The organism is Aeromicrobium sp. CFBP 8757 (assembly GCF_014841755.1).
GTDB lineage: Bacteria > Actinomycetota > Actinomycetes > Propionibacteriales > Nocardioidaceae > Aeromicrobium.
Map to the genome: position 1 here is coordinate 224,707 of NZ_JACYUM010000002.1, position 55,034 is coordinate 279,740.

At 72.1% G+C, this 55,034-nt stretch carries 58 protein-coding genes (2 of these 58 only partly in view); 33 read left to right on the plus strand and 25 right to left on the minus strand.

Going from position 1 to position 55,034, the window contains the following annotated elements; translation table 11 throughout:
- Both IFT73_RS07980 and IFT73_RS07985 read right to left on the minus strand, forming a co-directional pair.
- A protein-coding gene (locus IFT73_RS07980) for a CaiB/BaiF CoA-transferase family protein (protein WP_192167169.1) crosses the window boundary here: on the minus strand, positions 1–426 show its start. Its footprint begins 783 nt before the window's first position; the window shows 426 of its 1,209 coding nt (coding positions 1–426); it begins with the start codon at positions 424–426; its stop codon lies beyond the left edge, outside the window.
- A 5-nt stretch (positions 427–431) separates the two neighbouring features.
- Positions 432–1,748, minus strand: coding sequence for an SLC13 family permease (locus IFT73_RS07985; protein ID WP_192167170.1), 1,317 nt, complete (start codon positions 1,746–1,748; stop codon positions 432–434).
- Positions 1,749–1,866: 118 nt separating this feature from the next.
- Between IFT73_RS07985 and IFT73_RS07990 the strand changes: the two genes are divergently transcribed.
- Positions 1,867–2,577, plus strand: a complete 711-nt coding sequence (locus tag IFT73_RS07990; protein WP_192167171.1) for a FadR/GntR family transcriptional regulator — start codon at positions 1,867–1,869, stop codon at positions 2,575–2,577.
- A gap of 10 nt (positions 2,578–2,587) precedes the next feature.
- Positions 2,588–3,358, plus strand: coding sequence for a TSUP family transporter (locus IFT73_RS07995; RefSeq protein ID WP_192167172.1), 771 nt, complete (start codon positions 2,588–2,590; stop codon positions 3,356–3,358).
- 720 nt (positions 3,359–4,078) lie between these two features.
- Here IFT73_RS07995 and IFT73_RS08000 read toward each other — a convergent pair.
- Together IFT73_RS08000 and IFT73_RS08005 are read right to left on the minus strand one after the other, a co-directional pair.
- Complete coding sequence (locus IFT73_RS08000) at positions 4,079–4,558, minus strand: hypothetical protein (protein ID WP_056602869.1); 480 nt, start codon at positions 4,556–4,558, stop codon at positions 4,079–4,081.
- Positions 4,549–5,127, minus strand: coding sequence for an RNA polymerase sigma factor (locus tag IFT73_RS08005; protein WP_371811201.1), 579 nt, complete (start codon positions 5,125–5,127; stop codon positions 4,549–4,551). Before IFT73_RS08005 ends, IFT73_RS08000 begins: the two co-directional genes overlap by 10 nt.
- A gap of 151 nt (positions 5,128–5,278) precedes the next feature.
- Between IFT73_RS08005 and IFT73_RS08010 the strand changes: the two genes are divergently transcribed.
- The 8 genes from IFT73_RS08010 to IFT73_RS08045 all read left to right on the plus strand — a co-directional run bounded on the left by IFT73_RS08010 (position 5,279) and on the right by IFT73_RS08045 (position 8,453).
- Positions 5,279–5,773, plus strand: coding sequence for an Asp23/Gls24 family envelope stress response protein (locus IFT73_RS08010; protein ID WP_192167174.1), 495 nt, complete (start codon positions 5,279–5,281; stop codon positions 5,771–5,773).
- Complete coding sequence (locus IFT73_RS08015; RefSeq protein WP_192167175.1) at positions 5,763–6,065, plus strand: hypothetical protein; 303 nt, start codon at positions 5,763–5,765, stop codon at positions 6,063–6,065. Before IFT73_RS08010 ends, IFT73_RS08015 begins: the two co-directional genes overlap by 11 nt.
- A gap of 300 nt (positions 6,066–6,365) precedes the next feature.
- The gene (locus tag IFT73_RS08020) at positions 6,366–6,542 is read left to right on the plus strand and encodes a DUF2273 domain-containing protein (protein WP_192167176.1); all 177 of its coding nucleotides are present in this window, start codon (positions 6,366–6,368) and stop codon (positions 6,540–6,542) included.
- Positions 6,535–6,927, plus strand: a complete 393-nt coding sequence (locus IFT73_RS19560) for an Asp23/Gls24 family envelope stress response protein (protein WP_192167177.1) — start codon at positions 6,535–6,537, stop codon at positions 6,925–6,927. Before IFT73_RS08020 ends, IFT73_RS19560 begins: the two co-directional genes overlap by 8 nt.
- Entirely contained in the window at positions 6,924–7,451 is a 528-nt protein-coding gene (locus tag IFT73_RS08030; RefSeq protein WP_192167178.1) for a DUF6286 domain-containing protein, read from the plus strand. The genes IFT73_RS19560 and IFT73_RS08030 overlap by 4 nt, the downstream gene beginning before the upstream one ends.
- On the plus strand, positions 7,441–8,028 hold the full coding sequence (locus tag IFT73_RS08035; RefSeq protein WP_192167179.1) for a hypothetical protein: 588 nt from the start codon (positions 7,441–7,443) through the stop codon (positions 8,026–8,028). The genes IFT73_RS08030 and IFT73_RS08035 overlap by 11 nt, the downstream gene beginning before the upstream one ends.
- Before the next feature lie 30 nt (positions 8,029–8,058).
- A complete protein-coding gene (locus IFT73_RS08040; RefSeq protein ID WP_192167180.1) occupies positions 8,059–8,232 on the plus strand; it encodes a CsbD family protein in 174 nt (57 codons plus the stop codon).
- A gap of 80 nt (positions 8,233–8,312) precedes the next feature.
- Positions 8,313–8,453 (plus strand): hypothetical protein, encoded by a 141-nt coding sequence (locus tag IFT73_RS08045; RefSeq protein WP_157432389.1) that lies wholly within the window; start codon positions 8,313–8,315, stop codon positions 8,451–8,453.
- A 19-nt stretch (positions 8,454–8,472) separates the two neighbouring features.
- Here IFT73_RS08045 and IFT73_RS08050 read toward each other — a convergent pair whose 3' ends face one another.
- From IFT73_RS08050 to IFT73_RS08060, 3 genes are read right to left on the minus strand one after another with little or no spacing between them, the layout of a single operon-like run.
- The gene (locus tag IFT73_RS08050; protein WP_192167181.1) at positions 8,473–9,567 is read right to left on the minus strand and encodes an NADH:flavin oxidoreductase/NADH oxidase; all 1,095 of its coding nucleotides are present in this window, start codon (positions 9,565–9,567) and stop codon (positions 8,473–8,475) included.
- A gap of 31 nt (positions 9,568–9,598) precedes the next feature.
- Complete coding sequence (locus tag IFT73_RS08055; RefSeq protein WP_192167182.1) at positions 9,599–10,648, minus strand: 3-hydroxyacyl-CoA dehydrogenase; 1,050 nt, start codon at positions 10,646–10,648, stop codon at positions 9,599–9,601.
- A gap of 2 nt (positions 10,649–10,650) precedes the next feature.
- Positions 10,651–11,589, minus strand: coding sequence for a dihydrodipicolinate synthase family protein (locus IFT73_RS08060; RefSeq protein ID WP_192167183.1), 939 nt, complete (start codon positions 11,587–11,589; stop codon positions 10,651–10,653).
- 58 nt (positions 11,590–11,647) lie between these two features.
- On the opposite strand from IFT73_RS08060, the gene IFT73_RS08065 reads away from it, so the two are divergent.
- A complete protein-coding gene (locus IFT73_RS08065; RefSeq protein WP_192167184.1) occupies positions 11,648–12,811 on the plus strand; it encodes an FAD-binding oxidoreductase in 1,164 nt (387 codons plus the stop codon).
- Positions 12,812–12,850: 39 nt separating this feature from the next.
- Here IFT73_RS08065 and IFT73_RS08070 read toward each other — a convergent pair whose 3' ends face one another.
- The 6 genes from IFT73_RS08070 to IFT73_RS08095 all read right to left on the minus strand — a co-directional run bounded on the left by IFT73_RS08070 (position 12,851) and on the right by IFT73_RS08095 (position 20,476).
- Positions 12,851–13,087, minus strand: coding sequence for a hypothetical protein (locus IFT73_RS08070; RefSeq protein ID WP_192167185.1), 237 nt, complete (start codon positions 13,085–13,087; stop codon positions 12,851–12,853).
- A 137-nt stretch (positions 13,088–13,224) separates the two neighbouring features.
- Positions 13,225–14,964, minus strand: a complete 1,740-nt coding sequence (locus tag IFT73_RS08075; protein WP_192167186.1) for an FAD-dependent oxidoreductase — start codon at positions 14,962–14,964, stop codon at positions 13,225–13,227.
- Entirely contained in the window at positions 14,961–16,514 is a 1,554-nt protein-coding gene (gene gcvPB / locus IFT73_RS08080) for an aminomethyl-transferring glycine dehydrogenase subunit GcvPB (protein WP_192167187.1), read from the minus strand. The genes IFT73_RS08075 and gcvPB overlap by 4 nt, the downstream gene beginning before the upstream one ends.
- Positions 16,511–17,905 (minus strand): aminomethyl-transferring glycine dehydrogenase subunit GcvPA, encoded by a 1,395-nt coding sequence (gcvPA, locus tag IFT73_RS08085; protein ID WP_197983847.1) that lies wholly within the window; start codon positions 17,903–17,905, stop codon positions 16,511–16,513. Before gcvPA ends, gcvPB begins: the two co-directional genes overlap by 4 nt.
- 31 nt (positions 17,906–17,936) lie before the next feature.
- The gene (locus tag IFT73_RS08090) at positions 17,937–19,112 is read right to left on the minus strand and encodes an ATP-NAD kinase family protein (protein WP_192167188.1); all 1,176 of its coding nucleotides are present in this window, start codon (positions 19,110–19,112) and stop codon (positions 17,937–17,939) included.
- A 2-nt stretch (positions 19,113–19,114) separates the two neighbouring features.
- Positions 19,115–20,476, minus strand: a complete 1,362-nt coding sequence (locus tag IFT73_RS08095; RefSeq protein WP_192167189.1) for an aminotransferase — start codon at positions 20,474–20,476, stop codon at positions 19,115–19,117.
- Between the two features lie 101 nt (positions 20,477–20,577).
- On the opposite strand from IFT73_RS08095, the gene IFT73_RS08100 reads away from it, so the two are divergent.
- From IFT73_RS08100 to IFT73_RS08110, 3 genes are all read left to right on the plus strand, one after another.
- Entirely contained in the window at positions 20,578–22,050 is a 1,473-nt protein-coding gene (locus IFT73_RS08100) for an NAD-dependent succinate-semialdehyde dehydrogenase (protein WP_305852079.1), read from the plus strand.
- Positions 22,047–22,811, plus strand: a complete 765-nt coding sequence (locus IFT73_RS08105) for an SDR family NAD(P)-dependent oxidoreductase (protein ID WP_192167190.1) — start codon at positions 22,047–22,049, stop codon at positions 22,809–22,811. Before IFT73_RS08100 ends, IFT73_RS08105 begins: the two co-directional genes overlap by 4 nt.
- A gap of 70 nt (positions 22,812–22,881) precedes the next feature.
- On the plus strand, positions 22,882–23,685 hold the full coding sequence (locus IFT73_RS08110) for an IclR family transcriptional regulator C-terminal domain-containing protein (protein ID WP_192167191.1): 804 nt from the start codon (positions 22,882–22,884) through the stop codon (positions 23,683–23,685).
- Between the two features lie 12 nt (positions 23,686–23,697).
- Here the strand turns inward: IFT73_RS08110 and IFT73_RS08115 are convergent, their stop codons facing one another.
- Both IFT73_RS08115 and IFT73_RS08120 read right to left on the minus strand, forming a co-directional pair.
- The gene (locus IFT73_RS08115) at positions 23,698–24,498 is read right to left on the minus strand and encodes an amino acid ABC transporter ATP-binding protein (RefSeq protein WP_192167192.1); all 801 of its coding nucleotides are present in this window, start codon (positions 24,496–24,498) and stop codon (positions 23,698–23,700) included.
- On the minus strand, positions 24,498–25,466 hold the full coding sequence (locus tag IFT73_RS08120; RefSeq protein WP_197983849.1) for an amino acid ABC transporter permease: 969 nt from the start codon (positions 25,464–25,466) through the stop codon (positions 24,498–24,500). The genes IFT73_RS08115 and IFT73_RS08120 overlap by 1 nt, the downstream gene beginning before the upstream one ends.
- A 239-nt stretch (positions 25,467–25,705) precedes the next feature.
- Between IFT73_RS08120 and IFT73_RS08125 the strand changes: the two genes are divergently transcribed.
- From IFT73_RS08125 to IFT73_RS08140, 5 genes are all read left to right on the plus strand, one after another.
- A complete protein-coding gene (locus IFT73_RS08125; protein ID WP_192167193.1) occupies positions 25,706–26,659 on the plus strand; it encodes a transporter substrate-binding domain-containing protein in 954 nt (317 codons plus the stop codon).
- Between the two features lie 71 nt (positions 26,660–26,730).
- Positions 26,731–27,498: an SDR family NAD(P)-dependent oxidoreductase gene (locus IFT73_RS08130; protein WP_192167194.1), complete on the plus strand. Its 768-nt coding sequence runs from the start codon at positions 26,731–26,733 to the stop codon at positions 27,496–27,498.
- 101 nt (positions 27,499–27,599) lie between these two features.
- The gene (locus tag IFT73_RS08135) at positions 27,600–29,030 is read left to right on the plus strand and encodes an LCP family protein (protein ID WP_192167195.1); all 1,431 of its coding nucleotides are present in this window, start codon (positions 27,600–27,602) and stop codon (positions 29,028–29,030) included.
- 209 nt (positions 29,031–29,239) lie between these two features.
- Positions 29,240–29,368 (plus strand): hypothetical protein, encoded by a 129-nt coding sequence (locus IFT73_RS19270; RefSeq protein WP_256435465.1) that lies wholly within the window; start codon positions 29,240–29,242, stop codon positions 29,366–29,368.
- Entirely contained in the window at positions 29,365–29,739 is a 375-nt protein-coding gene (locus IFT73_RS08140) for a VOC family protein (RefSeq protein WP_192167196.1), read from the plus strand. The genes IFT73_RS19270 and IFT73_RS08140 overlap by 4 nt, the downstream gene beginning before the upstream one ends.
- A 20-nt stretch (positions 29,740–29,759) precedes the next feature.
- Here IFT73_RS08140 and IFT73_RS08145 read toward each other — a convergent pair whose 3' ends face one another.
- Complete coding sequence (locus tag IFT73_RS08145) at positions 29,760–31,388, minus strand: amidohydrolase (protein WP_192167197.1); 1,629 nt, start codon at positions 31,386–31,388, stop codon at positions 29,760–29,762.
- A gap of 66 nt (positions 31,389–31,454) precedes the next feature.
- Here IFT73_RS08145 and IFT73_RS19565 point away from each other — a divergent pair, with 66 nt between their 5' ends.
- From IFT73_RS19565 to IFT73_RS08170, 5 genes are read left to right on the plus strand one after another with little or no spacing between them, the layout of a single operon-like run.
- The gene (locus IFT73_RS19565) at positions 31,455–32,414 is read left to right on the plus strand and encodes a sensor domain-containing diguanylate cyclase (protein ID WP_192167198.1); all 960 of its coding nucleotides are present in this window, start codon (positions 31,455–31,457) and stop codon (positions 32,412–32,414) included.
- 46 nt (positions 32,415–32,460) lie between these two features.
- The gene (locus tag IFT73_RS08155; protein WP_192167199.1) at positions 32,461–33,123 is read left to right on the plus strand and encodes a lysoplasmalogenase; all 663 of its coding nucleotides are present in this window, start codon (positions 32,461–32,463) and stop codon (positions 33,121–33,123) included.
- 9 nt (positions 33,124–33,132) lie between these two features.
- Positions 33,133–33,894, plus strand: a complete 762-nt coding sequence (locus tag IFT73_RS08160) for a lysophospholipid acyltransferase family protein (protein WP_371811202.1) — start codon at positions 33,133–33,135, stop codon at positions 33,892–33,894.
- A 25-nt stretch (positions 33,895–33,919) separates the two neighbouring features.
- The gene (locus IFT73_RS08165; RefSeq protein ID WP_192167200.1) at positions 33,920–34,765 is read left to right on the plus strand and encodes an alpha/beta fold hydrolase; all 846 of its coding nucleotides are present in this window, start codon (positions 33,920–33,922) and stop codon (positions 34,763–34,765) included.
- A complete protein-coding gene (locus IFT73_RS08170; RefSeq protein WP_192167201.1) occupies positions 34,762–35,313 on the plus strand; it encodes a hypothetical protein in 552 nt (183 codons plus the stop codon). The genes IFT73_RS08165 and IFT73_RS08170 overlap by 4 nt, the downstream gene beginning before the upstream one ends.
- On the opposite strand, the gene IFT73_RS08175 is transcribed toward IFT73_RS08170, so the two are convergent.
- Positions 35,303–36,142 (minus strand): exonuclease domain-containing protein, encoded by an 840-nt coding sequence (locus tag IFT73_RS08175; protein WP_192167202.1) that lies wholly within the window; start codon positions 36,140–36,142, stop codon positions 35,303–35,305. The genes IFT73_RS08170 and IFT73_RS08175 overlap by 11 nt on opposite strands.
- 107 nt (positions 36,143–36,249) lie before the next feature.
- Here IFT73_RS08175 and IFT73_RS08180 point away from each other — a divergent pair, with 107 nt between their 5' ends.
- Entirely contained in the window at positions 36,250–36,771 is a 522-nt protein-coding gene (locus IFT73_RS08180) for a hypothetical protein (protein WP_192167203.1), read from the plus strand.
- Between the two features lie 45 nt (positions 36,772–36,816).
- Here the strand turns inward: IFT73_RS08180 and IFT73_RS08185 are convergent, their stop codons facing one another.
- From IFT73_RS08185 to IFT73_RS08220, 8 genes are all read right to left on the minus strand, one after another.
- The gene (locus tag IFT73_RS08185; protein WP_192167204.1) at positions 36,817–37,530 is read right to left on the minus strand and encodes a gamma-glutamyl-gamma-aminobutyrate hydrolase family protein; all 714 of its coding nucleotides are present in this window, start codon (positions 37,528–37,530) and stop codon (positions 36,817–36,819) included.
- Positions 37,527–38,294 carry a 3-oxoacyl-ACP reductase gene (locus IFT73_RS08190; protein ID WP_192167205.1) on the minus strand — a complete coding sequence of 256 codons (768 nt, stop codon included), beginning with the start codon at positions 38,292–38,294 and terminating at the stop codon, positions 37,527–37,529. Before IFT73_RS08190 ends, IFT73_RS08185 begins: the two co-directional genes overlap by 4 nt.
- Before the next feature lie 44 nt (positions 38,295–38,338).
- The gene (locus IFT73_RS08195; protein WP_192167437.1) at positions 38,339–39,691 is read right to left on the minus strand and encodes an aldehyde dehydrogenase; all 1,353 of its coding nucleotides are present in this window, start codon (positions 39,689–39,691) and stop codon (positions 38,339–38,341) included.
- 138 nt (positions 39,692–39,829) lie between these two features.
- Positions 39,830–41,200, minus strand: a complete 1,371-nt coding sequence (locus IFT73_RS08200) for a glutamine synthetase family protein (RefSeq protein WP_192167206.1) — start codon at positions 41,198–41,200, stop codon at positions 39,830–39,832.
- Between the two features lie 58 nt (positions 41,201–41,258).
- Positions 41,259–41,981 (minus strand): FadR/GntR family transcriptional regulator, encoded by a 723-nt coding sequence (locus tag IFT73_RS08205; RefSeq protein WP_371811203.1) that lies wholly within the window; start codon positions 41,979–41,981, stop codon positions 41,259–41,261.
- A 55-nt stretch (positions 41,982–42,036) separates the two neighbouring features.
- Entirely contained in the window at positions 42,037–43,572 is a 1,536-nt protein-coding gene (locus IFT73_RS08210) for an amino acid permease (RefSeq protein ID WP_192167208.1), read from the minus strand.
- Positions 43,573–43,751: 179 nt separating this feature from the next.
- Positions 43,752–44,357, minus strand: a complete 606-nt coding sequence (locus IFT73_RS08215; RefSeq protein ID WP_192167209.1) for a hypothetical protein — start codon at positions 44,355–44,357, stop codon at positions 43,752–43,754.
- 37 nt (positions 44,358–44,394) lie between these two features.
- Positions 44,395–45,564 carry a peptidoglycan-binding protein gene (locus IFT73_RS08220; RefSeq protein WP_192167210.1) on the minus strand — a complete coding sequence of 390 codons (1,170 nt, stop codon included), beginning with the start codon at positions 45,562–45,564 and terminating at the stop codon, positions 44,395–44,397.
- Positions 45,565–45,710: 146 nt separating this feature from the next.
- Here IFT73_RS08220 and IFT73_RS08225 point away from each other — a divergent pair, with 146 nt between their 5' ends.
- The 8 genes in view from IFT73_RS08225 to IFT73_RS08260 are tightly spaced (at most 9 nt apart) and all read left to right on the plus strand, a layout consistent with a single transcriptional unit that may run on beyond the window.
- Positions 45,711–48,608 carry a Na+/H+ antiporter subunit A gene (locus tag IFT73_RS08225; protein ID WP_192167211.1) on the plus strand — a complete coding sequence of 966 codons (2,898 nt, stop codon included), beginning with the start codon at positions 45,711–45,713 and terminating at the stop codon, positions 48,606–48,608.
- On the plus strand, positions 48,605–49,129 hold the full coding sequence (locus IFT73_RS08230; protein WP_192167212.1) for a Na(+)/H(+) antiporter subunit C: 525 nt from the start codon (positions 48,605–48,607) through the stop codon (positions 49,127–49,129). The genes IFT73_RS08225 and IFT73_RS08230 overlap by 4 nt, the downstream gene beginning before the upstream one ends.
- A complete protein-coding gene (locus tag IFT73_RS08235) occupies positions 49,126–50,718 on the plus strand; it encodes a Na+/H+ antiporter subunit D (protein ID WP_192167213.1) in 1,593 nt (530 codons plus the stop codon). The genes IFT73_RS08230 and IFT73_RS08235 overlap by 4 nt, the downstream gene beginning before the upstream one ends.
- The gene (locus tag IFT73_RS08240; protein WP_192167214.1) at positions 50,715–51,269 is read left to right on the plus strand and encodes a Na+/H+ antiporter subunit E; all 555 of its coding nucleotides are present in this window, start codon (positions 50,715–50,717) and stop codon (positions 51,267–51,269) included. Before IFT73_RS08235 ends, IFT73_RS08240 begins: the two co-directional genes overlap by 4 nt.
- Positions 51,266–51,628 carry a monovalent cation/H+ antiporter complex subunit F gene (locus IFT73_RS08245; RefSeq protein WP_192167215.1) on the plus strand — a complete coding sequence of 121 codons (363 nt, stop codon included), beginning with the start codon at positions 51,266–51,268 and terminating at the stop codon, positions 51,626–51,628. Before IFT73_RS08240 ends, IFT73_RS08245 begins: the two co-directional genes overlap by 4 nt.
- The gene (gene mnhG, locus IFT73_RS08250) at positions 51,625–51,993 is read left to right on the plus strand and encodes a monovalent cation/H(+) antiporter subunit G (protein WP_082555925.1); all 369 of its coding nucleotides are present in this window, start codon (positions 51,625–51,627) and stop codon (positions 51,991–51,993) included. Before IFT73_RS08245 ends, mnhG begins: the two co-directional genes overlap by 4 nt.
- A gap of 9 nt (positions 51,994–52,002) precedes the next feature.
- Complete coding sequence (locus IFT73_RS08255; RefSeq protein ID WP_056602998.1) at positions 52,003–52,803, plus strand: exodeoxyribonuclease III; 801 nt, start codon at positions 52,003–52,005, stop codon at positions 52,801–52,803.
- 5 nt (positions 52,804–52,808) lie between these two features.
- A protein-coding gene (locus IFT73_RS08260) for a glycosyltransferase family A protein (protein ID WP_192167216.1) crosses the window boundary here: on the plus strand, positions 52,809–55,034 show its 5' portion. Its footprint extends 249 nt past the window's final position; only the first 2,226 of its 2,475 coding nucleotides appear in the window; it begins with the start codon at positions 52,809–52,811; its stop codon lies beyond the right edge, outside the window.

Consider the following 55,034-nt stretch of genomic DNA (forward strand, 5'->3'; position numbering starts at 1 on the left):
GCCCGTGATCGACAGGACGACGAGGCGCGGGTTCAGCTCCTGCAGCGCCTCGATGCCGAGGCCCAATCGCTCGAGCACGCCGGTGCGGAAGTTCTCGACCAGCACGTCGGCCCGGGCCGCGAGGGCCAGGAACGTCGCCCTGTCGTCGTCGCCGCGCAGGTCGAGCGCGATCGACTCCTTGTTGCGGTTGGCCGACAGGAAGTACGTCGACTCGCGCCCCTCGTCGGCGGGCTCGCCGGTGTGACCGTCGTCGGACGGCCAGCGGAACGGCGGCCCCCAGCCGCGGGTGTCGTCACCTCCGCGGGGGGTCTCGACCTTGACGATGCGGGCACCGAGGTCGCCCATCATCATCGTGGCGTGGGGGCCCGCGAGGGCACGGGACAGGTCGAGGACGAGGACGTCGCTGAGGGGTCCGTTGCGTGTCATGGCGGTCACCAGCCCGGGAGGATGAAGGCGGCCCAGACGAGCAGCGGTCCGACGGCGACGACGATCATGCTGTACGTCAGGATCTGCTGGTAGAACGTCTGCTCGCTGATCGTGTCGGGACGGTTGGCCAGCATCAGCGCACCGTTGGTCGAGAACGGGCTGACGTCGACGATCGTCGAGGCGATCGCGAGGGCCGCGACCAGCGCGATCGCGCTGATGCCGTGCTCGGCGATGATCGGCAGCGCGATCGGGATGATGATCGGCAGCAGCGCGGTCGACGACGCGAAGGCCGAGACGACGCCTCCGACGTAGCAGAGGATCAGCGCGCCGATGGCGGCTGCGCCGAGCCCGGCGGCCCACTTGCCGACGAACTCCGGCGAGCCCGCCTGCGTCAGGATCGCGGCGTACGTGCTGACGCCTGCGACGAGCAGGACCGTCGGCCACGCGATCGCGCGGACCGCGTCGGTGTGCGACTTCGGCGCCAGCATGTTGAGGATGACGGCGGCGGTGATCGACACGAAGCCGATGTTCTTGTCGAAGGCGAGGGCGACGACCGCGACGCCCACGAAGGCGACGAGCGTCAGGACCTGGTCCATGCGAACGCCGGTGGCCTGCGTGCCGGTGGGAGCGTTCGTGCCGTAGCCGCGGGCCGGCACCTGGGCGCCGCCGGTGTGCAGGTCGTTGACGATCTCGTCGTTGTCGGGGTCGATGCGCTGCGACATCAGCTGCCGTCCGCCGAGCAGGACGAACAGGATCGCGGCCATGATCAGGTTGACGGCCAGGCTGGAGAGGAACAGCGTCATCTCGCCGACCTCGAGGCCGTTGTCGCGCATGACCGAGTTCGTGATGACGCCGTAGATGCTGATGGGCGAGAAGCCGCCGCCCTGCGCGCCGTGGACGACGAACATGCCCATCATCAGGGGGTTGATCTTGTACTTGCCGGCGAAGCCGAGGGCGATCGGGCCGATGATCGCGCACGCGGCGGGGCTCGCCGCGCCGATGCCGGTCAGCAGCGCCGTGACGCCGAACATGACCCACGGGATCAGGGCGACGCGTCCACCGACGAGCTGCACCGCCTTGGTCACGATCAGGTCGACCGTGCCGTTGTTCTTCGCGATCGCGAAGAGGTAGGTCACGCCGATCAACGTCAGGATCAGGTCACCGCTGACACCCGCGAGGATCTCCTTCTCGTCGAGGTTCAGCGAGTACATGCCGACGAGCCACGCGGCGACGTACGCCAGGGCTCCCATGTTGATCGGCAACGCCGTCCCGATGGCGAACAGTGCCACCAGGGCGATGATGGCCACCCATTCCGGTCCCATGAGGACTCCTTCTGCTGCGGACGCCGCGCCATGAGGCTCTAATGTGATCGGCGTCACCCTGTTTGGACTAGTGGCCTAGCCAATAGGCCTGTGGTCCTTTTGTCAATACGCTGAAGGCATGAGCGATCGTCAGCCCGGTCTGCAGCCCCTCGCCCGCACGCGTCTGTACGAGCAGGTCGCGCAGCAGATCATGGGCTGGGTCGCCGAGAACGACCTCACGACGGGTGACCGCCTGCTGCCCGAGCGCGAGCTCGCGACCCGTCTCGGCGTCAGCCGCGCCACCGTCAGCCAGGCGCTCGTGGCGCTCGAGGTCGTCGGCGTCGTCGCGGTGCGACACGGCGACGGCGCCGTCCTGACCGACGCCAGCGGATCGGCCAAGCTGCTCGACGCCCTTCGCGCCCACGCCAAGCGCCTGCCCGACATCATCGACGCCCGCGACGCGCTCGAGACCAAGATCGCGGCCCTCGCCGCGTCCCGTCGCACCGAGTCCGACCTCGCCGCGATCGACGCCGCCCTCGACGTCATGGAGGCCGACATCGACGGCGGCGGACGCGGCGTCGAGGGCGACGAGCTGTTCCACGCGGCGATCACCGCGGCCGCCCACTCGTCGCTGCTGGAGAAGATGATGCAGGAGATCAGCGAGCTGATCCTCGAGACGCGGATCGAGTCGTTGTCGCAGCCCGGACGCCCGCGCGACTCGCTGTCGGCGCACCGCCGGATCGCCGACGCGATCCGCCTCGGCGACCCCGACCTGGCCGCCGCCGCGATGCACCACCACGTCGCGCAGGTCAGCGACGTCGCGCTCCTGCGCGACGCCCCGCGCGACTGAGGAGGGGCCCGTGGACCTCTCGACCCTCGACCACCTCGCGGTCATCGGCGCCGGCTTCGGCGCCGGTGTCGTCGCGGCGTCCGTCGGCGTCGCCTCACTCGTGAGCTTCCCCGTGCTGCTGGCGCTCGGCCTCCCCCCGGTGACGGCCAACGCGTCCAACACCGTCGGCCTGGTGCCGGGGGGGCTCAGCGGGTCGTTCGGCTACCGCCGCGAGCTGCGGATGCACCCCCGGGTGACCGCAGCTGTCGTCCTGACGAGCGCCGTCGGTGCCGTCGCGGGTGCGGTGCTGCTGCTCGCGCTGTCGCCGGACGTCTTCGAGTCGCTCGTGCCGTGGCTCATCCTGTTCGCGTGCCTGCTCGTGGGGTTCCAGCCGCTCGTCGCGCGCCGCCTCCGCGAGCGCCGCACCGGGCCGCAGGAGGACCGGCTGCTGCCGTCGACCCCGACGACCGTGGCACTCGGCGCGGCCGGCGTCTACGGCGGGTACTTCGGCGCCGGGCAGGGGGTCATGGTCGTCGCGGTGCTGGGGCTGGGGCTCGACATCGACCTCAAGGTCGTCAACGGGCTCAAGACCGTCGCGTGCCTGGCCGCCAACGTCGTCGCGACCGTGATCTTCGTCGTCGCCGCCGACCTGGACTGGGCCGTCATCGGCCTGCTCGGCATCGGATCGGTCGTCGGCGGCTACGTCGGTTCACGCATCGGGCGCCTGCTGCCGGACGCGCTGTTCCGCGGCCTCGTGGTGGTGGGCGGCTCGGCGGCCGCGATCGCCCTCATGCTCACCTGACCCCGGCGACAACCGGGCCATGGAGCGCAGCGACCGTGGCCACCCCCTCGTTCGCCAGGGAGCGAAGCGACCGTGAGGGCGAAGCCCGAGGCGAACCACAGCTAACAGGCTTGCGACCCGTCGCCTCGCTTCGCTCACGGGCCCCCTACTCGCGGAGCTCGTGGGGGGACCCCCAGGCCGCAGGCGGCCTCCCTGGCGACCGCACGCTTTCGTTCGCCAGAGAGAGAGCGGAGCTGGGGGTACCACCCCCTCGTTCGCCAGGGAGCGAAGCGACCGTGAGGGCGAAGCCCGAGGCGAACCACAGCGAACAGGTTTGCGTCACGTCGCCTCGCTTCGCTCACGGTCGGCCGCAAGCGGCCTCCTTGGCGACCGCATGCCCTCGTTCGCCAGGGAGCGAAGCTGGGGGTACCTCCCGCGAGCGCAGCGAGTGGGGGCCCGTGAGGGCGAAGCCCGAGGCGAACCACAGCGTCAGGGCTTGCGTCACGTCGCCTCGCTTCGCTCACGGTCGGCCGCAGGCGGCCTCCCTGGCGACCGATCACCCCCGTTCGCCAGGGAGCGGAGCGACCGTGAGGGCGAAGCCCGAGGCGAACCACAGCGTCAGGGCTTGCGTATGTCGCCTCGCTGCGCTCACGATCGGCCGCAAGCGGCCTCCCTGGCGACCGCATGCTTTCGTTCGCCAGGGAGCGGAGCTGGGGTACCTCCCGCTTCGCGACCGGTCGGCTACTCGGTGTGGGGGTCGCCGTCGACGACGTCGACGACGTCGATCGCGATGTCGCGCTCGGGGTCGAAGTCGGGGTCGTGACCCAGCAGTTCGTGGACGACGGCCGCCGCGGCCGTGCGCGCGGCACGCCCCTCGGCCTGCAGGTCGAGCCCGTAGCGGCACACCAGCGCGATGCGGATCGCGGTGCACCGGTCGTCGTCGACCTCGATGTCGACCGAGTCGGCCGCCCGGTCAGGGGTGTCGACCGCGTCGCGCAGACGCGGCGCGAGGATGCGCCCCGAGACCCGGACGACCGAGCCGCGCGCGTCCCGCTCTGCCCGCCCGTCGGCGGTGAACGAGATGACCGCCGACGCGGGCGTCACGAGCGTCCGCACGCGGTCCATGACCGACTGCGAGACCTCGACCCACCCCGTCTCGGTCTCGTCGCGCAGCGCGATCGTCGCGCGCTCGAGCGGATCGGGTGTCTGCTCTACCGCCATTGCGCCATCCTCTCCGCCAGGTTCCTGCGGCCTCGGTGCAGCTGGCCCCTGACGCTGTCGGGCGTCATGGCAAGGGTAGTCGCGATGTCGTCGTAGCTCATCTCCTCCAGCTCCCGCAGCAGCCACACGGCCCGCTGCTGGTGCGGCAGCTCGGCCAGCGCGGCCTGCAGCGCCGCGACGAGCTCCTTGTCCATGACGTCCTGCAGGGGGTCGCGGTTGGCCGGGGGTGCGACCGCCGCGAGGAAGTCGTCCGCGACCGGCGTCGGGCGCCGCTTGCGCTGCAGGTCGACGGCCCGGCGCGACACCAGGCTGAACAGCCACGTCCGCAGCGACGACCTGGCCTCGAACGTCTCGATGTTCTTCCAGGCCGAGATGAACGCCTCCTGCACGACCTCCCCCGCGTCGGTGCGGTCACCGCCGACCATCCGGATCGCGAACCGGTACATGCCCGGGCCGTGCCGGTGGATGATCGCGTCGAACGCCGACCGGTCACCGAGCCGCACCCGGCGGACCAGGACGTGGTCGGCCGGCTCCGTGTCCGACGCGTCGCCGGCTGAGTCGTTCAGCACGCACACATCGTGTCGGCGGTGCCAGAGCTCCGCCACTCGAGCGGTGCACCGGCCGCACGGCACTGTGACCCAGATCACGACGCGGTGGGCGTGAGGATCGGCCACCCCGCGACGACCAACAGATGTTCGTTCAACCGAAAGGCAACCAGACATGGCCGACACCACCACGACCTCCGCCGCGAAGACGACCTCTCCGGCGACGACGTCCAGCACGACCTCCACCGAGGTCGTCAAGGCCGAGAGCACCGGCCCCCTCGCCTCGCAGCAGGGACGCACCTCGATCGCCGACACCGTCGTGTCGAAGATCGCCGGCATCGCGACCCGCGAGGTCAGCGGCGTCCACGACCTCGGCGGCAACACGGCCCGCGCCGTCGGAGCGCTCCGCGAGCGCATCCCGGGATCGCGCACCAACCTGAGCCAGGGCGTCAACGTCGAGGTCGGCGAGCGCCAGGCGGCCGTCGACGTCGACCTGATCGCCGAGTACGGCGTCTCGATCGCCGAGCTGGCGTCGGGCGTGCGTCGCAACGTCATCGGCTCGGTCGAGCGCATGACGGGCCTGGAGGTCACCGAGGTCAACATCACGGTCCTCGACGTGCACCTCGAGGGCGACGACAGCGACCAGCCCAGCGAGTCCCGTGTCGAGTGACGCGGCGCCGGCCCCCGACGCCGCCGAGGCCATCGCGTCGGCCACGCTCGCCGTGGCCGGTGTGAGCGCGCTGCACGCGGGCGTCGTGGGCGAGGTCGCGACCTACCTGCCGGGCCGCCGGGTCAATGGCGTCCGGCTGCGGGACGACTCGTGCGAGGTGCACATCGTCCTCGACTGGGGCAGCCCGGTCGTCGCGACCGCCGACGACGTCCGCACCGCGATCGAGCCGCTCGTCGACGTGCCCGTGCACGTCACGGTCGAGGACGTCGCGGGCCCCGGGGACACGCTGTGACCTCGCCGTCCGGCGACCGGGCCGACCGCCTCGCGGCGCAACGGGCGGCGCGCCGGGCGGCGATCAAGCAGCACCATCCCGACCGCGGCGGCAGCAGCGACGAGCTGCGCCGCGCGCTCGACCGGCTCGACGCCCCAGTGGGACATACGTCCCAGATCACACCCATCCGACCCGGCGCCCGCTCCGAAGCACGGGTGGATGGGGGGCTGCGCGCCGCGATCCACCGGCTCCGCCGCCTCCTCCCGAGGCGTCTCCCGGGTTCGCGTCGCTACATCCAACTCTGAAGCCAAGGACCATCGCATGAAGCTCTCCATCATCGGCCTGTTCGCGGGCCTGCTCCTGGCCATCGCCATCGCGATCGGCGGGTTCGGCGCCTTCCTCGGCGCCCTCGTGCTCGGCGTCATCGGCCTCGCCGCCGGCGCCCACCTCGACGGCGACATCGACCTCACGAGCATCCTGAGGGGCCGACGTGAGTGACACGATCGAGGCTCCCCCGGGCCTGGCGCCCGCCGAGGAGCGCGGCACCCTCGACGTCCGCACCAAGGCGCTCGAGCACCTCGTGGCTCACGCCGCCCTGCAGGTGCCGGGATGCGTCGCGCGTCCCGCCGGGCTCCACCCGCTGACCCGCAGCCTGCCGTCCGCGTCCGTGACGTACCGCGGCTCCGTCGCGGTCGCCGACCTGCACGCCGCGGCCACCTGGCCGTGCCGCGTGCAGGAGCTCGCGACGACGATCCGCGACACGGTCCGCGCCGAGGCGTCCCGCCTGTCGGGCACCGACATCGGTCGCGTCGACGTCACGCTGCACGTCGTGCCCGTCGACGAGGCCGTCGGCGCCACGACCTCGCCGCGGAGGGTCCTGTGAGCGCCCGCGTCACGCCGCCCACCGGCCGCCCCGGGGCATCGGGCGCGTCCCTGCTGCTGGGGGTCGCCCTGATCGGACTCGCCGTCGTCTCGGTGCACGACCTCGCGGTCGACCGCGGCTGGGCCGGCGGCCCGTCGTGGACGGGATCGCTGCTGGACGCGGCGGACGGCCTGACGGCCGGCACCGGCGTCGTGGTCGCAGCGGTCGCTGCCGTCGCCATCGGCCTCATCCTGCTCGTCGTCGCGTTCAAGCCCGCGCCGCGCACGCACGAGAGCACGCCGGGACCCTCGGACGTGTGGGTCACCCGCAAGGCCGTCCGGGCCGTCGCCGTCGGCGCCGCCGAGGACACCGCGGGTGTCGCGGCCGCCCGCGCCACCCACCGGCGCGGACGCGTCGTCGTGACGGTGCAGTCCGACCGGCCCGACGCCGCCCCGCACGTCGAGGCGTCCGTGCGCGAGGCCCTCGCGGGCCTCACGGCGCGCGACGTCGCCATCAGGACCACGGAGGTGAAGCATGACGCGTAGGCTCGCAGCGATCGACCGGACGGTCACGGCCCTGGTCGGTCTCGCCCTGGTCGCCGGAGGGGTGGCCCTGCTCGACTGGCGCTACCGCTGGTTCGGCACCTGGAGCGACAGCGTCTCGACGGCCCGGCTCGACGACGTCGAGTCGAGCGCCTGGTGGCCGTGGGTCTTCGCCCTCGGCGGCGTGGTCCTGGGTCTCGTCGGCCTGGTCTGGCTGCTGTCGCACGCGCCCCGACCCGGCGAGAAGGCGGTCCGGCTGCCGGACGCGTCCGACCGTGCCGGCAGCGTCCACGTCGACCTGAGCGGCGTCGCCAAGGCCGTCGCGGCCGACTTCGAGGCCCGCACCAACGTCACCCACGTCAAGGGCACGGCCCGCCGCCAGGGACGCACCCACGTCATCGAGCTGCGCGGCCAGCTCGACCCCCACGTCACCGGAGGCGACATCGAGTCCGCCGCCAGCCGGTGCACCCACGACGTCTCGGACGCCTTCCCCGACGGCCACACGGTCTGCCGAGTGCTCCTCGGCCACGACCACCGTCGGAGCGGGCGCACCCGGGCGAGCGCACACCGCGTGCGCTGAACCATCACCACACCATCGAAGGAGAACACCATGGGTATCGCTGACAAGGCCAAGAACGCCGCCGAGGACCTCGCCGGAAAGGCCAAGGAGGTCGTCGGAGACGTCACGAACAACGACGAGCTCAAGGCCGAGGGCAAGAAGGACCAGGCCAAGTCGTCCGTCAAGGACGCCGGCGAGAACGTCAAGGACGCCTTCAAGAAGTAGTCACACCGGCACCATCGCGTGGCGGGGACGGCGATCCGTCCCCGCCACGTCCACTTCCCACCGAACGAGAGTCATCAGACATGGCACACCCCAAGCGCAACCTCTTCACCGTCCTCGGCTGGATCGTCTGGAAGGCCCTGGCCCTGGTCGGCCTGCCGATCGCCCGCAAGAAGCTCGACGAGCGCCGCAGCAACCGCAGCCTGCGCCGCGGTCGTCGCTGAGCAGACCCGAGGAGCCCGCCTACCGACCGGGTCGCAGGACGGCCCGGCGGTACTGGGCGGGGAACAGCCCCGACCCGTCGACGTCGAGCTCGCGCGACGCCCGCAGCGGCCAGCGCGGCTCGCGCAGGGCCGCCCGTCCGAGCAGGACGACGTCGGACTCCCCCTCGTCGAGGATGTCCTGCGCGTCGCGGGGGTCGGTGATCAGCCCCACCGCACCCGTGGGGATGTCGGTCGCCCGACGGATGCGCCCGGCGAGGCCCACCTGGTAGCGCGGCCCGACCGGGATCTCCTGGTGCTCGACGGCCCCGCCGGACGACACGTCGACGAGGTCGACGCCGGCGTCCGCGAGCATCTGCACGAGCTCGACCGACTGGTCCGGGTCCCACCCGCCGTCGGCCCAGTCGGTCGCCGAGATGCGCAGCAGCAGCGCCGCTCCGGCCGGCAGCACCGAGCGGACCGCCGCGACGACCTCGCGCAGCAGGCGGCTGCGACCCTCGAGGTCGCCGCCGTACTCGTCGTCGCGGTGATTGATCAGCGGTGACAGGAACTCGTGGAGCAGGTAGCCGTGCGCCGCGTGGATCTCGACGCCGTCGAACCCCGCCAGCACGGCGCGCCGGGCGCCCTCGGCGAACAGCGCCGGCATCGCGCGCACCTCGTCGGTGCCCAGCGCGCGGCACGGCGCGAGCGAGCCGAACGACCCGACGCTCGGGCCGACCGTCTCCCACCCGCCCTCGGCCGCCTCGACCGTGCCGGTGCGTCCGCTCAGGTCGGAGTGCGTCGACGCCTTGCGGCCGGCGTGCGCCAGCTGCATCACGATGCGGGTGTCGTGCTCGTGCGCGAACTCCACGACCGGGCGCCAGCTGTCGACGTGCTCGTCCGACCAGATGCCGGCGTCCTCGGGGCTGATGCGGCCCTCGGGCACGACGGACGTCGCCTCGGTGACGACGAGCCCGAAGCCGCCCGTCGCGAACGCGCCGTAGTGCACGCGGTGCCACGCGGTCGGGTGGCCGTCGCGGGCCAGACAGCTGTACTGGCACATGGGGGCGACCCAGACGCGGTTGCGCACGTCCAACCCGCCGACGGCGACGGAGGAGAACAGGGAGGTGGCGGACATCGAGGTGCTTCCTTCGGTCGGACGGAGCGGGTCAGGTGGCGGCGGGTGCCGTGGCGACGGCGGGGGCGGGGGCCGACGCGACCCCGTTCAGCGGGTTGTCGAAGCCGCGCATCAGCGCCGCGATCGCGATCATGGTGCGGTCGCGCTCACGGACGTTGTCGGCCCAGTCGTCGTGCGGGAGGCTCTGCTCGATCTCGCGGGCCACGCGGTCGACGGTATCGGGTGTCCACGGGTCCTCCGTGGAGCGCTCGATGCCCAGCCGTGCGTACACGCGGCCGTGCAGCTCGGCGTGCTGCCGCAGGCCACCGCGCGTGTTGAGCTCGTTGGTCGCGAACGGTCCCATGACCGCCCAGCGGCGTCCGAGACCCTCCCGCACGATCGTGTCGACGTCGACGGGCGACACGACCCCGTCCCGCACGAGGCAGTACGCCTCGCGCAGGAGCGCACCCTGCAGCCGGTTGAAGACGAAGCCCTCGATCTCCCTCGTCAGCACGACGGGGGCCATCTCGAGCGACTCGACCATCGAGACCGCACGTGCCACCGTCTCGGAGGACGTGAAGGGCGCCGGCACGATCTCGGCGACCCGCAGGAAGTACGGCGGGTTGCCGGGGTGCACGACGAGGCAGCGGTCGCGTCCGGGCAGCCCGTCGGCGAAGCGCGACGCCATGATGGTCGAGGTCGAGCTGGCCAGGACGGTGCCGGGCGACGTGGCGGCGTCGAGCGCGGCGAACAGCGAGCGCTTGGCGCCGACCTCCTCGAGGATGCACTCCTGCACGTACGACACCCCGACGACGGCCTCCTCGAGGCTCGTGCAGGCCCGCACCCGGCCGATGACCGTCGACACGTCCCCGGCGACCAGCCCGACGAGGGCCATCTGCTCGATCGTGTCGGCGACCTCCTCGACCGACGCGTCGAGGCGACGCGGGTCGAGGTCGAACAGGCGCACGGAGCGGCCGGCGCACGCGAACACGACGGCCCACGCCACGCCGATGCTGCCGGCACCGACGACGGCGACGGGATCGGCGGCGCCGCGGCCCGCCGACCGGTCCCCCGCGGAGGTGTCCTCGTTGACGAGGCTCACGGTCACACGCCGATCTGCTGCGCGTAGTCGTCGATCTCGCCGAGGACGGTCATGATGCGGGCAGCCTTCTCGTCGCCCTCGGGACCGATCTGGTCGAAGCGCGTGATGGGCGCCCGGACGGGACCGACGGGATGGCCCTGGCGGCGGGCGAGCTCCTTGGAGTACGCCTGGTGGCCGTACGTCGGGTGCCCCTCGGCGATGATCGCGTCGAACCGGTGGATCAGGTCGTCGATGTGGCGGGCCTCGTCGATGCGGCCGGCCTCGAGCAGCCCCCACATGCCGGCGGACGCGCGGGGGATGTAGTTGCCGTACGGGTTGACGTAGCCCTTGGCGCCGAGCAGGTACGAGTCGACGGGCTTCTCACCGGCGTAGACGACCATGTCGTCGCCCGCGAGCTCGACGACCTCGCCGACGCGCTCGACCTCCTGCGACGACTCCTTGATGTACGACACCGTCGGGAACGCCTTGGCGAGGCGGGCCACGAGGGCGGCGCTCATGTCGACGTTGGTCGTGACGGGGTTGTTGTAGAGCATGATCGGCAGGTCGACGGCGTCCGTGATGGCCTCGTAGTACCAGAAGACCTCGTCGTCGGTCGGCGTGTAGTAGTACGGCGGCGCGATCATCAGGCCGTCGGCGCCGAGCTCGGCGGCGTCGCGGGCCGCCTCGATCGCGAACGGCGTGAACGCGTTGGTGGCACCCACGAGCACGGGGATGCGTCCGTCGATGTGTCGCACGGTCTCGTCGACCAGGAGGCGCCGCTCGTCACGGGTCAGCGTGAGGAACTCGCCCGTCGAGCCGAGCATGATGATGCCGGGCACGCCGGACTCGAGCTGCCAGTCCAGGAACCCCTTCAACCGCGAGACGTCGATGGCGCTGGCGTCGTCGGTGAAGGGGGTGACGGCAACGGTGTAGCTGCCTCCGAAAGCCTGCGGCGTTGTCATGGTGACCTCTCTGCGAACACTTGTACGTTCTGTGAACACCTACGATACGATGAGAAGCATGCAAGAGGGAACACCGGCGCCAGAAGTTTTCGATGTCGTCGTGATCGGTGGCGGCGCCACCGGTGCCGCGACGGCGTACTACGCGAGCCGCGACGGCGCGCGCGTCCTGCTCCTCGACCGCAACGACCTCAACACCGAGGCGTCGGGGCGCAACGCGGGCAGCCTGCACGGCCAGATCCAGCACGAGCCGTTCCTGCACATGGGCGACGACTGGGCCCGTGACTGGTTGCCGGCCCTGGCCTTCCTCGCCGACTCGCTCGCCGTCTGGGACGGCCTGTCGGCCGAGCTGGGCGTCGACCTCGAGGTCAAGAAGAAGGGCGGGCTGCTGCTCGCCGACCGGCTCGACCAGCTGCCCGACATCGAGCGCAAGGTCGCGTTCGAGCGATCGATCGGCATCGACAGCCGCATGATGACCCGCGACGAGGTCGTGGCGCTCGCGCCGTGGGTCTCCGACGAGGTCGTGGGCGGCGAGCTGTGCCCCATCGAGGGCAAGGCCAACCCGCTGCTGACGGCCCCCGCGTTCGCGCGGGCCGCGATGCGGCACGGCGCCACGGTGCGCACGGGCCTGTCGGTCTCCGGGCTGGAGCGGACGTCCGGGGGCCTCCACCGCGTCGTGACGACCGACGGTTCGTTCGACACCCGCAGCGTCGTCATCTGCACGGGCGACACGATGCCGGTGTTCGGCGAGATGCTCGGCATCAACCTGCCCGTCACGAGCGAGGCCGTGCAGGTCAGCGTGACCGAGCGCATCGAGCCGCTCGTCGACCACCTGGTCTACTACGCGGGCGGCAAGCTGACGTTCAAGCAGGCCACGACCGGCACGCTGCTGATCGGGGGCGGCTGGCCCGCGCGACGCGACGCCGACGGCGCCTGGGTGCTCAACCCCGACTCGCTGCGCGAGAACCTCGCGATCGCCGTGCGCATCGCCCCGACGATCTCGTCGGTCAAGCTGCTGCGCACGTGGGTCGGCGTCGGCAACGGGACGCCCGACCAGCGGCCGATCCTCGGCGAGGTGCCGAGCCACCCGGGCGTCTTCGTGGGCATCTACCCCTACATGGGATTCACCGCGAGCCCCCTGATGGGGCAGACGCTCGCGGCCCTCGCGGCGGGTCGCGACCCGGGCCGCGACCTGACGCCTTTCGACCCGCTGCGCTTCAGCTGACGCCGGGCCGCGGACGTCTGGGGCGGCCGGCCCCCCGGCTCAGTAGTAGTAGTAGAACGACCACACGTTGTTGGCGATCTTGTGGCACGAGAGGTAGATCCTGTACCCCTGCAGCTGCATCTGGCGCTGCCCGTACTGACACGTGCGCAGCGACGAGAAGTTCACGTTCGCCGCATTCGCCTCGGCCGGCGTGGCCCCGACCAGCCCGACACCGGCAGCCAGTGTCAGGCCGGCGACGGCGCCGGTGATGCGTGTCGTGGTGCGTGTCGTGGTCATGTGCACTCCCCCGAGCAGGTCCGCCCTCAGACGGCTTCCAGTGCGTCGAGCCTAGAGCAGCAGCACGTCCGCCGGCCAGCACGACGCGACGGTGGCGTCGGAGCAGGACGGCTCGGCGACCACCGGCCGCGCGTGCGTCACCCCACCGGCGACGACGTCTCGGGAGGGTTGGCGACGTCGACCAGCCGCACCGGCTTGACCGGCGCCTGGGGCGCGAAGCCCGTCCGCTCCCCCGCCGGCTGCCCCGTCGTCCGCGCGCCCAGGGCGCTCAGCACGGGGCCGCAGTAGCGGCCCTGGCACTTGCCCATGCCGACGCGGGTGAGCCGCTTGACCGCGCCCGCGCTCGTCACGCCGTCCTCGAGCCCGGCCGCCATCTCGCCGAGCGTGATGTTCTCGCAGCGGCACACGACGGTGTCGTCCGCCGCGAGCTCGTCGGTCAGCACGGGTGCGCCGAACAGCCGGAGCATCGCGTTCTGGAACCTCAGGTGGCGGGCGGCCCGACGCCGGTCGGCCGCGGGCGGACGACCGGCCGCGCCGGACAGGTCGAGCGCGACGGCCGACCCCGCGAGACGGCCCTGGGCCTGCGCGAACTTGGCGCCCTGCACCCGGGCGCTGTCGCCGATGACCCACACGTCCGGTCGTGACGTGCGGCCCGAGTCGTCGGTCCGCGTGACCAGGGCGCCGCGATCGGCGTCGAAGACGTGCTCGCACCCGAGCGAACGGGCCAGGTCGTTGCTCGGGACGAACCCGTAGCCGAGGCACACCGCGTCGACGTCGAACGTCCGCTCACGACCCGTCGGACGTCCGTCGCGGTCGAGCCGGCGGACGACCGCCCGGCGCACGCCGTCGACGGGATCGCCCTCGAGGGCCGTGACCGCCGAACCGGTCACGAGCGGGACGCGCCGCCGCACCAGCGAGGCGAGGTAGCGCATGCCGTCGCGCATCAGGCCCGGCGACGCCACGGCCATCGCGGCGACCGCGCCGCCACGGGTCGGCTGCATGATGCGGCCCAGCTCGACCAGGCCGACGACGTCGGCGCCCGACCGGGCCAGCTCGTACGCGAGCTGGATGTTGAGCGGTCCGTTGCCCGCGACGAGGATCCGCGAGCCGGCCGTGACCTGGTACGACCGCAGGAGGCTCTGACCGGCCCCCGTCGTCATGACGCCCGGCAGGGTCCACCCCGGCACGGGGACGCCCCGCTCGTAGGCGCCCGTCGCGATGACCAGGCGCCGCGGGCGGATGACCCACCGCTGCCCGTCCGAGCGCGCGACGACGTGGTCGGTGTCGAACGCGGCCCACACCGTGGTGCCGAGCAGGATCGTGGCACCCGACGCCTGCACCTCGGCCACGAGCGCACGTCCCGCCCTGAACTGGGCGTCGAGGCGCTGCTCGTCGAGGCTGAACGCCTTGCTGGGCTGCTTGTAGTACTGGCCGCCGAGCGACGCTCGGTCGTCGACCAGCACGACGTCGAGACCCTGCCGCGCCAGCTCGGCGGTCGCGGCGAGGCCCGACGGCCCACCCCCGACGACCAGCACGTCGGGCGTCAGCTCGGACTGCGGCGTCGACTCGACCTCCACGAAGGCGTCGAGGGGTGGCCGGACCGGCTGCGCCCGGACGTCCATGCCGTCGGCCGCCGGGGTCATGCACGCCAGCACGCCGCCGTCGCCGTCGACCGACACGGTGCACTCGTGGCACACGCCCATGCCGCACCAGACGCCGCGGCGTCCGGCCGACTCGTCGTCGCGCATGCCCCGTGACCCCGCCGCGACCATCGCCGAGGCGATCGTGTCGCTCGCGGACACGGGGACCGTCTCGCCGTGCACCGACATCTCGCCGCCGTCGTCGGCCGGGCCCACGCCCGGGAGGTGCACCCTCATGCCGTCGCCCCCTCGCGCGCCGCACGGGGGCCGTGCTTGCGGACGTACGCCCGCCACGTCGTCGCCCACCCGTCGGGGTCGTCGAGGCCGCTCGGGTCGATCTTCGCGACGACCTGCCGGTGCGGGGCGGTGCGCACGAGCTCGGGGTCGGTCCGCGCCTCGTCGAGCACGTGCGCCAGCACGTCGATCCACGTGTCGATGTCCTCCTTCGACCACATCTCGCCCGCCTCGGGCGTGAACGGCTCGGGGACGATCCACGGCTCGTGGCTCAGCCACATCGCGTCGATGCCGAAGTCGGACATGCGGTTCTGGACGTCGACGGCCGTCACGCCGGTCTCGGCCGTGACCTCGGCCATCGAGAACCGCGTCATCTCGAGCCGGGGGTCGCCCAGCCCGGGCAGCGACCGCGTGACGCCGGGCACCTGGAGGATCCGCTGCTCCATGTAGTTGTTGGCCAGGACCGACAGATCGGCGGCCTCGCGGAGCCCGTCGGTGCCCATGGCGCGCAGCCAGCTGTACGCCTTGACGAGCTGGTGGACGTTGCCGAGGTACTCGCGCACGCGGCCCACGCCCTGCTCGGGCTCCTCCAGCACGAACGCGCCGTCGACCTCGGCGATGACGGGTCCGGGCAGGAAGCGCGCCAGCTCGGCCGAGCAGCCGTACGCGCCGACGGCCGGGCCGCCTCCGCCCTTCGGGACGCCGAACGTCTTGTGCAGCATGAACATGCACGCGTCGAAGCCCAGGTCGGCGGCCTGCACGCGCGTCATGACGCCGTTGAAGTTGGCGTGGTCGTAGAAGCACAGCCCGCCGACCTCGTGGACGGCCTCGACCCACTGCTTGATGTGCGGGTTGTAGATGCCCATGTCGTCGGGGTTGTTGACCATCAGGGCGGCGGTCTGCGGTCCGATGGCGGCCTGGAGCGCCTCGAGCGACGGGTAGCCGTCCTCCTCGACGGGAAGCGTCACGACCTCGAAGCCGGCGGCCGCGGCGGTCGCGGGGTTGCACGGGTGCGCCTGCGCCGTCGTGACGATCTGCCGCCGCTGCGCCAGCTCGCCCCTCGAGGCGTGGTACGCCCGCGTGACGCACACGTGCAGGAACGCCGCGTCGGCGCCACCCCCGGGCTGGAAGCTGAACGCGTCCATGCCCGACAGGTTCTTCAGGCCCTCGCCGAGGGCGTGGACGATGCCCAGCAGCCCCTGGTAGGTCGACGGGTCCTGGCGCGGGTGCACCGCCGCGACCTCGGGACGGGCGGCGACGGCCTCGTTGACGCTCGGGTTGTGCTTCATGGTGCACGTGCCGAACAGGCTGATGCCCATCATGCCGAGCGTCTCCTGCGCCAGGTGCAGGTAGTGGCGGCGGGCCTCGTACTCGGCCAGCTCCGGCAGCTCCGGCGGCGCGGTGCGCAGCAGCGACTCCGGCAGCAGCGGCGCGTCGTCGGTGTCGTCCGACCACGGCGCGGGCGGCACGAAGCCGCGACGGCCCGGCGCCCCGAGCTCGAGGACGACGGGCTCGTCCCAGACGGGCGCGTGGTAGCGGCGGGTGACGCTCATGCGCAGATCTCCTTCAGTGCGTCGACGAGCTCGCGCACGTCGTCCTCGGTGTGGATCTCGGTGATGCAGTACAGCGCGCAGCCGTCGAGCGCCGCGTGGCTGCCGGTCAGGTCGTGCCCGCCGAGGATGCCCCGCTCGAGCAGGGCGGCGTCGACCTCGGCGACGGTCAGCGAGGTCGCCGTGAAGTCGACGACGAGCTCCTTGAACGCCCGGTCGGCGTGGCGGACCGTCACGCCCGGCACCTCGGCGATCAGGGCGGCCGCGGCGCGGACGTTGCGGACGAGCGTCGTGCCCAGGTCGGCGAAGCCCTGCGGCCCGAGCAGCGTCATGTACACCGCGGCGCGGACGGCCCACAGGTACACGGAGTTGCCGGTCCAGTCCTTCGCGAGCTCACGGGAGCCGTACGAGCTCTGCTCGAACAGCGTCATGCCGAACGCCAGCTCACCCGGCCGGGTCGTCGGGGCGGCGCTGACCTGCAGGGTCGGGAACTGCCGGGCGTACCGCTCGTCGTCGCGCGTCGCGATGAATCCACCGACCCCGCCACCGGCGTTGAGCGGGATGCCGAGCGGCTGGATCGAGCCCACGACGATGTCCGCGCCGAACGACCCGGGCGGGCGGAGCACACCGAGCGACGTCGGGTCGACCGACACGACGGCCTCGGCGCCGACCGAGTGGGCCAGCTCGACGGCGTCCTGCACCTCGTGCTCGACGACGCCCCAGGCGTTGGGGGTCTCGACGTAGACCGCCGCGACCCGGTCGTCGACCAGTGCGCGCAGCGCCGCGAGGTCGAGCGTGCCGGTCGCCGGATCGACGGGGATCTCGCGCACCGTGATCGAGCCCGGCAGGTCGGGCGACCCGCAGTACGTGTCGATGACCCGGCGACGCTCGGGGTCGACGGTGTCGGGCACCAGCACGACGTCACGGCCCGTCAGGCGGGCCGCCATCCGCAGGGCGTGCCCCGTCGCGCAGCCCCAGCTGTAGACCGGCAGGCCGACGAACTCGGTGTCGAGCAGCGCGCCGAGCTGCGACGAGAACTCGAACCAGATCTGGTTGCGTCCGTGGTCGGAGCTCGGCGTGCCCCACACCGACGTCGCGATCTCGGGGCGGGCCGCCACCTCGTCGCACAGCGACGGGACGTAGTGGTTCCAGTAGCCGCCGCCGAGGAACGACAGGTGCGTCTGGGTCGAGACCGTGCCGCGCAGGCGCCGGTCGAGCTCGCGTCGCAGGGCGGCCTCCGAGACGATGCCGGGCACCTCGGTCGTCACGCCGGCCCGGTGGTCGGCCGGGATCTGGTCGAAGAGCGACTCGACGTCGTCGATCCCCAGGGCGCTCATCATCGCGGCGCGGCTGCCGGCGGCCGAGTTGGCCATGTAGGGGTGCACCTGGTTCATGACGATGCGGTCCTTCCGTGGAGGTCGTGCGCTACGCGAGCGCGGGGATGTCGATCGAGGGGGCGGCGGAGCTGACGATCCGCATCATGGTCGTGCGTCCCGGCCCGACGTGGACCGGGCGGTAGCCGTCGAGGCCGCGGACCGGCTCGGCGTCGCCGAGGTCGACGTGCAGCACGGGCGGGCTGAGCGATGCGAGCTTCGAGGCAGCCGCGACGACGTGCAGGCGGTCTGGCCCGACGCGGTCGAGCACGCGGGCGCTGAGCTCGTGGTTGCCACGACCGAGCAGGAAGCCCTGCCCACCGACCACGCCGAGCAGCACGTGGGTGGCGGGGTCGGCGGCGGCGTCGAAGACCTGGTGCTCGGTCGCGTCGCGCACCGCCGAGCCGTCGGCCGCCACGACGTCGACGCCGTGGACCGTCGACGTCAGGCCGAGCCCGCGCGCGACGTCGGCGACCGTGGCGCCGGGGCCCAGCACCCACTGCGCACCGGGGCCCGCGGTGGCACGGAGCTGGCGGCCGACGGCCTCGAGCATCGACGGGTCGGGCACCGCGGACGTCCGCTTCGCGCCCTGCAGCAGGGCGCGGGCGACGGGCACCCGCACCGACCCGGTCACTTGCGGTCCGTCGCCGTCGCCGCCGACGACGTCGAGCAGGTCGCACGACTCGGACCGCACCCGACCCTCGACCACCGCGAGCAGCAGGTCGCCGGCGGCCTCAGGGGTGCGGGCGAAGACGCCCGAGTGCATCTTCACGCCGGCCGGCACGCCGACGACCAGCGTCGTGCCGACGTAGCCGGCCAGGTCGGTCGCGGTGCCGTCGCCGCCCGAGAACAGCAGGCAGTCGACGCCGAGGTCGAGGCCCACGACCGCGCGTGCCGCCGCGACGGTGTCGGACACCGTGGTGAGGCCCGACGCGGCCCGACCGACCACGCGGTGGTCGAGTCCCATGTCGGCCAGCAGGTCGGCCCCGAGGGCCCCGGGGGCCGTCACGAACCGGGTGCCGCGCGGGAGCCGGTCGGCGGCCCGCGCGAGGGCACGGCGCATGCGGTCGGTCGCACGTCCGGCCTCGAGCGCCTCGCGGTGCTGGCGGTCGTCGAGGTCGGCGGTCCCGTGCATCGCGCGGGGCCCGCCGTAGCCGGCGATCGGGTTGACCAGCACGCCGATCACCCGCCCGCCGACCACCTCGTCGCCACCGACCGCCCGAACCATGGTCAGGCCTTCACCGCGACGGACTCGGCGGCCCGCCTCACGCCGTCGACCATGGCCCGGATCTCGTCCTCCGTCGTCGTGAACGGCGGCGAGAACGAGACCGTGTCGGCGGCCGGGAGGGCGCGCGTCACGACGCCGTTCTCGAGCGACGCCCGGGTCACGGCGGCACTGAACTGGCCCACCGCGTCGAACGGCGTGCGCGACGCGGGGTCCTTGACGAACTCGACCGCCGCGACCAGGCCCGTGCCACGGATCTCCGCGACGTTCGGGTGGTCGGCGAAGGCGCTCCGCAGCTCCGAGTGCAGCAGCGTGCCGAGGTCTCCGGCCCGCTGCACGAGCCCGTCGCGCTCGATGATGTCGAGGTTCGTCATGGCGGCCGCCGCGGCGAGCGGGTGCGCCGAGTACGTGTAGCCGTGGCCGAACGCGCCGTAGCGGCTCGAGCCCTCGACGATGACGTCCCACACCTTGCTGCCGACGAGGCACGCCGAGAGCGGGACGTAGGCCGACGTGATGCCCTTGGCCACGGTCATGAGGTCGGGGCGCGCACCGACCGCGGTGCTGCCGAACTCGACGCCCAGGCGTCCGAAGCCGCAGACGACCTCGTCGGCGATCAGCAGCACGTCGTACTTGTCGAGCACCTTCTGGATCTCGGGGAAGTACGTCTCCGGCGGGACGATGACGCCGCCGGCGGCCATGACCGGCTCGGCGATGAAGGCCGCGACGGTGTCGGGGCCCTCGGCCACGATCAGGTCGTCGAGCTCCTGCGCGAGGGTGCGGGCGAACTCCTCGTCGGTCGCGCCGGGCTCACGCTCCCACAGGCGGTGGGGCGGGCGGACGTGCCGGATCATCGGCAGCGGCAGGTCGAAGCCGTCGTGCAGGTTCGCCAGGCCCGTGAGGCCACCCGACAGCACCGTCACGCCGTGGTAGCCGCGGTGCCGCGAGATGATCTTCTTCTTCTCGGGGCGTCCCAGCAGGTTGTTGTAGTACCAGACGAGCTTGGCCTGCGTGTCGTTCGCGTCGGAACCGGAGTTGCCGAAGAACACCTTGGCCATCGGCACGGGCGCCATCTGGATCAGGCGCTCGGCGAGGCGCGCGGGGGCCTCGGTGCCCATCGACGAGAAGGCGTGGAAGTACGGCAGCTTCGAGGCCTGGCGGTGCAGCGCGTCGGCCATCTCGGGGTGCGAGTAGCCGATGTTGACGCACCACAGCCCCGCCATGGCGTCGAGGTAGCGGCGACCGTCGGCGTCGACGACGGTCGAGCCGTGCGCCTCGACGATCGAGATCGGCGGACCCGACTGCTGGTGCGTGGCCAGCACGGTGAACGGGTGGAAGACGTAGTCCCGGTCCAGGTCGGCGATCGACATGGGCACCTCTCTTTCGTTCGAAGGGCGAACTTATGGTCGCTAGACGAACGTACCCGCTAGAGTGGACGACGTCCACCGTTCTCCGACGACGATTGGGTTCCATGATGACCAGTGCCACCGAAGGGTCCGAGGCCTCGGGCCTGCTCCGGACCGACCTCTACATCGACGGGCAGTGGCGCGCCGGCGGCGACGGCGTGCGCACCGACGTCGTCGACCCCTCGACCGGCGAGCTCGTCGCGCAGGTCGCCGACGCGACGCGCGACGACGTCCTCGAGACCGTCGCGGTCGCCGAGCGCGCCTTCGTCGAGTGGTCGCGCCGCCCCGCCCCCGAGCGGTCGCGGATCCTGCGGCGCTGGTTCGACCTGATCGTCGAGGAGGCCGACGGCCTGGCCGAGATCCTGACCGCCGAGCAGGGCAAGCCCCTCGCCGAGGCCCGCGGAGAGATCATCTACGGGGCCGGCTTCGTCGAGTGGTACGCCGAGGAGGCCAAGCGCGTCTACGGCGAGATCATCCCGCCGAACGTCGACGGTCGGCGCATCCAGGTCACGCGCAGCGCGATCGGCGTCACGTGCGCCATCACGCCGTGGAACTTCCCGTCGGCGATGATCCTGCGCAAGGTCGCCCCCGCCCTCGCGGCCGGGTGCACCATGATCGTCAAGCCGGCCAGCGAGACGCCGCTGTCGGCCTTCGCGCTGGCCGAGCTGGCGCACCGCGCCGGCGTCCCGGCGGGCGTCCTGAACGTGGTCCACGGCGACGCCGCGATGATCGGCGACGTGCTGACGACCCACGAGTCGGTGCGGGCGCTGAGCTTCACGGGCTCGACCGCGATCGGCAAGCTGCTGATGAAGCAGTCGAGCAGCACCGTCAAGAAGCTCGCGCTCGAGCTCGGCGGCAACGCGCCGCTCATCGTGTTCGACGACGCCGACCTCGACGAGGCCGTGAAGGGCGCCGTGGCGTCGAAGTTCCGCAACGCCGGCCAGACGTGCGTGTGCGCCAACCGCATCCTCGTCCAGGACGGCATCCACGACCGCTTCGTCGAGGCGTTCACGGCCGCCGTGCGCGAGCTCAAGGTCGGCGACGGGCGCGACCCGGAGTCGACGCAGGGGCCGCTGATCTCGCAGGCCGCGGTCGACAAGGTCTCGGCGCACGTCGCCGACGCCGTCGACAAGGGCGCGACGGTGCTGCTCGGAGGGCGTCCCCACGAGCTGGGCGGCACGTACTTCGAGCCGACGGTGCTCGACGGCGCGCGCCCCGACATGGTCATCGCCCACGAGGAGACGTTCGGGCCCGTCGCTCCGATCTTCACCTTCTCGACCGAGGACGAGGCCGTCGCGATGGCCAACGACACGCCCTTCGGGCTCGCCGCCTACTTCTTCAGCCACGACCTCGGCCGCGTGACGCGCGTCAGCGAGGCGCTCGAGTTCGGCGTCGTCGGCGTCAACACGGGCCTCATCTCCTACGAGGGGGCGCCGTTCGGCGGCGTCAAGCAGTCGGGCCTCGGGCGCGAGGGCAGCAGCCACGGCCTCGACGAGTTCACCGAGCTGAAGTACGTGTGCGTGGAGGGGATCCGATGAACGACCTGACGGGCAAGACCATCCTGCTGACCGGCGCCTCGCGCGGCGTCGGACGGGCGATCGCCGAGCGGCTCGCCGGCACGGGGGCGACGCTCGTCGCCCACTACAACAGCAGCCGCGAGGGCGCCGACGAGGCGACGCGGGGGTTCGCCTCCGACCGAGTGCACCTGCTGCCCGCCGACCTGAGCCACCCCGAGGGTGCCGCGGGCCTCTGGGACGCGACCCTCGAGGCCGTGGGTCGCGTCGACGCAGTGGTCCTCAACGCCGGCATCATGCCGAAGGTCGAGATCGACGCCCCCGACGCGGAGTGGGACGACACGTTCCGCACGGCCCTGCAGGTCAACACGCTGAGCCCCGCCGACCTCACGCGCCGCGCCGCCGAGCACTTCGCGGGCCACGGCGAGGGCGTCGTGGTGGGCATCAGCAGCTGGGTGACGCACCGCGGCGCCGGGCACCCGAACCTCGCGACGTACGCCGCGTCGAAGGCCGCGTACGCCGCGCTGCTCAAGACCGTGGCGCGCGCGTACGCGCCGCGGGGCGTGCTGACGTACCTGATCGCCCCGGGTGCCGTCGACACCGAGATGACGGCGTCGTCCTCGCTCGACCGCGGCGGGCTCGACGAGATCCGCCGCACCCTCGCGATGGGCGAGCTCGTGCCGCCCGAGGAGATCGCCGAGCTCGTGGCCGTCCTGTGCGAGGGACGTCTGCGGCACCTCAGCGGCGCGACCCTCGACGTCAACGGTGCGTCGTACGTGCGGTGACGGATTCTTGCCATCGGCAGGCCGACACACTATGTTCGCCCTGCGAACCACCGTGCCCCTAGGAGGCAGCATGCCCCAGACCGAGACGGACGCGGCCGACGACCGTCGTCCCGGCGAGTTCGTCCAGTCGCTCGACCGAGGCCTGGCCGTCATCCGGGCGTTCTCCGACGACAACGACATGCTGACCCTGGCCGAGGTCGCCAAGATCGCGGGCCTCAGCCGGGCGTCCGCGCGACGGTTCCTGCTGACGCTCGAGACCCTCGGCTACGTCGGGTACCGGCAGAGCCGGTTCTACCTGCGGCCGCGCGTGCTCGACCTCGGCTACGCGTTCCTGTCGTCGTCGTCGAGCGTCGAGGTCACGCAGGACCACCTCGACAAGCTCTCGGCCCGCATCGGCGAGTCGTGCTCGGCGTGCGAGTACGACGACGGCGACATCGTCTACATCGCCCGCGCGGCGGCCGACCGCATCATGACGATCCGCCTGAGCGTCGGACGTCGCCTGCCGGCGTTCTGCACGTCGACCGGTCGCGTGCTGCTGTCGTCGTTCACCGACGACCAGCTCGACGAGTACTTCGCGACCTATCCGCGCGAGAGCTTCACGGCGCAGACCATCACCGACGAGGGCGAGCTGCGCGAGCGTCTCGCCGAGGTGCGCGAGCGCGGCTGGTCGATCAACAACCAGGAGCTCGAGCTCGGGGCCCGCTCGATCGCGGCCCCCGTGGCGGACGCCACCGGCCGGTTCGTCAACGCCGTCAACATCTCGGTGCCGACGTCACGCGTGTCGGTCGAGCAGCTGGTCGACGAGTTCCTGCCCGAGCTCTTGTCGACGACGGCGCAGATCGGCGCCGACATCTCGCACCTCCGGCTGAGCTGAGGCCGGCGGCCCTCAGACCGCGGGCCGGGTCTCGCGGTCGCCCGCGCTGCCGATGCGCGACAGGAACCGCTGCGTGCGCTCCTCCTGCGGGTCGTCGATGACCTGGGCCGCGGGGCCCTGCTCGATGATCTTGCCGCCGTCGACGAACACGACGCGGTCGGCCACGTCGCGGGCGAACTCGATCTCGTGGGTCACGATCAGCATCGTGAGGCCCTCGTCGGCCAGCAGCTTCATGACCGACAGCACCTCGCCGACGGTCTCGGGGTCGAGCGCCGACGTCGGCTCGTCGAACAGCATGACCTTGGGGCGCATCGCCAGCGCGCGGGCGATCGCGACACGCTGCTGCTGGCCGCCCGACAGCTGGCGGGGGTAGGCGTCCTCCTTGCCCTCGAGGCGCACGTGGGCGAGGAGCTCGCGGGCCCGCTTCTCGGCGTCGGCCTTCGGCTGCCCCGCGACGCGGACCGGCGCCTCGACGATGTTCTCGAGCACCGTCATGTGGCCGAACAGGTTGAACGACTGGAAGACCATGCCGATCGACGAGCGCTGGCGCGCGAGGTCGGCGACCGGGACGTCGACGAGCCTGCCCTTGCGCTCCTGCACGCCGATCAGCTCGCCGTCGACCCGGATCGTGCCGTGGTCGGGCTTCTCGAGGAAGTTGACGCAGCGCAGCAGCGTGCTCTTGCCCGAGCCCGACGGGCCGATGATGCAGACGACCTCACCGGCGTCGACCTCGAGGTCGACCCCGTCGAGGACGCGCAGCGATCCGTAGCGCTTGCACAGCTGGTCGATCCTGACGAGCGGGTCGGCGGTCATCAGATGGTCTCCTCGTGGCTGAAGAACTTCTCGGTGGGCTTGCGCCGCTGCGGCAACCGGTCACGCCACGTGACGGGGGCGTTGCGGGTCGCGCCCTTGGCGAACTTTCGCTCGATGAAGTACTGGGCGATGTTCAGGACCGTGGTCAGGACGAGGTACCAGATGCTCGCCACGACCAGCAGCGGGATGGTCTCGAACGTGCGGGCGTAGATGACCTGCACGGTGTAGAGGAGCTCGTTCATCGAGATGATGCTGACCAGGCTCGTGCCCTTGAGCATCGAGATGACCTGGTTGCCCGTGGGCGGCACGATGACGCGCATGGCCTGCGGGAGGATGATGCGGCGCATCGACTGGCGGCGCGTCATGCCGAGCGCGGCCGACGCCTCGGTCTGTCCGTGGTCGACCGACAGGATGCCGGCGCGGAAGATCTCGGCCATGTAGGCGCCCTCGCACAGCCCCAGTCCGAGGGTCGCGGCGACGAGCGGCGTGATGAGGTCGTTGGTCGAGCCGCTGACGAGGTCCGGGCCGAACGGGATGCCGATCGACAGCTCCGGCAGGAAGCTCGCGAGGTTGTACCAGAACAGGATCTGGACGAGGACCGGCGTGCCGCGGAAGACCCAGATGTACGCGCCCGAGACCGCGTTGAGAACGATGCTCGGCGAGAGTCGCATGAGGGCGAGGACGAGGCCGATCAGGCAGCCCAGCACCATCGCGATGACGGTGAGCTGGATAGTGCGGGCGACACCGGCCAGCACGTCGCCGTCGAACATGTACGACCACACGACCGACCACTGGAGGCTGTCGGACGACAGGAAGGTCGCGACGACCTGGAAGGCGAGCAGCAGGACGATGATCTTCGCCGCCCAGGCCAGCACGGTGCCCACGAGCGGCGACCGGCGCGAGCGGACCGGCGTCATCGAGTCGTCGCCCGGCTCGGCGGGTCGTGTCGCTGTCGTGGTTCGATTCATCGGGTCGCCCCGTTACCTGAGTCACACGTCATACCCACAACCTAGGCAGAGTCGAGTCGTTCGTCAAGCGACCATTCGTTCGCTTAACGAACACTTAACATCGTCCGGGACCGAGATCCCTTGACAGTAGTGACCGCAGATGTACACACTTCGAACGTCTGGTCGCACAGCGAACACGATCAGTCCCTCCGATCTCGGGGTAGTCGGCGGCAACAACCCATTCATCAGGAGAAAGACCCATGGCATCTCTGCGATCCAGCAGTGCTCGTAAGGCGATCGTGTCCCTCGCGACCGCGGCCGTCATGACCGCCGTTCTCGGGGCGTGCGGCAGCGGATCCGACAGCGACGGAGGCAGCGCCTCCTCCGGAGGCAGCGGTTCCGACCAGGGAGTCACCGTCGCCGGCGTCAGCATCACCAAGGACGACGAGCTCGCGGCCATGGTGCCGAAGGACGTCGCCGACAAGGGCGAGCTGACCGCGATCGTCTACGACAACGCGCCCGCCGACACGTTCGTCGACGAGGACGGCAAGATCACGGGCTGGGGCCCCGAGTTCGGCGAGGCCGTCTCGGCGCTGCTCGGCCTCACGTGGGCCCCCGAGGCGTCCGGAGCGTTCGACACCTTCATCCCCAGCATCCAGAACGGTCGCTACATCACCGGCCCGTGGGCGTCGCTGACGGTCCTCCCCGAGCGTCTCAAGGTCGTCGACATCGTCGCCGTCCACGAGAACTCGACGGGCGTCATGACGAACGAGGACAGCGACCTGACGATCTCGACCCCCGAGGACCTGTGCGGCCTGAACGTCGCGGCCCTCGCCGGCTCGTCGTTCATCTCGCAGCTCGAGGAGGTCAGCACGACCTGCACCGACGCCGGGAAGAAGGCGCCGACCGTCAAGGCGTACCCGCAGCAGGCCGCGGCCCAGCTCGCCGTCAAGAACGGCCGCGCCGACGCCTTCGCCACCGCCAAGGGACAGCTCGCCTGGCTCCTGCGCGAGACCAAGGGCTTCAAGCTGCAGCCGCTCGACTACCAGCCCGCCCTCGAGGGCATCGGCGTCTCGAAGACGTCCGGCATGACCGAGCCCATCGCCGCCGCGATGGACAAGCTCATGGAGGACGGCACGTACGAGACGATCCTGAAGAAGTGGGACGTCGACTTCGGCCTGCTCGACAAGTCGCAGATCAACCCCACCAGCTGACACCGGCACCACCCTCGACGTGGCCGGGCGAAGACCTCTTCGCCCGGCCACGTCCGTCTGATCGGAGACCCATGGACTACTCGAAGCTGTTCGACCTCACGGGTCGCCGCGCCGTCGTGATCGGCGGGGGACGCGGCATCGGACGCGAGACGGCCCTCGCGCTCGCGGCGCACGGCGCCGACGTCACGGTGGCCGACGTCGACCAGTCGCTGCTCGACGAGACGGCCTCCCAGCACGCCGGCATGACGACGTACCGGGTCGACGTCCTCGAGCCCGGCGCCCTCCTGGCGATGGCCGACGAGCTCGGCACCACCGACGTCCTCGTGCACCTGCCCGCCCGCGGCGCCCGCAAGCCGCTCGTCGACCTGACGATGCAGGAGGTCGACGACGTGCTGCAGCTCAACCTCGTGTCGTGCTGGGACGCGATCCGCAGCTTCGCCCCCGCCATGACCGAGCGCGGCAGCGGCTCGATCATCGCGTTCTCGTCGATCCGCGCGACGCTCATCGAGCCCGGTCAGGGGATCTACGGCGTCTCCAAGGCCGGCGTCGCGCAGCTGGTCCGCGGCGCCGCGTCCGAGCTGAGCCCCCGCGGCGTGCGGGTCAACGCGATCGCCCCCGGCGTCGTCGAGACACCGCTGACGCAGAGCCTGCGGTCGAACCAGGAGTGGTACGACGCGTACTCGCAGAAGAACGCGATGGGACGCTGGGCGCAGCCGTCCGAGATCGCCGGCGCCTCGGTGTTCCTCGCCTCCGACGCGGCGTCGTACGTCACCGGCAGCACGCTGACGGTCGACGGCGGGTGGACCGTCGTCGACGGTCGCTACGACCCTCCCCTGTGAGCCGTCGGCCGACACGTGCGGGACAGATCACGCGCCATTCCTAGCCTCTGCTCAGGTTGTGCTCGTACTCTGGAAGTTCTGCCGACACCAGGAGCCCACGAGTGACGACCCCCGACCCCGCGCCGACGGACACCGCGCCGAAGCGCCGACGCGAGCCCTCGCGACGCCGCATCCTCGTGCGTCGCGCGCTGCTCGGTGTCGGCGTGCTGGTGCTGGTGCTGGGCGTCGGCGCCGCCGCGGCGATCTGGAAGCTGCAGGGCAACATCGACAAGGCACCGCTGACCGAGTCGGTCGTCAAGGACAAGACCCCCAAGGGCGCCATGAACATCCTGTTCATCGGCTCGGACTCCCGCGACCTCGGCACCGACGAGTACGGCAAGGGCACCGGCTCGCAGCGCAGCGACGCCCTGATGCTGGTGCACTTCTCGAAGGGCAACACCCGCATCGACGCGGTGCAGATCCCCCGCGACACGCTGCTCGACCTCCCGGCGTGCAAGGACACCGGCAGCGGTGCCTTCGCCGGCGGCACCGACCAGATGATCAACGCGGCCCTCGACGGTGGCCCGGCGTGCTCGGTCAAGGCCGTCGAGACCCTGAGCGACGTGCGCATCGACCACTTCGTGCAGCTCGACTTCGACGGCTTCGCGTCGATGGTCAACGCCCTCGGCGGCGTCAACGTGTGCCTCGACGAGGCGCTGGTCGACAAGGACGCCAAGCTCGACCTTCCCGCCGGCGAGCAGAAGATCAAGGGCAAGGACGCGCTCGCGCTGGCCCGCACCCGTCACGCCGTCGGCGACGGCAGCGACATCGGCCGTCTCGGCCACCAGCAGGTCGTGATGTCGTCGATCATCAACCAGGCGCGCAGCACGAGCGTCCTCACCCGGCCCGACAAGCTCTTCAAGTTCGTCAACGCGCTCACGAGCTCGATCACGGTCGACGAGGGCATCTCGTCGATCCCCGACCTGACGGGTCTGGCCAAGCGGGCGCGCGCGGTGCCCGACTCGGGCATCACCTTCGTGACGATGCCCAACGGCGCGGCCCCGCAGGATCCCAACCGCGTCGTCAAGACCGATGACGCCGACACGATCTTCAAGGCCATCAAGAAGGACCAGGAGATGCCGGTCGAGGGCGAGGAGTCGACCGACGCCGGCGGCAACGGCTCGGGCGGCGGCACCGAGACCAGCGACCCGCGCTCGACGCCCGTCCGGGTGCTCAACGCGGCGCAGACGTCGGGCCTCGGCACCTCGGCCCAGACCGCGATGACGGGGCTCGGCTACTCCGTCACCAGCGTGGCCACGGCGCAGAAGCCCGCGACCGCGACCCGCATCTTCGTCGACGGCACGCCCGAGGCGCAGGCCACCGCCGAGGCCATCAACGCCGACTTCGGCTTCGAGGCCGAGATCGTGCAGCAGGACATCTCGGGCGTGTGGCTCATCATCGGTGCCGACCGCATCGAGGCCGGCACCGACCCGGTCAAGCCCAAGCCCGTCAAGGCCACGAGCCGCAAGGCCAACGACTCCCTCTGCGTCTGAGCCGCGGTCGCCGCGGCGGCGGTTTCCCAGGTTCACCCCGGCTTCCGCGCGTCCCGTGCGCCGGATTCGGGGTGAACCCGGGAAATCGGCACCACACCCCTGTTGCCGCCGGGGTGAGGCGTCCACATCCCAGGTTCATCCCGGAAGCTTCCGGGGTGAACCTGGGAAACCGCGGGGTTGCGGCGGCGCACGGCGGGTACGGAGCCGTCATGACCGAGAATCCCGAGCCCCTGACCAACCCCGGCGAGACGCCCGACCCCGACGAGGCGCCCCTGCCTCCCCTCGAGCCGAGCGTCACGAACCCTGACGCCGACGGGACGGACGCCGTCCCGTCGTGACGGCCGTCGGCAGCCTGCGCTCGATCGTGCTCGATTGCGCGGAGCCCGCTCCCCTCGCCGGGTTCTGGGCGGCCGTGCTCGACCGCCCGGTCGTGCAGCGCGACGACGACTGGTGGGCGCTCGAGCGTCGCCCGGGCGAGGCACGCGTGTGCTTCCAGGTGGTGGACGCCTTCGAGCCGCCCCCGTGGCCCGGGGAGCACGGCGAGCAGCAGGTCCACCTCGACGTCGAGGTGGACGACCTGGACGCCGCGAGGACGGCCGTGCTCGGGCTCGGTGCCCGCCGGCTGGGCGACGTCGTCGACGAGCCGGACGACCGCCCGTGGCAGGTCTTCGCCGACCCGGCAGGGCACCCCTTCTGCCTCGTCACCTGACCGCCGCCACCTGACGGTCGTCAGACCTCGAACACGAGGCGGCCGTCGACGTACGTGCGCAGCACGCGGGTCGTCGCGATCTCGTCGTGCGACACCGCCAGCAGGTCGCGGTCGAGCACGACGAGATCGGCCGCCCGACCGACCTCGAGCGCGCCGGACGATTCGTCCCGGCGGCTGATCCACGCGCTGCCGCGGGTGTAGGCGTCGATCGCGAGCCCGAGCGGCAGCGACTCGTCGGCCAGCAGCGGCTCGAGCGCGCTGCCCGGCTCGCGGCGGGTCACGGCGACCTGGATGCCCTCGAGCGGGTCGGGCGACGACACGGGCCAGTCGCTGCCGAACACGAGCGGCGCTCCCGCGTCGACCAGCGACCGGAAGACGTACTGCTGCTCGCGCGCGACCTCGCCGAGGAACGGCAGCGTCAGGTCGACCATCTGGTCGTCGAGGCACGCCCACAGGGGCTGCGCGTTGGCCGTGACGTCGAGCGCGCCGAAGCGGTCGACGTCGTCGGGGTGCACGATCTGCACGTGCGCGAGGTGGTGCCGGTTGCCCAGCCGCCCGTTGACGTCGATCGCGTGCTCGATCGCGTCGAGGCTGTCGCGCACCGCCCGGTCGCCGAGCGCGTGCAGGTGCACCTGGAAGCCCAGCGCGTCGAGCTGCTGCACGTGACGGGCCAGGTCGGCGGCCTCGATGAACGACAGGCCGACGTTCGCCGTCGCGTGGCCGTGCGCGTCGAGGTACGGCTCGATCACGGCGGCCGTGAACGTCTCGCACACGCCGTCCTGCATGATCTTGACGCTGCCGGCGTCGAGGCCCGCGGCCGCGGCACGGTCGCGGCGGGCGACCAGGTCGGCGACCTGCTCGTCACCGCGGGCGCGGTCCCACCACAGGGCCGCGACGACCTTGGCGGTCAGCGAGCCGTCGCGGAGCGCGTCGAGGTAGGTGCCGAGCGAGTCGGCCATGCCGAGCCCCTCGCCGACCAGGGCGTCCTGCCACCCGACGATGCCCAGCGAGTGCAGGTGCGCCTGCGCCGTCATGAGCGCCGCGTGCCGCTGCGCCGCGTCGGCGGGCGGCACCAGGGCGCGCACGAGCTCCATGGCGCCCTCGTGGAGGGCACCGGTGGGCCGACCGTCGCGATCGCGCTCGATGCGTCCGTCCGACGGGTCGGGGGTCGACCCGTCGATGCCGGCCAGGCGCAGGGCCGCGGTGCTGACCCAGGCGCTGTGGTGGTCGCGGTTCGGCAGGAAGACCGGGCGGTCGCCGACGACGGCGTCGAGGAGCCGTGCCTCCGGCACGCCGCCCGGGAACGCCTCCATCGACCAGCCGCCCCCCAGCAGCCACTCGCCGCCGTCGCCGTCGACCGGGTGCGCGGCGTGGTGCTCCGCGACGACCGCCAGGTAGCCCTCGACGTCCGCGGCACGCGAGAGGTCGCAGGCGTTCATCTCGAGGCCGGCCTGCACGGGGTGCACGTGGGCGTCGTGGAACCCGGGCAGCACCCACCCGCCCCGCAGGTCGACGACCTCGCCCTCGGGCGCCAGGCCCACCCCCATGGCCGCGATCCGGCCGTCGCGCACCACGAGGGTGTCGACGTCCCGCAGCCACCGGCCCCCGGCGTAGAAGTGGCCGTCGACGAAGGTCAGGTCGTGCGTCATGGGCCTCAATGTGCCAGATCGACGGTTGACCCCGCGCGCTCGCCGCCGGCGAGGCACACTGGACCCGTGAGCACGAGGGAGCAGGTCAACGGGGCCGACACGTTCAGCACGTCCGCCGATCAGGTGATCGCCTACCTGAAGGCGCACACCCCGATCCCGGAGTGGTCGGTGTCGCGCGTCGCGGCCGGCGAGCAGGTGCACATCCACACCGGCGACAACGAGATGCTGCAGCTGGGGCGCCGCGTGCCGTGGGACGACACGTTCTGCATCCGCATGTCCAACGGCGCCGACCGCATCGTCCTCGACGCCGCCGAGCACCCTGCGTACTCCGACCTGCCCGACGCGGGCGTCGTCCGGGCCTATGCCGGCACCCCCATCACGGACGACGACGGTCGCACGTTCGGCACGCTGTGCGGCGTCGGCACCGAGCCGCTCGGCGGCTTCGACGAGATCGACGCCGACCTGATCGAGCTCATGGCCGGGCTGCTCTCGTCGCAGCTCAAGCTGGCCCGCATCGCCGACCGCGCACGGCGCACCGCCGACCTCGCCCGGGCGCTGGCGCAGACCGACGCCCTGACGGGGCTGGTCAACCGCCGCGGGTGGGACCTGCTCGTCGAGGACGCCGACCGTCGCATCACCGCCTACGGCGACCCCGTCGCGATCGCGGTCATCGACCTCGACGGCCTCAAGGCCCTCAACGACCTCGAGGGCCACGCCGCGGGCGACGAGCTCATCCGGCACGCCGGCGAGGTGCTCGCCGCGGCGGCACGCGCCGGCGACCGCGTGGCCCGCTATGGCGGTGACGAGTTCGCGATCCTGTCGAACAACGTCGCCGTCAAGGACCTCATCGCCCACTTCGCCCGCTTCTCCGAGGCCCTGGCCGACGCCGGGATCGCGGCCTCGCTGGGGTGCGCGCCCACCAGCGCGGGAGTCGTCGACGTCGCCGGTGCGTTCGAGCTCGCGGACGCCGACATGTACGCGGCCAAGCAGACGCGCCGCGCCCGCCTCGCCGGCGAGGTCGGCTGACGCCGAACGGCCCCCGGGGCGGCCCGGCGCCGGTACGGTGACGTCCATGACCGCCGTCCGGAGCCCGTGGCTCGTCGCGTTCGGGGTCGTCGCCGTCGTGCACCTGGCCCTGAACGCCGCAGGCGCGACCCCGCTCGACAGCATCAGCAAGTGCCTGCTGGCCCCGCTGCTCGCGGTCTGGGTCGCCCGGCAGGGCGGTCCCCGGCTGCTGGTCGTCGCCCTGGCCCTGTGCTTCCTCGGCGACCTGTTCCTCGAGATCGACGACCTGTTCGTCGTCGGGATGGCGGCGTTCGCGGGCGCCCACGTCGCCTTCGTCACGCTGTTCGTCCGCCGCGGCGCGCTCGACCGCCTCAGGCGGCGTCCACAGGCCGCGGTCGCCTATGCCGTCGTCGCGGTCGCGATGGTCGCGTGGTGCTGGGGCGGGCTCGAACCGGCGCTCAAGCCCGCGATCCCGGTGTACGCGGCGCTCCTGGTCGGCACCGCGACGGTCTCGCTGGCCGTCGACGTCCGGGCGGGCGTCGGCGGGGCGCTGTTCCTCGTGTCGGACGGCATCATCGCGCTGTCGCAGGCGGGCCGCATCGACGCCGACGCGACCGCCACGGGGCTGGCGATCATGACGCTGTACATCGCCGCGATCCTCCTGCTCGCGACCGGCGTCGTGCGCCGTGACGCGCAGACGCCCGCGACCACGCCCCACGACGCCCCGTAGGCTGGGCCGGTGCCGGGCAAGGACAGGACGTACCGCTTCGTCATCGTGGTCTTCGGGCTGCTGTTCCGACTGATGGGCTACCGGTTCGACGTCCGGGGCGTCGACAACATCCCCACGTCGGGTCGCGCCGTCCTGGCGGGCAACCACATCGGCTTCCTCGACTTCACGTTCATCGGCTACGCGGCCCGCCCGCGCGGGCGCCGCATCCGCTTCATGGCCAAGACCTCGGTGTTCCGGCTGCCCGTCGTCGGACGCCTGATGCGCGCGATGCACCACGTCCCGGTCGACCGGTCGCACGGCGCGAGCGCCTATCGTCGGGGGCTCGCGCTGCTCGACGACGAGCAGGTCGTCGGCGTGTTCCCCGAGGCGACCATCAGCCGGTCGTGGCTGCTCAAGCCGTTCCGGCGGGGCGCGGCCGGTCTGGCGCTGCACCGCGACGCCCCCCTGGTGCCGGTCGTGGTGTGGGGCGGCCACCGCATCTACACCGTCGACGGCCACCGCTCCCTGCGGCGCGGCGTCCCCGTCACGATCGTCGTCGGCACCCCGCTGCGCGCCGAGCGGGGCGAGACCGTCGACGCGCTGTCGGACCGCCTGCGTGCCAGCATGGAGCTGCTGCTGGCCGAGGCCATCGACACCTACCCCGAGAGCCCCCGCGACGAGGACGACCGGTGGTGGCTGCCGCACGACCGTGGTGGAGCGGCACCCGATCCGCAGACCGCGGCCGTGCTCGACCGCGAGGCCGTGGCCCGCATCGGCGAGACCTTCGAGTGACACCCGGACGACACGAGGAGACACCATGACGTACGACTCCACCACCCCCGTCACCGTCGGCGAGCTGACCTTCGACGTCCGGTTCGCCGGGCCCGAGGACGGTGCGCCCGTGATCCTGCTGCACGGCTTCCCCGAGACGTCGCTGTCGTGGACGCAGGTCGCACCGCAGCTGGCCGAGGCCGGGCTGCGGGTCGTCGCGCCCGACCAGCGGGGCTACTCCCCCGGCGCGCGCCCCGAGGGGGTCGAGGCCTACACGACTGACCTGCTGGTGCAGGACGTCATCGGCCTCGCCGACGCCCTCGGCATCGGCGACTTCGACGTCGTCGGCCACGACTGGGGCGCCGTCGTGGCGTGGCTGACGGCGGCCGCCCACCCCGAGCGCGTCCGGACGCTCACCGCGGTGTCGGTGCCGCACCTGCGCGCCTACAACGAGGCCCTGCGCAACGACCCCGACCAGCGCGAGAAGGGCGCCTACATGCAGGTGTTCCGGCAGGAGGGCGTCGCCGAGGACCTCCTGCTGGCCGACGGCGCCCGCCGCCTCGGCGCGATCTACGGCGACGCCGTGCCGACTCCCCTGGCCGCCCGGTACGTCGCGCACCTGGGCGAGCCGGGAGCCCTGACCGCAGCGCTCAACTGGTACCGGGCCATGACGGCCGAGCTCGCCTCGGCGCCGCGGACCGTCGTCCCGACGACGTTCGTGTGGGGCGAGCACGACCAGGCGATCGGGCGGGTGCCGGCCGAGGCGTGCGGCGACTTCGTCGACGCCGACTACCGCTTCGTCGAGCTGACCGACATCGGCCACTGGGTGCCCGAGCAGGCACCCGACGCCCTCGCCGCGGCGGTCCTCGACCGGGTGCGCGCGCGGGCATGAGAACCGGCGGCCCCGGTCGCGCCCTGCCGTGGCCGGCGTGGATCGTCGAGGCGCTGACGGCGTCCGGCGGGTCGGCGACGCCCCTGCAGGTGTCGCGTCACGTGTGGGCCCACCGCCGGGCCGAGCTCGAGGAGTCGGGCGACCTGCTCTACGTCTGGCAGCTCGAGCTGCGCGAGGCGGCCGCGCGCATGGTCGCCTCGGGCCTGTTGTCGACCGTCGACGACGCGTGGGTCGTGGCCGACGACGCAGCGGCGCGGACGCTGACGGCCAGGCCGTCGGGCTGGGACGCCGACGACGTCGCGGTGGCCGTCGCGGCCTACGTCTCGCTGCTGCGCGACCGCGACGAGGGGCGACCCCTGCGTCATCGCGAGGCCCTCGCGCAGGTGGGCGAACGCACCGGACGTCCGGTGTCGGCGGTCGAGAGCCTGTTCGCGAACGTCTCGGCGGTCGTGCAGGAGCACGGCGTCGAGCCCGTGGCGGCGTACGCGCCGCGGTCGAACGTGCCGCGCGGCGTGCGGCCGGCGGTGCGGGAGGCCCTCAGCCCGTGAGGGCCGTCGCCCCGACGCGCGCCAGCGGCCAGCCCTGCGGGTCGTCGAGCGAGCGGCCGACCCGACGGGCGTAGTCGTTCCAGTCGTCGGCGCGGTCGGCGAACCAGCCACGCTGACGATCCATCAGGTCGGCGAGCGTCCCGGCCGCGACGGCCGGGTGGCGGCGACCGATCTCGTGCGCGATCTCGCGCGCCGCCCGTGCGTCGGCCGTCGCGTCGTGGGCGTGGTCGAGCGGCACGCCGTAGTAGGCGGCGACGTCGGTGAGGCGTCGCGGCCCCAGCCCGCCGCGCTCGATGCCCCAGTCGACGACGTACGGGTCGACCACCAGGAGCCGCTGCCAGTCGGGCTGGCCGACACCCCAGCGCTCGGCCTCGGCCCGCAGCATCGTCAGGTCGTAGGCGGCGTTGTAGACGACGAGCCCGACGCCCCGGGCGACGAGGTCCTGCACCCAGGCCGCGATGCGGGCGATCGCCTCGGCGGACGACGGTGCGCCCGCCAGCACCTCGGCGGTGAGGCCGTGGACCGCGGCGGACGCCGGCGGGATCTCGACACCGGCGTCGACGAGTCCCGTGACGTCGTCGCCGCGGTCGCCCAGGAGCGCGTAGCTGAGGACCCGGTCGGTCAGCGGGTCGACCCCTGTCGTCTCGAAGTCGAGGGACGCGAGCGGGGCCAGGTGCCAGCCGGGGTGGTCGCCACGGGCCGGCGGGCGGGGGGTGCAGCCGAGGCAGATCGTGCGCCAGCTGCCCGGCAGGCCGATCAGGCGTCCCGCCGCGATCGCGACCGCGATGCCGCACGCGGCACACACCCCGGCATACCTGTTGGCTCTCATCGACGGCCTCCTGGCGCTGGTCGGTCCGTGCTCGTTCCCGGATGACTCACGCTAGCCGCGCGCCCCGACACGTCCGGTGCGCGACACGCGACGTGTACCGTCGCGGCATGCGCCGTGTCCTCGTCCTCCTGGCGGCCCTCGCGCTGCCGGCCGGGTGCGCGGACGACGCCGAGCCCGCCATCTCCGCGGCGAGGCTGGCGCAGCAGCAGGACCGCGTCGACTCCGTCGCGCAGCGCGTGGTGGGGGCGCTCGTGAGCGGCACGGGCGCCCAGCCGCCGAGCGCCGACAGCCTGGGGCGGGGCCTCTACACGGGCTGCGACAACGGCGATCCCGACGAGGCGGCGTACTTCGTCGACACCTTCGTGACGTACGACGTCCGCCCGCCCGAGCAGGCCGCCGACGACGTGGCGCGGGCGCTGCGCGACAGCGGTCTGGAGGTGTCGACGCTCGAGACGTCGCGCAGCCGGATGCTCGTCGTCGACGGGCTGACGGTCGACGTGTCGTCGCAGGAGAAGCGCGGTGGTTCGGCCGGTCAGAACATCTTCGTCAGCACCGACTGCCTCCGGATCGGCGAGAAGGCCATCGCCGCCTTCAACGCCCGCAACGGCCGCGACGTCCCCGCCCCCTGAGCCCTGCGGTGACCTGGCGACCTGTCGAGGGTCGCGACAGGTCGCTCAGTCACCGCCCCGGGCGGCCGCGGCGACGAGGGCACGGAACAGCCCCGCGTCCTCGCGGGTCTCGGGGTGCCACTGCACCGCGAGCCGGAACCGGTGGCCCGGGTGCTCCATCGCCTCGAGCGTCCCGTCGGCCGCGCGGGCGGCGGGGACGAACCCGGGATGGTCGGCCACCGCCTGGTGGTGGTGGCAGCGCACCGCGCCCGTGTCGCCGATCGCGGCGGCCAGCCGCGTGCCCGGCAGCACGTCGACGTCGACCTCGCCGAACGCGGCCCCGCCCGGCGAGTGCCGGCTCGAGCCGACGACGTCGGGGACGTGCTGCTCGAGCGTCCCGCCGGCGTGGACGGCCATGACCTGCATGCCGCGGCAGATGCCGAGCACCGGCAGGTCGGCCGGTGCCGCGTCGAGCAGCGCGAGCTCCCAGGCGTCGCGGTCCTCGCGCCACGCCGCCGTCCGGGCGTGCGGCTCGGCGTCGTAGCGCGACGGGTCGACGTCCGCCCCGCCCGAGATCAGCAGGCCGTCGAGCCGCGCGACCACGGCGGACGCCGCGGCGGCCGGGCCGGGCGGCAGCAGCACCGGCGCCCCGCCGGCGCGCTCGACCGATCGGGCGTAGGTCGCGGGCAGGACGTCGGCCAGCTCGTCCCAGACGCCCCACCGCGCCTGCTCGCGGTAGGTCGAGATCCCGATCAGGGGCGTCACGGCTGCGTCGCTCACAGCGGGGTGACGTACGCCCCGGAGATGCCGCCGTCGACCAGGAACGTCGACGCCGTGATGAACGACGACTCGTCGGAGGCCAGGAACAGCACGGCGTTGGCCATCTCGACGGGCTCGGCGAACCGTCCGACCGGGACGTGCACGAGCCGCCGCGCGGCCCGCTCGGGATCGGACGCGAACAGCTCCTGCAGCAGCGGGGTGTTGACCGGGCCGGGGCACAGCGCGTTGACCCGGACGCCCTCGCGGGCGAACTGCACGCCCAGCTCGCGCGACATCGACAGCACGCCGCCCTTCGACGCCGAGTACGAGATCTGCGACGTCGCCGCTCCCATGACCGCCACGAACGAGGCCGTGTTGATGATCGAGCCCGACTTCTGCTCCAGCATGTAGGGCAGGGCGGCCTTGCAGCACAGGTAGACGCTGGTCAGGTTGACGTCCTGCACACGCTTCCACGCCTCGAGGTCGGTGTCGAGGATCGAGTCGTCCTCCGGCGGGCTGATGCCGGCGTTGTTGAACGCGATGTCGACCGAGCCGTAGGTGTCCTTCGCGGTCTGGAACAGCGCGTCGACCTGCTCCTTGTCGGTGACGTCGACGTGCACGTAGGTGCCGCCGACCTCCTTGGCGACCTCGGCGCCCTTGGCGTCGTCGAGGTCGCCGATCACGACCTTGCCGCCCTCCTCGGCGAACCGGCGGACCGTCGCCAGTCCGATGCCCGATGCGCCGCCCGTGACGACGGCGGTCTTGCCTGCGATGCGTCCTGCCATGTGATGGTGCCCCTTGCTGGTCGGAGATGTCTCGTCGCTGATGACTACTCGTTCGAAAAGAAGATGTTCTTGACCTCGGTGAACGCGTGCGGGGCGTCGGGCCCCAGCTCGCGTCCGATGCCCGACTGCTTGAAGCCGCCGAAGGGCGTCCAGTAGCGGACCGAGGAGTGCGAGTTGACGCTGAGCGCGCCCGCCTCGACGGCCCTCGAGACGCGCAGCGCGCGCCCGACGTCGCGCGTGAAGATCGAGCCCGACAGCCCGAGCTCGGTGTCGTTAGCGAGCCGCACGGCGTCCTCCTCGTCGTCGAACGGCATGACCGCCACGACGGGCCCGAAGACCTCCTCGCGCCAGATCGGCTGCGTCGGGTCGTCGGCCAGCACGACGGTCGGGGCGAACCAGTAGCCCGGGCCGTCGGGGCGTGCGCCCTCGAACGCGACCTCGGTCGTGTCGACGAGGCCCGCGACGCGCGCGTGCTGCGTGGCCGAGATCAACGGACCCATCTCGCTGCTCCGGTCGGTCGGGTCGAGCACCCTGACGGCCTTGACGGCGGGCTCGAGCAGCGACACGAACTCGTCGTACGCCGAGCGCTGCACCAGGATGCGCGAGCGGGCGCAGCAGTCCTGGCCCGCGTTGTCGAACACGGCGGACGGCGCGGACGCGGCCGCCCTCGCCAGGTCGGAGTCGGCGAAGACGATGTTGGCGCTCTTGCCGCCGAGCTCGAGCGTCACGCGCTTCACCTGGTCGGCGCAGCCGCGCATGATCTGCTTGCCGACCGCGGTCGAGCCCGTGAAGCACACCTTGCGGACGGCGGGGTGCGTCACGAAGCGCTCGCCGACGACCGGGCCGCGTCCCGGCAGGACCGTGAAGACGCCCTCGGGGAGCCCCGCCTCGCGGCCGAGCTCGCCGAGGCGGATCGCCGTGAGGGGGGTCAGCTCGGCCGGCTTGAGGACGACGGTGTTGCCGGCGGCCAGCGCGGGGGCGAACCCCCAGCCGGCGATCGGCATCGGGAAGTTCCACGGCACGATGATGCCGACGACCCCGAGGGGCTCGTGGAACGTCACGTCGATGCCGCCGGCGACCGGGATCTGGTGCCCGGTCAGCCGCTCGGGCGCGGCGGAGTAGTAGTTGAGGACGTCGCGGACGTTGCCCGCCTCCCACGTCGCGTTGCCCCACGTGTGGCCCGCGTTGCGGACCTCGATCTCCGCGAGCTCGTCGACGGAGTCGTCGACGAGGGCCGCGAACCGGCGCAGCAGCCGCGCCTTCTCGCCGGGCGCGACGTCGCGCCACGCCGGGTACGCCGCGGCGGCACGCTCGATCGCCGCGTCGGTCGCGGCCAGGTCGGCCATCTCGACCTCCGCGACGACCTCCTCGGTCGCCGGATTCACCACGCTGTACATGTCACTCACAGATGTCCCTTTCCAGTGTTCTCAACCCACAACCCGACCACGGGGCCGGAGCCCGCCCGCGGGCGACGGCCAGGCGCCCACGCGAAGCGTGGCGGCGACGGAGTCGCCTGCGGGCGGAGCCCGTGCGCCTCAGAGCCGTTCGAAGCCGCGCTTCAGCTCCCAGTCGGTGACGGCGGCGTCGAAGGCCCTGAGCTCGACGTCGGCCATGGTCGTGTAGTGGTCGACGACCTCGTCGCCGAGCACGGCGCGGGCGATCGCGGAGCCGTGGAACGCCTCGCGGGCCTCGCGCAGCGTCGTCGGGACCTTGGGCTTGCCCGACGCGTACGCGTTGCCGGTCTGCTCGGGCTCGAGCTCGAGGCCGTGCTCGATGCCGTACAGCCCGCCGCCGAGCATCGCCGCCAGCGCCAGGTACGGGTTCGCGTCGCCGCCCGGCACCCGGTTCTCGAGCCGCGCGCCGGGCCCGTGACCGACCAGGCGGACGGCGCAGGTGCGGTTGTCGAGGCCCCACGCGATCGCCGTCGGGGCGAACGAGCCGTCCGCGAACCGCTTGTACGAGTTGACGTTGGGCGCGTAGAGCAGCGTGAAGTCGCGCATCGTCGCGAGGATGCCGGCGAGGAACTGGTCGTAGACCGTGCTGCGGGCACCGCCGTCCGGGCCCTCGTCCCAGAACGCGAGCCCGCCGTCGGCGTCGCGCAGCGACAGGTGGACGTGGCACGAGTTGCCCTCGCGCTCGTCGTACTTGGCCATGAACGTCAGGGCCTTGCCGTGCTGCGACGCGATCTCCTTGGCGACGGTCTTGTAGACAGCGTGGTTGTCGGCGGTGACCACGACGTCGTCGTAGAGGAAGCCGATCTCGTGCTGCCCGAAGTTGCACTCGCCCTTGGCCCCCTCGACGTTCATGCCCGCGGCGTACATCGTGTTGCGGATGTCGCGCAGCAGCGGCTCGACCCGCGTCGTGCCGAGGATCGAGTAGTCGACGTTGTACTGGTTCGCGGCCGGCAGGCCCCGGTACTCGTCGCGCCACGCCTGCTCGTACGTCGTGTCGAACAGGATGAACTCGAGCTCGGTGCCGGCCAGGGCGACGTAGCCCGCCTCGGCGGCCTTGGCGACCTGCGCCTGCAGGATCGTCCGTGGCGACTGCACGACCGGGCTGTGGTCGAGCCACACCAGGTCGCACTGGACCATGACGGTCGCGGGCAGGTGCTCGAGCCGGCGGATCGTGTCGAAGTCGATCGCGAACTCCATGTCGCCGTAGCCCTTCTCCCACGAGCTCATGGCGTACCCGTCGACGGTGTTCATGTCGACGTCGACGCTGAGCAGGTAGTTGCAGCCCTCCGTCCCCTGCTCGACCACGACGTCGAGGAAGTACGCGGCGTGCAGGCGCTTGCCCTGGAGCCGGCCCTGCATGTCGGTGAAGGCGACGACGACGGTGTCGACGTGGCCCTCGGCGATCTGCACGCGGAGCTGCTCGAGCGTCAGGAGGTTCTGGTGCCGGGTCATGTCGGTGCCACTTCCGTCCGGGGGTGGGTCTTCTGGGGAGGGGTCGTGCGGGGACGGGTCACAGCAGCCCCCTGAGCAGGGCGGCGGTGTCGTCGCAGTGGCGCTCCATCGTCAGGCGCGCCGCGTCGGCGTCGCGGTCGAGGATCGCCTGCACGATCGCCCCGTGCTGCTCGCGCGAGTGCTCGATGTTGCGGTCGAGCACCGGGATCGCGTCGAGCATGTCGTGCAGGCACATCTGCACCGTCGTGACGGCGTCGAGGGCCATCGGCGACCCCGTCAGGGACGCGATCGCGAGGTGCAGCTGCGAGTCGGCCTGCCGGTGCAGCGCCTTGCTGGTGGCCCGGTCGACCTTGGCCAGGGCCGCGCGCAGCATCGACGTCTGCGCGTCGCCCAGCCCGATCTCGGCGACGGCCTGGGCGGCCCCGGGCTCGACGATGCGGCGGAACTCGAGGGCGTCGAGCAGCTCCTCACGGGGACGCTGGAGCGTGCGCGACCCCGGCTCGTCGGGCCGGTGGTCGACGACGGTGCCCCCGCCCCGTCCGCGCCGGGTCACGACGAGCCCCGCCTCGCGCAGCGCCGCGATGGCCTCGCGCAGGGTCGCCCGCGAGACGCCCATGTGCTCGGCGAGCTCGCGCTCGGGCGGCAGCGTGCTGCCCTGCTCGTATACCCCGAGACGGATGGACGTCGCGAGCCGCTCGACGCACGCCTCGAACGCGTGGTGCCCCCGCACGGGGCGCAGCACCGCGGCCGCGAGGTGCTCGTCCAGCAGGATGTCGCTCACGACGCCCTCCGTCTCCATGGCGGTCTCGAAATCCGGTCTGGTTCCGAACCTTATCTCAGTCCTTGAAGGCGTCGGTGACCGCCGAGTCGATCGTCATCTTCGGGCCCGTGAACCACTTCTTGGCCGACAGCTGCCACCAGATCGCCAGGACGATCAGCGTGCCGCCGGTCAGGATCGGCGCGTAGTTGACGGCGCTCCACGTGAAGTCGTCCGAGAAGATCCAGCCGGCCGGGACGAACGGCAGGATGAAGTAGATCGAGATGATCGCGATCTCGGCGACCGCCAGCAGGTTCATCCACTTGTACTTCTGACCGTTGTTCCAGCTGCCGGGCACGAAGTCGTCGCCCATCCTCCAGCGCAGGAAGATCGGGATCGCGAAGGCCAGGTACAGGCCGATCACGGCGACCGAGGTGACGGCGTAGAAGGCGATCGGGACACCGCCGATGCTCTTGAGCGCCGGCAGCGTGATGATGACGCCGATGACCGCCACGAACGTCACGGCGTTGGCGGGCACCTTCGTGCGGGGGTTGACCTTGGCCCACAGCCGCGAGCCGGGGATCGCACCATCGCGGCTGAACGCGAACGTCATGCGCGACGCGCTCGTCAGGCACGCGACGGCGCAGAAGAACTGCCCGGCCGTCGAGATCGCGAGGATCATGAAGTGCCAGCCCTCGGGCAGCGCCTGGCCGAAGATCACGTCGACCGCACCGAAGCCGTCCGTGACGCCCTGCGGGTCCTGCACCGCGAACAGGAACGCCAGCAGCAGGAGGTAGCCGCCGATCGCCGAGTACGCGATCGAGCGCCAGATGCCCTTCGCCGCGCCCTCCGCGGCACCCTGCGTCTCCTCGGCGAGGTGGGCGGACGCGTCGAAGCCCGTGATCGTGTACTGCGTCAGCAGGAACCCGAGCGGCAGCACGAGGAACCAGTACTTGCCGTCGAGGTAGCCCGAGTTGTTGATGCGCTCGGTGAAGACGAAGTCGATGCTCTGGTGCGAGTCGGGGATGATGACGAGGATCAGGATGACCGCGGCGGCGCCGGCGACGTGCCACCAGACCGAGATGTTGTTGAGCACGGCCAGCAGGTGGCCGCCGTAGATGTTGAGCAGGGCACCGAGGGCGAAGATCACGATGAACGTGATGAACACGCGGGTCAGCGAGTAGCCGTCGGCGTAGCTGCTGCTGATCGTGCTGATCGTCAGGTCGAAGAACGTCGCGCAGCCGTACGCGACGGACGCCGTGACCGCCAGCAGGCCGATGAGGTTGAGCCAGCCCGTGAAGAAGCCCGTCGCGGGGCCGCCCATCTTGGCGGCCCACCAGTAGATGCCGCCCGACGTCGGATAGGCCGACACCAGCTCGGACATCGTGAAGCCGATGATGAGGATGAAGATCGAGATGACCGGCCAGCCCCACGAGATCGCGACGGGGCCACCGTTGTTCCAGGCCTGGCCGAACGTCGTGAAGCAGCCCGCGAGGATCGAGATGATCGAGAACGAGATCGCGAAGTTCGAGAAGCTCGACCAGCTGCGGTTGAGCTCCTGCTTGTATCCGAGCGACGCGAGCAGCTGCTCGTCGTCGTTGAGTTGATCCGCCATGGAGTGCACCCAGCTCTCTGAAGAAGTTGGTGCACGCTACTGCGGTACGACTTCAGACCACAAGAGGTCCGGGGCCCCCTTTTCGTCCCGAATGTGCCGGAAACACGACGGAAATCGCAGCGTCTCCCGCGTCGCACCCCCCGATCCTCGGCCGACGCCGCGGGCGACGGCTGGCGTCGTCAGCGGGTGTGGTCGTCGCGGCGGCGCAGCTCGTCGCGCTCGCCCTTGAGCCGCTTGACCTCGGCGCGACGGCTCTTGAGCCGCATCGTGACGACCGTGAAGCCGATCACGAGCGCCGCACCGATCACGACGCCGATCAGCGTCGCGGCGCGGAACCCTGGGGCGTCGACGTCCATGATGCGCTCGCCGGCGTGCGCCGCGTTGCTGTTGCCGGCCACGACCGACAGCGTCAGCCAGTTCGGGGCCGCGAGTGCGATCGCGACCAGCGCCACGATGCCGCGCCACGTCCAGCTGAAGAAGCCGCGCCGCACCTGCACGAGCAGCAGCAGCGGAACCGCCGTGAAGACGATGCCGTAGAACAGGCCCCACGTCGTGCCGCGCGTGAAGTCGCCACCGACCTGGTCGGCGACGCGCTGCGCCCACCAGCGCGGGAAGAACGCGGCCGACATGAGGTAGACGAGGTACGCGACGCCGATCAGGACGATCGCCAGCACGATGCGTCGCACCCAGCGGTGGGGCGTGACGTCGGGCTGCTCGCGGATGCGGCGCTCGAGGTGGTCGTCCTCGGTCTCGGGGTTGTGGGCGGCCGAGCTCTGGTCGTTCATGGAACTCATGATGGCAGCCGGCGGCGGATCCGCCCGGTCAACCCAGCGCGGCCCGTATCGCCTGCCATTCCGGACCGTCCACGACGCCGTCGACCGCCAGACCGGCACCCGCCTGCACCCGCTCGACGGCGGCGCGGGTGACGGGGCCGTAGAAGCCGTTGCGGTCGGCCGTCGCCAGGCCCAGCGCGGTCTGCAGCACCACGACCGCCTCGGCCGCCCGGCCCGGGGCGATCGACGTCGACGAGTACCGCGCCACGCCCCGCGCGGCGGCCTGGCGCCGGCTGAGCTTCGCGACGGTGCGCCGGCGGATGCTGCCCCGGTCGAGCGATCCCCACGTCGGCTGGTCGAGCGCGCCCGTCATCGGCAGGTCGTGCGCGCGCTGGTGGGCACGCGTCGCGTTCCACGTCGCCCGGTCGAAGCGGGACGTGACGGGCACGCCCAGCAGCGTCTGCGCACGCCGGACCGTCCCGCCGGAGCTGCCGTAGGCGCGGTTGCCCCACGACGTGCGCACGAGCGCCTTGGTCGGCGTCCCGCACCGGGCCGTCCGCGGCGAGCCGGTCGGCGGCGCGTACGAGCCCGCGAACCGCACGCACGGGCCGACGTCGACGACGCCGACCGCGCCGGTCCAGAACGACGTGCTGCCACGGGCCCCGGCCCAGCTGAACGAGACGTGCACGTGATCGGTGTGCGCGTAGCTCTTCCGCCAGCCGGCCTTCGCGTTGTAGACCGACCAGATCTTCTTGTTGTAGATGACGTACATGATGCCGAGGCGGCGCGCGTTGAGCCCGCCGTCGCGGGTCACCCAGGCGATGAAGTCGGCCGCGGCCGCGCGCTCGGCCGGACGTCGGGTGTCGACCATCCAGTCCATCGCGCGTCCCTCGCTGTGCTCCGACAGCCCCTCGGTGCAGCCCCGCGAGATCGACCCGGGTCGTCCGACGCCGTACGTCGAGAGCAGCAGGTCGCGCAGCATCAGCGGGCCGGCCATGTCGACGGGGTTGCAGCTGACCTGCGGCAGGTAGGGCGAGACGGGGTCGACGCCGGCCGGCAGCGGCACCGGCGACGTCAGCCCGGTCGGGGACGACGGCAGCGACACCGGCGGCGACCCCGCCGAGCCCGCCGCGGACGCGGGCGCCTGCATCCCGCCCGCCGCCACGGCCAGCGCGACCAGGACGGGCACGACCCCGCGCACGACACGACTGCGCCCCATGACGTCATCTCCCCACGACGGTGGCCTCTCCCGGGGCCTGCTGCTCCCTGCAGCGACCACCATCGTGCGCCGTCCGGGGCCCCTCTGTCCCGGCATCGGGGGAACTGACGACTCGTCATGACCCTCCGATAGGGTGGAGGCACGCCATGACTGCCCTCTTGACGCTCCATTTCCTTGCTGCAGCGGGGGCGCCTGTCCTCGTCCGGGGCATCGGCCGTCGGGCGTTCCTCGTCCTGGCCCTGGCACCGGCGATCTCGTTCGCGTGGCTGCTGCCCCACGTCCTGCGCATCACCGACGGCGCACCCCCGCACGAGCAGCGCATCGCGTGGATCCCGACGATCGGGCTCGACCTCAACTTCGTCATCACCCCGCTCAGCGGCGTCCTGGCGCTCGTCGTGACGGGGGTCGGGGCCCTCGTCCTCGTGTACTGCACGTGGTACTTCCGCCCCGGCGACACCGAGATCTGGCGGTTCTCGGGCGTCCTGACGGCCTTCGCGGGCTCGATGCTCGGCCTGGTGCTGTCCGACAACGTCTACGTGCTCTACATCTTCTGGGAGCTCACGACGGTGCTCTCGTTCCTGCTGATCGGGCACAACCCCGAGCGCCGCGCCAACCGCCGGGCCGCCGTCAACGCCCTGCTCGTCACGACGTTCGGCGGCCTCGCGATGCTCGTCGGCCTCGTGATGCTGGCCGACGAGGCCGGCAGCCCGCGCCTGCAGGAGATCGTCGCCGCCCGCCCCTCCGGCACCACCGTCACGGTCGCGGTCATGCTGGTCCTGGTCGGCGCGATCTCGAAGTCGGCCCTGGCGCCGTTCCACTTCTGGCTGCCCGGCGCGATGGCCGCGCCGACCCCCGTCAGCGCCTACCTGCACGCCGCCGCGATGGTCAAGGCCGGCATCTTCCTGGTCGCCCTGCTGGCCCCCGCCTTCGCCGACGTGCCCGGCTGGCGGCCGACGCTGATCGTCCTCGGCATCGTCACGATGATCCTGGGCGGGCTGCGCGCGCTGCGCCAGTACGACGTCAAGCTGCTGCTGGCGTACGGCACGGTCAGCCAGCTCGGCTTCCTGATCGCGATGGTCGGGGCCGGCACCCGGTCGGCCGCCTTCGCGGGCCTGGCCCTCGTCTGCGCCCACGGCCTGTTCAAGTCGACCCTGTTCCTGGTCGTCGGCATCGTCGACCGCTCGGTCGGCACCCGCGACCTCCGCGAGCTGTCGGGCATGCGGCAGGCGCGTCCCGTGCTGTTCGTCGTGACGGTCGTCGCGACGGGGTCGATGGCGGGTCTTCCGCCGCTGTTCGGCTTCACGGCCAAGGAGAGCGGCTTCGCGGCCTTCGCCGACCTCGGCGACGACCTCGGGTGGGGCGGCTGGTCGGTCCTCGCCCTGGCCGGGATCGTCGTCGGCAGCATCCTGACGGTCGCCTACAGCGCCCGCTTCGTCTGGGGCATCTTCGCGGTCAAGCCGGGCGCACCGATCTGCATGCCGAAGGACTTCTCGCCGGCGTTCCAGGCCTCGCCCGTCGTGCTCGCGGTCCTGACCGTCGTCGCGGGTCTCGCCGGCCCGTGGTTGACGCCGCGCCTGACGTCGTACGCCGAGACCATGCCGCCCGGCGCGCACGAGGCCGAGCTGACCCTGTGGCACGGCTTCAGCCTGGCGCTGGGCCTGTCGGTCCTGTGCGTCGTGGTGGGCCTGGCGCTGTTCTGGTGGCGCAAGCCCGTCGCCGCGTTCCAGCACGGCGTGGCCGACCGCGTCCGGGTGCCCGACGCCGAGCGCGCCTACTACTGGATCATGCGCGGCGTCGACCGCCTGTCGGTCGAGGTCACGGGCCTGACGCAGCGGGGCTCGCTGCCGATCTACCTCGGCGTGATCCTGGTCGTCCTGATCCTGGTGCCCGGCACGGCGCTGGTCCGCGCGTGGGGCGACATCGCCGTCCGCGGCTCCGACAGCCGCATCCAGCTGGCCGCCGCGGTGCTGATGGGCGGTGCCGCGATCCTCACGGTGCGCTCGCGCCGCCGCCTGCGCGCCGTGCTGCTGGTCGGCATCACGGGCTACGGCACCGCGCTGCTGTTCGTCGCCCACGGCGCCCCCGACCTCGCCCTGACGCAGATCCTGGTCGAGACGTTCCTGCTCGTGACGTTCGTGCTGGTGCTGCGCCGCCTGCCGCCCTTCTTCTCCGACCGCCCGTTCAACGTCGCCCGGTGGGTGCGCGTCGGCATCGGCGTCGCCACCGGCACGGTCGTCGCGGGCTTCGCGCTCGTCGCCGCGAACGCCCGCACGGCCAACCCGATCTCGGAGAAGTTCGCCAAGCCGGCCGTCGAGTACGGCGGCGGCGACAACATCGTCAACGTGACGCTGGTCGACATCCGCGCCTGGGACACGCTCGGCGAGCTCTCGGTGCTGGTCGTCGCCGCGACGGGCGTCGCGAGCCTGATCTTCCTCATCACCGACCGCTCCGGTCGCCCGCGCCGCGCCGAGCCCACCGAGGGCACGGCCCCCAGCGCCAACGGACGCTGGCTGCGCTCGACGCGTCCCGCGACCGACGCCCGCCGCTCGGTGGTCTTCGAGGTCGTGACCCGGCTGATCTTCCACACCGTGATGATCTTCTCGATCTACCTCATGCTGGTCGGCCACAACCTGCCCGGCGGCGGCTTCGCCGGCGGTCTCGTGGCCGGTCTCGCGCTGATGATCCGCTACCTCGCAGGCGGACGCGCCGAGCTCGACGAGGCCGCCCCGATCGACGCGGGCGTCGTGCTGGGCATCGGCCTGGCCGTCGCGGCCCTGTCGGGTCTCATCCCCACGCTGCTGGGCGGCGGCGTGCTGCAGAGCGCGATCGTCGACGTCCACATCCCCGTGCTCGGCACCCTGCACCTCGTGACGTCGGTGTTCTTCGACATCGGCGTCTACCTCGTCGTGATCGGCCTGGCGCTCGACGTGCTGCGCAGCCTCGGCGGCGGCATCGACCAGCAGATCGAGGACGGCGCCGAGGGCGGCGACCCGTCGTCCACGCCCGCCCAGACCCACCCCGTCGTCGAAGGGGGACGCGCATGACCCCCAACCTGCCCCTCGTGATCCTGGTCGGCGTCATGGTCGCCGCGGGCGTCACGCTGGTGCTCGAGCGCAGCCTGACCCGCATCCTGATCGGCTTCGTGCTGATCGGCAACGGCGTCAGCGTGCTGTTCCTCGTCGTGTCCGGTCCCGCCGGCACCGCGCCCATCGTCGGCCTGTCCGACGAGCCCATGAGCGACCCCCTGCCCCAGGCCATGGTGCTCACGGCGATCGTCATCACGCTGGGCGTCACGGCCTTCGGCCTGGCCCTGGCCTACCGCGCCTGGCAGCTGACCGGCCACGACGACGTCCAGGACGACGTCGAGGACGACCTCATCCGTCGCCGGGCCGAGCAGGACGAGACGTCCGTGACGTTCGACGAGGCCGACGCCGCCCTGCCCGACGAGGAGGGCTCCGACGCCCCCCACCACCCCGAGGTCCACGAGGTGCCGGCCACCACGGTGCCCGAAGCCCTCGACGCCGACGACGCTGCGTCGACCAACCGGGCAGGCGAGAAGCCATGAACCAGATCGTGCTCCTGCCCGTCATCCTGCCGCTGCTCGGCGCCGGGCTGTGCCTCGTCTTCGGGCGCTCGGCACGGGCCCAGCGCGTCATCAGCGTCGCGATCCTGGCGCTGGTCGTCACGGTGTCCGCCGTGCTGCTGTACCGCGCCGACCACTTCGGACCGCAGACCGTCAACGTCGGCGGGTGGCCCGCCGACATCGGCATCAGCCTCGTGGCCGACCGGCTGTCGGCCCTGATGCTGCTGGTCTCGACGATCGTGACGCTGTGCGTCCTGCTGTACTCGTTCGGCCAGGGCATCGTCGAGTTCGGGCGCGACGCCCCCCTGTCGGTGTTCCACCCGACGTTCCTGGTGCTGAGCGCCGGCGTCTCGAACGCGTTCCTGTCGGCCGACCTGTTCAACCTGTTCGTGGGCTTCGAGATCCTGCTGGTGTCGTCGTACGTCCTCATCACGCTGGGCGGCACGGGGGCGCGGGTGCGCTCGGGCACGATCTACATCGTCGTCAGCATGATCTCGTCGGTCGTCTTCCTCGTCGCGATCGCGTGCGTCTACGCCGCGACCGGCACCGTCAACTTCGCCGCCCTGTCCGGACGCATCGCCGACCTGCCGCCCGAGGTCTCCAACCTCCTGCAGCTGCTGCTGCTCACGACGTTCTGCATCAAGGCCGCGGTGTTCCCGCTGTCGGCGTGGCTGCCCGACTCGTACCCGACCGCGCCGGCACCCGTCACGGCGGTGTTCGCGGGCCTGCTGACCAAGGTCGGCATCTACGCCATCATCCGCACGCAGACGCTGCTGTTCCCCGAGAACGACCTGCGCACCCTGCTGCTGTGGGCCGCGACGTTCACGATGGTCGTGGGCATCCTGGGCGCCGTCGCGCAGTCCGACATCAAGCGCATCCTGTCGTTCACGCTCGTCAGCCACATCGGCTACATGCTGTTCGGCGTCGCGCTCGGCAGCGCCGCGGGCCTCTCGGGCGCGATCTTCTACATCGCCCACCACATCACGGTGCAGACGACGCTGTTCCTGGTCGCCGGGCTGATCGAGTACCGCAGCAGCACGACCAACCTCGACAAGCTCGGCGGACTGGCCCGGGCCGCGCCGATGCTGTCGGTCATGTTCTTCGTGCCGGCCATGAACCTCGCCGGCATCCCGCCGTTCTCGGGCTTCCTCGGCAAGCTCGCGCTGGTGCAGGCCGGCGTCGACGACCACCGCTGGCTGTCGTACGTCGCGGTCGCGGCCGCGATCGTCACGAGCCTGCTGACGCTCTACGCGATCGCGAAGGTCTGGAACCGCGCGTTCTGGCAGCCCGCCGAGGACGCCGAGGCCCTCGGCGCCGACTCCCACGGCGGCTCGATGCACGGCCGCTCGGGCGTCTCGACCAAGACCGAGCGCACCAGCACCTGGAAGGTCACCGACGACGGCGAGCAGCGGCTGCCGCTCGGCATGGTCGTTCCGACGATGATGCTGGTCGCCTGCTCGATCGCGCTGACCGTCGTCGCCGGGCCCCTGCTGGCGTTCACGGCCCGCGCCGCCGACGAGCTGCAGGGCCGCAGCGCGTACATCGTCGCGGTGCTGGGAGGTGGTGGATGATGCAGGCGTTCGGACGCGGCGTGCTGGGCCGGTTGCCCGTCGTCGTCACCCTCACCGTCGTGTGGGTGCTGCTGTGGGGCAACGTCGGCCCGCTGACCGTCCTCGGCGGCGCCCTGGCCGCGCTGCTGGTCATGACGGTGTTCCCGTTCCCCGCCGTCATGTGGAAGGGGCGCTTCCGCCCGCTGCCGGCCCTCCGCCTCGTCGTGACGTTCGTGGCCGACCTGCTGATGGCGAGCGTCCAGGTCGCCTGGATCGCGATCCGCCCGCAGGCTCCCCCGCGCAGCGCCGTGATCCGCGTGCAGATGGCGACGCGGTCGGAGCTCCTGCTCACGATCACGGCCGAGCTGATCTCGCTGGTGCCCGGCTCGCTGCTGATCGAGCTCGACAGCCGGCGCGGCCTCATCTGGCTGCACCTGCTCGACGGCAGCACCCCCGAGAAGGTCGAGCTCGCCCGCAGCAAGGCCCTCGCTCAGGAGCGACGCGTCATCGCGGCGCTCGGATCCGATCCCGAGGTCGTCGCCTGCGGGCAGGACGCAGGAGCGCACCCATGACCGTCGTCGGAACCATCTGCGTCGTGCTGCTGTCGATCACGGGCGTGCTCTGCATCGTCCGCATCGTCCGCGGCCCCACGATGCTCGACCGCACCGTCGCCGCCGACGTCTTCGTCGCCGCGAGCGCTGGAGCGATCGGCATCGAGGCGGCCGTCGAGCGGCACGGCACGACCCTGTCGATCCTCGTCGTCCTGGCCCTCGTCGGCTTCCTGAGCTCGGTCAGCATCGCTCGGTTCGCCGCGCCCGACACCGACCGCCGCGCCTACGACGCCGAGCCCACCGACCCCGACCACGGCCCCGAGGGCGTCGGCGACGGCGACCAGCCCGTCGACCCCGACCAGCGGGGGGTGGCACCGTGATCGACGTCCTCGCCGGCATCCTGCTCGTCTCCGGCTCGCTGATGGCCACGATCGCCGCGATCGGCATCGTCCGGTTCCCCGACGTGCTGAGCCGCATGCACGCCGCGACGAAGCCGCAGACCGTCGGGCTCCTGCTGATCCTGGCCGGGCTCGCGCTGCGCCTGCGCGACCTGTCCGACATCACGATCATCGTCCTGATCGCCCTGTTCCAGCTGCTGACCGCCCCGGTGTCGGCGCACATGGTCGGTCGGGCGGCGTTCCGCACCGGTTTCGCGCGCCGCGACGACCTGACGGTGTGCGAGTTCGACGCCGACGGCGAGTGGGACACCGAGGACGACGGCGCCCCCGGAAGCCCGACCCGATAGGTTCGAGACGTGCGCATCGCCACCTGGAACGTCAACTCCATCCGCAGCCGCATCGATCGCGTGACCGCCTTCCTCGAGCGGCACGACATCGACGTGCTGGCCATCCAGGAGACCAAGTGCCGCGAGGACCAGTTCCCCGGGCTCGAGCTCTCCGCGATGGGTTACGAGTACGCCCACCAGGGCCTGAGCCAGTGGAACGGCGTCGCGATCGTCTCCCGCGTCGGGCTCGACGACGTCGCGACGCAGTTCGCCGACGACCAGCCGACGTTCGGTGACCCCGAGGTCGTCGAGGCCCGCTCGATCGGCGCGACGTGCGGCGGCGTGCGCGTCTGGAGCTTCTACGTGCCCAACGGCCGCGAGCTGGGACACCCCCACTACGACTACAAGCTCGCGTGGCTCGAGCGGCTGCGTCAGGCGTCGGCCCAGTGGCTCGCCGACGACCCCACGGCGCAGATCGCGCTCACGGGCGACTGGAACGTCATCCCGACCGACGACGACGTCTGGGACGTGACGGCCTTCGAGGGCAGGACGCACGTCTCGCAGCCCGAGCGCGACGCCTTCAACGCCGTCGTCGACGCGGGATACGCCGACGTCGTCCGCCCGCACGCCCCGGGGCCGGGCGTCTACACGTACTGGGACTACCAGCAGCTGGCGTTCCCGAAGAAGCGCGGGCTGCGCATCGACTTCGTCCTGGCCTCGCAGGCCCTCGCCGCTCGCGTCGACACCGCGTGGATCGACCGCGAGGAGCGCAAGGGCAAGGGCGCGAGCGATCACGCCCCCGTCGTCGTCGAGCTCGTCGGCGAGCCGTGACGCCCATGACGACCCCTCACCACGGCGTGCCCCCGCACCTGGCCGACCTCGCCGACTCGGGCGTCGTCTCGAGCGCGCGGCTCGCGGCGACCCTGCTGCGCTACGAGTACGACGGCGGCGAGGAGATGCTCGCCCGCGCGGCGTCCCGGGGGCACTACGGCGTCGACGAGCTCGCCGGCATGGCGGCCGAGGCGACCGCCGGGCGCGCCCCGAGCGACGAGGTGCTCGCGCCGCTGCACGGGCCGTCGCTGTACGGCTTCGCCTACCTGATGCTGGGCCGCGCGTTCGGCACCGACGGCAACTTCCGCACCGCCGCCGACCTGTTCGCGCTGGCCCGCACGATCGCCGACCGCGACGGCAACCCGTACGAGTACGACCGGCAGGACGTCCAGGCCCACCTGGCGGTCGGCCGGGCCGACTACGTCCGCCGCCACACGTCGCAGGCGACGCCCGACGTCCGGACCAACAGCGCCGAGTCCTGGTACCACTGGGCCGTCAACCTCGACCTGATCAGCCCGTTCCGCGGCGTCGAGCCGGCCCCGCTCGAGACGTGGCAGGAGCGGTTCAACGCGCCGTTCGTCGAGCGCGGCCTCGACCCCGTGCGCTTCGAGGCCACCGACAGCCCGTTCGACACCGTCCGGACGGACGCCCCCGCCGGATCGGTCGACGGCCCGCTCATCAGCATCGTCATGCCGGTCTGGTCGCCCACCGAGAGCCTGATCACGGCGACCCGGTCGATCCTCGAGCAGACGTGGGCGAACCTCGAGGTCATCCTCGTCGACGACCACAGCCCCGCCGGCTTCGAGGACGTCTTCGAGCGGGCCACGGCCCTCGACGAGCGGGTCAGCTACCACCGCATGCCGGTCAACGGCGGCGCGTACCGGGCCCGCAACCACGGCCTGTCGATCGCCCGCGGCGCGTACCTCGGCATCCAGGACGGCGACGACTGGTCGCACCCCCGCCGGCTCGAGCGCCAGATGGCCGAGTTCGCCGACCCGCAGGTCGTCGCGACGCTGTCGAAGGCCATCCGCCTGCACACCGATCTCTACATCACCCGGGTCGGCTCGCTGGCCTTCGCGCACAGCGCCCCGTCGCTGCTGATGAAGCGCGAGGTCTTCGACGAGCTCGGACCCTTCGACCTGATGCGCAAGGGCGCCGACACCGAGTACATCGAGCGCATCGCGACGGTCCACGGGCTGAAGAGCATCGTGAACCTCAAGGTGCCGCTGTCGCTGTACCAGCTGACCGGCGGCTCGCTGTCGCGCGAGGACTTCCGGCCCAGCTGGCACCGCCCGGCGCGGGCGACTTACCACTCGGCGTTCCGCCACTGGCACGCCAAGATCGCGGCGGGCGAGACCTCGCCGCACTCGTCGAACCCGGACGGCAGCCGCGCCTTCCCCGCACCGCCCGACATGGAAGGCGTCGACTACGCCGATCTCGCGCCCGACGTCGTCGTGCTGACCGATCCGCGTCCCGGCCCCCTGGCACACGCGGGCGCGGCCGACGAGGTCGCCGCGATCGCCGCGTCCGGCCTGACGGTCGGCGTCGCGCGGGCGGACGCCCTGCGGTTCGCGTCGCGTCAGCGCCACTACCCGCGGGCCGACCTGCTCGAGCTGATGTACCGCGGGGTCACCGACTGGGCCCTGCTCGGCGCCCCCATGACGCCCACGGTGCTGCTGGTGCGCGACGTCGACCTGCTGGCCCTGCCCCGCTCGGCCGACGCCGTCGCGATGCGACCCCGGTCCGTCGCGGTGGTCGCCGACCGGCTGCCCGTGACCGGCACGGCCCCGCGCGTCTCGTGGGACCCGGTCCACGTCGAGTCGGTCGTGCGCACGATGTTCGACGTCGACGTGCAGTGGCTGCCCGCGACCACCGAGATCGCCGACGCCATCACCGCGTCGGGCGCGACCGGCGTCGTCCGTCCCCCGCGTCCGATGCAGGTCGTCCGCCCCGCGCGCTTCCCCCGACGGCTGCTGCCGGGTGCCCCGGTCGTCGGCGTCGTCGACCCGGCGACCGAGGCGCTCGAGGTCGCCGACCGCCGGCGTCTCGCCGCCGCGCTCCCCCGCGACGCCGACGTCCGCGTGCTCGAGGGAGACGCCCGCGGCCGCGTGCGCGCCGACGCCCTCACGTTCTCGACCGGCACGATCGACACGACCGCCTTCCTCGACCTGTGCGACGTCGTGATCGTGCCGCCGACCCGCGTCGGGGGCGCGACGCTGCTGCGTCCGGCC

Bases quoted from the DNA above. Each gene is read 5' to 3' on its own strand.
- IFT73_RS07985 (WP_192167170.1), bottom strand. From the start codon at position 1,748: ATGGGACCGGAATGGGTGGCCATCATCGCCCTGGTGGCACTGTTCGCC.
- IFT73_RS07990 (WP_192167171.1), top strand. From the start codon at position 1,867: ATGAGCGATCGTCAGCCCGGTCTGCAGCCCCTCGCCCGCACGCGTCTG.
- IFT73_RS08000 (WP_056602869.1), bottom strand. From the start codon at position 4,558: ATGGCGGTAGAGCAGACACCCGATCCGCTCGAGCGCGCGACGATCGCG.
- IFT73_RS08010 (WP_192167174.1), top strand. From the start codon at position 5,279: ATGGCCGACACCACCACGACCTCCGCCGCGAAGACGACCTCTCCGGCG.
- IFT73_RS08020 (WP_192167176.1), top strand. From the start codon at position 6,366: ATGAAGCTCTCCATCATCGGCCTGTTCGCGGGCCTGCTCCTGGCCATC.
- IFT73_RS08035 (WP_192167179.1), top strand. From the start codon at position 7,441: ATGACGCGTAGGCTCGCAGCGATCGACCGGACGGTCACGGCCCTGGTC.
- IFT73_RS08040 (WP_192167180.1), top strand. From the start codon at position 8,059: ATGGGTATCGCTGACAAGGCCAAGAACGCCGCCGAGGACCTCGCCGGA.
- IFT73_RS08045 (WP_157432389.1), top strand. From the start codon at position 8,313: ATGGCACACCCCAAGCGCAACCTCTTCACCGTCCTCGGCTGGATCGTC.
- IFT73_RS08050 (WP_192167181.1), bottom strand. From the start codon at position 9,567: ATGTCCGCCACCTCCCTGTTCTCCTCCGTCGCCGTCGGCGGGTTGGAC.
- IFT73_RS08060 (WP_192167183.1), bottom strand. From the start codon at position 11,589: ATGACAACGCCGCAGGCTTTCGGAGGCAGCTACACCGTTGCCGTCACC.
- IFT73_RS08065 (WP_192167184.1), top strand. From the start codon at position 11,648: ATGCAAGAGGGAACACCGGCGCCAGAAGTTTTCGATGTCGTCGTGATC.
- IFT73_RS08070 (WP_192167185.1), bottom strand. From the start codon at position 13,087: ATGACCACGACACGCACCACGACACGCATCACCGGCGCCGTCGCCGGC.
- IFT73_RS08075 (WP_192167186.1), bottom strand. From the start codon at position 14,964: ATGAGGGTGCACCTCCCGGGCGTGGGCCCGGCCGACGACGGCGGCGAG.
- gcvPB (WP_192167187.1), bottom strand. From the start codon at position 16,514: ATGAGCGTCACCCGCCGCTACCACGCGCCCGTCTGGGACGAGCCCGTC.
- gcvPA (WP_197983847.1), bottom strand. From the start codon at position 17,905: ATGAACCAGGTGCACCCCTACATGGCCAACTCGGCCGCCGGCAGCCGC.
- IFT73_RS08090 (WP_192167188.1), bottom strand. From the start codon at position 19,112: ATGGTTCGGGCGGTCGGTGGCGACGAGGTGGTCGGCGGGCGGGTGATC.
- IFT73_RS08095 (WP_192167189.1), bottom strand. From the start codon at position 20,476: ATGTCGATCGCCGACCTGGACCGGGACTACGTCTTCCACCCGTTCACC.
- IFT73_RS08100 (WP_305852079.1), top strand. From the start codon at position 20,578: ATGATGACCAGTGCCACCGAAGGGTCCGAGGCCTCGGGCCTGCTCCGG.
- IFT73_RS08105 (WP_192167190.1), top strand. From the start codon at position 22,047: ATGAACGACCTGACGGGCAAGACCATCCTGCTGACCGGCGCCTCGCGC.
- IFT73_RS08110 (WP_192167191.1), top strand. From the start codon at position 22,882: ATGCCCCAGACCGAGACGGACGCGGCCGACGACCGTCGTCCCGGCGAG.
- IFT73_RS08115 (WP_192167192.1), bottom strand. From the start codon at position 24,498: ATGACCGCCGACCCGCTCGTCAGGATCGACCAGCTGTGCAAGCGCTAC.
- IFT73_RS08120 (WP_197983849.1), bottom strand. From the start codon at position 25,466: ATGAATCGAACCACGACAGCGACACGACCCGCCGAGCCGGGCGACGAC.
- IFT73_RS08125 (WP_192167193.1), top strand. From the start codon at position 25,706: ATGGCATCTCTGCGATCCAGCAGTGCTCGTAAGGCGATCGTGTCCCTC.
- IFT73_RS08130 (WP_192167194.1), top strand. From the start codon at position 26,731: ATGGACTACTCGAAGCTGTTCGACCTCACGGGTCGCCGCGCCGTCGTG.
- IFT73_RS19270 (WP_256435465.1), top strand. From the start codon at position 29,240: ATGACCGAGAATCCCGAGCCCCTGACCAACCCCGGCGAGACGCCCGAC.
- IFT73_RS08145 (WP_192167197.1), bottom strand. From the start codon at position 31,388: ATGACGCACGACCTGACCTTCGTCGACGGCCACTTCTACGCCGGGGGC.
- IFT73_RS08155 (WP_192167199.1), top strand. From the start codon at position 32,461: ATGACCGCCGTCCGGAGCCCGTGGCTCGTCGCGTTCGGGGTCGTCGCC.
- IFT73_RS08165 (WP_192167200.1), top strand. From the start codon at position 33,920: ATGACGTACGACTCCACCACCCCCGTCACCGTCGGCGAGCTGACCTTC.
- IFT73_RS08170 (WP_192167201.1), top strand. From the start codon at position 34,762: ATGAGAACCGGCGGCCCCGGTCGCGCCCTGCCGTGGCCGGCGTGGATC.
- IFT73_RS08175 (WP_192167202.1), bottom strand. From the start codon at position 36,142: ATGAGAGCCAACAGGTATGCCGGGGTGTGTGCCGCGTGCGGCATCGCG.
- IFT73_RS08180 (WP_192167203.1), top strand. From the start codon at position 36,250: ATGCGCCGTGTCCTCGTCCTCCTGGCGGCCCTCGCGCTGCCGGCCGGG.
- IFT73_RS08190 (WP_192167205.1), bottom strand. From the start codon at position 38,294: ATGGCAGGACGCATCGCAGGCAAGACCGCCGTCGTCACGGGCGGCGCA.
- IFT73_RS08195 (WP_192167437.1), bottom strand. From the start codon at position 39,691: ATGTACAGCGTGGTGAATCCGGCGACCGAGGAGGTCGTCGCGGAGGTC.
- IFT73_RS08200 (WP_192167206.1), bottom strand. From the start codon at position 41,200: ATGACCCGGCACCAGAACCTCCTGACGCTCGAGCAGCTCCGCGTGCAG.
- IFT73_RS08210 (WP_192167208.1), bottom strand. From the start codon at position 43,572: ATGGCGGATCAACTCAACGACGACGAGCAGCTGCTCGCGTCGCTCGGA.
- IFT73_RS08215 (WP_192167209.1), bottom strand. From the start codon at position 44,357: ATGAACGACCAGAGCTCGGCCGCCCACAACCCCGAGACCGAGGACGAC.
- IFT73_RS08220 (WP_192167210.1), bottom strand. From the start codon at position 45,564: ATGGGGCGCAGTCGTGTCGTGCGCGGGGTCGTGCCCGTCCTGGTCGCG.
- IFT73_RS08225 (WP_192167211.1), top strand. From the start codon at position 45,711: ATGACTGCCCTCTTGACGCTCCATTTCCTTGCTGCAGCGGGGGCGCCT.
- IFT73_RS08230 (WP_192167212.1), top strand. From the start codon at position 48,605: ATGACCCCCAACCTGCCCCTCGTGATCCTGGTCGGCGTCATGGTCGCC.
- IFT73_RS08235 (WP_192167213.1), top strand. From the start codon at position 49,126: ATGAACCAGATCGTGCTCCTGCCCGTCATCCTGCCGCTGCTCGGCGCC.
- IFT73_RS08240 (WP_192167214.1), top strand. From the start codon at position 50,715: ATGATGCAGGCGTTCGGACGCGGCGTGCTGGGCCGGTTGCCCGTCGTC.
- IFT73_RS08245 (WP_192167215.1), top strand. From the start codon at position 51,266: ATGACCGTCGTCGGAACCATCTGCGTCGTGCTGCTGTCGATCACGGGC.